The following is a 57,671-nucleotide window of genomic DNA, read 5'->3' as shown; positions in this document are numbered from 1 at the left end:
CGTTTCGGGATTGCAGCCGCGGCCAAAAACTTTACAGTCCTTTGGTTTAGCCAGTCCGCGAAGAATATCGCCGCACTGGCAGGCTTTGTGATCGTCAATTTCCTTCACGGGTAGGCGATCTTTAAAGTGCAGTTCGGCGTCCCTGTGGGCATATTCGGGTTTAAGCTGCAGCGCTGAATTGGGGATAGGGCCAAGGCCACGCCAGCGAAATTGCGCTCTGACATTAAAAAATTGATTCACTTTGGCCTGCGCCGTGAGGTTGCCGTCTTCCGATACCGCGCGGCTGTATTGGATATCGAGCTCCGCTTTGCCTGCGGCTTTTTGGCGCACAATTCGTAAAATAGACTCCATCACATCGACGGGTTCAAATCCTGCGACGACCACGGGCGTACCATAGTTTTCGACTGTGCTGCGATAGATTTTGGCGCCGCTGATCACGCTCACATGGGCGGGGCCAATAAAGGCATTCACTCTGACTTTCGGGTCGTGCATCACGGCATCAATCGCGGGTGGCACTAATACATGATTAATATGGAGTAACAGATTTTCGAGTTTCTCTTGTTCGGCCAGCTGCAATAAAATCGCTGTCATTGGGGTTGAGGTTTCAAAGCCGATGGCAAAGAACACTACGGTTTTATCGGGATTGTCGCGGGCAATTTTGAGCGTATCTAAGGGATCGTAAATTGGGCGAATATCGCAGCCTTTCGCCCTAAAACTTGCTAAGGAACCCTTAGAACCGGGCACACGGATCATATCGCCCAGGGTCACAAGAATAACATTTTCTTGGGAGGCCAGCGCCGCCGCTTGGTCAATGCGCTCTTTCGGCATAATGCACACTGGACAACCTGGACCATGGATAAACTCAATATTATCAGGCAGTAAGTCTAGCAAGCCGTATTTCATAATCGTATGAGTATGGCCGCCACAGACTTCCATTATATTGATTGGTTGCTTAACCAATTTAGCGGTTAACTCAATTTCCCGCGCTAAATTGGCAATCGTTTGGGGATCGCGAAAGCTTTGATAGAGGTGTTTTAGTTCAAGCATGCTCTTTCCTCGGTGCACTCGATAGGGTGCGTGCCTTGCTACTCAATCTTGCATTGTTGATGATCAGTGTATGGCTTCGTTTTCGAGTTTAGTGACGATTTCTTGGTATAGGTCAATGCTTTGCTGCGCATCTTCCTTATCGATTTTGTTCATCACAAAGCCAATATGGATCAGCACATAGTCGCCAATCTCCAGCGGTTCATTCATCAAATGACTGCTGACATCGCGGCGCACGCCTAAGGTGTCGACTGTGACGCTCTGGCGCTCAACATCGACCGCCACCACTTGGGAAGGTATGGACAAGCACATTATTGTGCACCTCGAATGTTGTCTTTAAGCCAAGCGGCCACAGCCTGCATGGAGTCGCCGTCTTTAATTGAGACTTCAATGATTTGAGTTGTTGGATTGAGTTTTTTAAGCTGCGCTTTGGCTTCGTCTAGCTTGAAATCAAAATAGGGCAGTAGATCGCACTTAGTGATAAACACAACATCGGCCCGGCGGAACATCACGGGATATTTCTCAATCTTATCATCGCCTTCAGGCACTGATAGCAGCACGATATTTTTGTGTGTACCTACGTCATAACTGGCTGGGCAGACAAGATTACCGACGTTTTCAACGAAACAAATATCCAGCCCTTCAAGTGGCAGATGATGCAGTGCACCGTGCACCATAAAGGCGTCGAGGTGACAGGCACTGCCCGTTTGAATTTGATAGGCTGTAATACCTTTAGCGAGGAGGCGGTCTGCATCGCGTGAGGTTTCTAAGTCGCCCTCGATCACCGCATAGTTGAGCTGCGTGTATTCTTTGAGATTTTCTAATAGGGTGGTTTTGCCACTGCCAGGGCTACTCATGATGTTGAAGGCCGTGATGTTATGTGTCTCAAAGTGGGCGCGGTTATGTCCAGCTTCGATATCATTTTTATCTAAAATTTTGTGGATGACTGATAAGGTTTTTTTATCGTTTAACTGAGGATTGGTGTGTAACTCTTGATGGCTATGCTCATGAGTATGTGAATGGTCATGGCTATGCTCATGGCTATGCTCATGGCTATGGGCATGCGCGCCTAGATGATCATGGTCGTGGCGGGTAAGGGAGCAGCCGCAGTCTTTACACATTTTACCTCTCCTTGTATCGGCAGAGTACGAGGACTTTGCCTGACAAATAATGATTGATGTACGAATCGTTAATTTGGTTACGCTAATGTTGAGTGTGATACAAATTGCGCTGCAGATCTTTGATGTTCGTCAGGTTTATGGGGATAAAAAATGACCGCGCGAACATCAAGGGTTATCAAATCAGTAAGGTTAATGATTCTGATGAATGCCATACCAAAGTTGACCTAGGGCGATGCCGCCATCATTGATGGGGATCTGTTTACTGGATAACACTTGATTGCCTTGGGCGCTGAGCTTGCTGAGGCAGTATTCCAAGAGGTATTTATTTTGAAATACGCCGCCGCAGAGCACGGTTGGAAGGTGTTTGTACTGGGCGGAATAGTCGCAGATAGCATCGCCTAATGTATGTAAAAAGGCGCGGGCGATGGCATCTCTTCTGTTGTCTTTTAGCGGTTTTTCAGTCATTAATTCAACAATCTGCTTGAATATCTCACTGCTGCGCCACTGGTCGATGTTAATAGGTAAGTTAAGCGACATGGCTTCAAGGGCTAATGCATCGGCGCGATTGGCCGCGGCTTCTATTGCCATGCCAGCTTGACCTTCAAACAGTGTGGTTTCGATTAAGCCTAAGGCGCAGGCGAGGGCATCGAACAAGCGTCCGACCGATGAGCTTTTAAGTGCGCTGCCGTTCTGCCAGATCTTATATAAATTAGTTAAGGTATTTGAGCTCATACTGCAGATAATGGGCAAGTTCAGCGCGAGCACGGCATCGAGGCTCATCTGCTCGAACAATAATGCCAGTAACAACCGCACAGGTTGCTTAATGGCTTGTTCGCCGCCCAGCAGGGCTATAGGCTCAAAGTGCGCCAGTCGTTTGGCTTTATCGAGCGTCGTTAATAGCACTTCGCCGCCCCATAAACTGCCATCGTCGCCAAGCCCGGTACCGTCAAAACTAAAGCCCAATACGGGATCTCGATATTGATTAACCGCCATTACGCTGAGCACATGGGCATGGTGATGTTGCACAGTTAAACATTGGCTTTGGCTGATATCGCTAAGTTTTACACTCGAGTGTGAGTGCATTTCAGCCCAGCGTGACGGGGCATAATCTGGGTGTTTATCGCGAATAATGAGATTTGGCGTAAAGTGATACAACCGAGCAAAAGTGGCTAAGGTGCGCTCAAAATATTGCTCGGCGCTGACACTGAACAGGTCACCAATATGGGGACTTAAAAACACATTATTACCAAAGCCTAAGGCGATGGCATTTTTTTGCTGTGCGCCCACGGCCAAAATCGATTGGGTTAACGGTATCTCTAAGGGGAAACTTAACGGCGCATAACCACGGGCGAGTCGCAGCGCTTGCACCTCTGCAGGCGAATCCACGTTGGGCTGAATGACTTGCACTACACTATCATCACAGCCGTTAATAATCGGCCGATTATGATCGACTATTGCATCCACTACATGGCTTAAGTGGTGAATAAGCTCGTCACAATCTGTGATGATAGGCTCACCTGACAGATTCGCGCTGGTCGCGACTAATGGCCCTTTGAAGAGCCCTAACAGTAAATGATGTAGCGGTGTGTAGGGCAAAAATACCCCGAGTTTATTCAGATTGGGGGCGACAGCTAAGCTGAGATCATGATCGCTTCGGCTACTCATCAGCACTATGGGCCGCTCCTGCGAACTCAATACTCGCCACTCGGCATCCGTCCCTGTGACATAGTGCTGCGCCATGGTGATATCCGCCATCATCACAGCTAGCGGCTTGGCTTGGCGCTGTTTTCGCAGCCTGAGTGCGTTGACGGCATTGTCACTTCGGGCATCACAGATTAAGTGAAATCCGCCCAATCCTTTAATTGCCAGAATCTGCCCTTGGCGTAATCTGTCTGCCGCAGCTTGAAGTACCGCAAGGTCCGTACCCAATTCAGGTGCGCTGACATTTGAGGCATTGGGAAGGATGCATTCCCCTTGGGGCGTTTTTAAACTGAGTCTGGGGCCGCAAACGGGGCAACTGACTGGCTGGGCATGATAGCGGCGGTCGAGTGGGTTTTGATATGCTTTGGCGCACTCGGGGCACATGTCAAAATCGGCCATAGCAGTGTTGTGTCTATCATAGGGTAAGGCATTGATAATTGTATATCTTGGGCCACAATTTGTGCAGTTGGTAAAGGCATAGCCAAAGTGGCGATCATCAGGATTATGCATGTCGTTCAAGCAATCTTGGCAGGTACTTTTATCCGCCGATACTGCCACCTGTGCACCCATTGGTGAACTTGGATCATCGTCCTCATGGCTGTCGCTTTTTATAATTTCAAATGTGGTTTCGCTTAGCAAAATCGGCAGCGGTGTTTTGGTGATATTGTCGATACGGGCCAGTGGCGGCGGGGTGGTATTGAGCGTTGTGATAAATTGCGTGAGGTTTTCATCCGTGCCTTGCAGCTCAATGGTCACGCCCTTGGCATTGTTGAGCACAGTGCCCGTCAGTTGAAATTCAAGGGCATAACGATAGACAAAGGGGCGAAATCCCACCCCTTGCACTATGCCAGTGACGTGTAGCTGACAACGCTTTAGCGCGGCGCCTTTGTGGACAAGGTATTCCAATGCCAGCCTGCGCTTTATCTGCAGATCACTGTGCTTTTTGTGGCGACTATTATGTCTATGTGGCTGCATGCGTTGTGACTTAACTTTTGGCCTCCTAATCATGGGCATTGAGTTGGCGCTGCTTAACGTAAAGTGCGCCAACGGCTAAGTTATCGCCGTCTAAATCTAGACTACGATTGACCACTAAGGGAAAGTTTTTGCCTAAGCGTAAACTGATGCGTTTACACAGAGTTTCATTCGTTAACTCATTACCCGCTAAGGCAACATTGTGTACGCCGATATTTAAATCGATATGTTCTAACCAGTTAGAAAGATAATCTGCCAGCGAGTCTTGCATCGCAAAGGCAAGCTGACTCGGGTCGTTATTCCCTGCGATACGAAAACTCAAGACTGTGCCTAAGGTTTTACACCAATTCAGGCTGCGGTGGGCTTCACCTTTGGTCAGGGGATAATCGATACGCGGGGCATTGGCACCGTGGTAACGCATGGCAGCGGCCATCAGTGCATCGCTGAGCCTTGCTTGATTTTGCGTTTCATCTTGGGGATTGAGGCCAATTAAAATGGCGGCAATGGCCCACAGGCTTTGCAAGTTGTCCCGTCTGCCGTGAAGCTTTAGGCTCAGGAGTTTTAAATAATCGTCGGGGAACAGGCTTTTAAACTTCTGTGCCACGGCTTTTTGTGGGCTGCAGTCCAGTTGATGGAAGATTTCGTAACCGTTATCGGGCAGCTCGGGCAGTGCAAAGAAGAGTTCGGTGTCGCCCTTATTATCGCAGGTGACAATTTGACTGGCGTGGGTATGGCTTAAGTAAATGACCGCGGCATTTTTTGCCTGTCTGTGGCTGGTAAATTTTCCCTTGAGTAAGGCACTGAATAACGCTGCGTCCGCGATGGTATGATTTTCGGTATCGCCGTGTTGCGTGCCAGCATGCTCAATTTCACCATTAGCGACACCTGTATTATCGGCACCTGCGTTAGCGGCAAAGGTGTTAGCTGCATGAGCCGCTTCACTCGATTGAGCTAATACCGCTACACTCAGTTCGCCTTGATGGGAGCGTGACCGTTTCGCCGCTTGCCATTGGGCATGATAACCGTGAAGACTGACTTTTTCCCTTAAGGGTTCTGGAGCGATAAAGTGCTTGGTTTGAACCTGCGTTGAGCCTAAATCGTTACTGGCAATTTGTGCCCAAGCGCCATCGACCCATGCCAGTTTGGGTCTATTATGCGGCCCTTTAATGTAAACCCAATCGACCCCTTTTTGCCGCAATACTTCCCCGAGCACTAAAATCACCCGGCTGTAGGCAAAACAAATGTCGTACAGTGGCGCACTGAGTTTATCGTGTTCTTGCGTGGGTCTGGCGCAGATAAGCGGCTTTTCAATACTCGAAAGCGCGAGCACCTGCGCATCATTCAGGCAAAAATGGGCGTTCAACGTATTGGGATTACAAATTAACAGTTGTGGCCGCTCGCTTAAGGGCTGAGCAAACGGTGTCAGGCTGATTTGCAGATCATCGGCGGCCGCTAATGTCAGTGGGCCTTGTGTCAGCAGCCACTGTGCCAAGGCTTTTATATCTGACAAGGTTAAGGCTTTTTGTGCTGGCGTTAATTGTGTTTCGCCCTTGCAGCAAGGACAAATTAAATCGAGTGTGCCAAACTTCGCCGACTGATTATCGCCAATCAACGGATAACAATGCTGGCAAAAAGGCACTATGGCAGGGCTCGATCCAGACTGTGGAAAGGGCAGTAAGGTTTTGCCGCCTTGGGGCTCGTCGATGGCTTTAATGCTGGAGTCAATTAACCAAGCGGAAATCAAAAAGTCCGCGGCAATGGCATCGGCCAGTTGCTCGAGTTGAGTCTGCTCGCCCTGGGCTTCAATAAAGTAACTGTGCTGACCAAAGTCATGTTGGCCATCACAGCCTATGCTGATATTTAGCTCACTGTAATTTAGATATTGATTACATAAATGCGCGTACAAAGGCACCTGACGTGAGCAGGTAAAATCGAATCTGATGTTTTTCATCTTCTATATGCTTTCACTAGTAGTAACGCCGCGTTTATAAGAGTCAGGGATCAGCGAGTCGATACTGTGCTCGGCAACACGCGTTGCAGTGAACCCAAGGGAGGCTAAGTGGGATAACAAAGTTGATTCCATTAACGGCACTGCTGCGGCGACTTTAGGAGTCAAGCCCAGCACCATAGGTTCGAGCACGGTTGGGGTGACGCCCAGCACAAAGGTCTTAGGTCTGTCGCCAACCATTTCCATCATATTGAGGGTTTGCAGCATTTCGACTTCATGGGCGCTGCCTTGCCAGTCGATTTCCTTCGGAGCCTTATCAAAATCGAAGAAGTAGACTTCGCCCGCTTCTACGCCATTGGCATTGACAGTATCGACCACGATTAAATAATCATATTGGCAAATAATGGGAATGAGTCCCTGGGCCAAGGTGCCGCCATCGAGCAGCTTCAGCTGGTGAGACTCATGGGTAAACTGATAATTATCAGCGATGTAATTGACAAAATGTACGCCGATGCCTTCATCGGCGTACAGGACATTGCCAATACCGAGTAGCAATATCTTCATTGGACTCCTAGTGGTGTGAGTCTGGCTTTGGGTAGTCATAGCCAGAGACAATCGAGTCAACTGAGTTATGTTTGAAGCGTATCCCTGACCAAACCGCCATATAGACGTGGATAACCACAAAGATAACAAATGCCCAAGTTAAGTAATGATGCCAAATCCTAACCTGTGCTAGCCCACCCATTTGTGCCGTGATCCAAGCGGCGCTGCCCCAAAGCATCCCACCTAAACCTTGGTGATACACATTGGCGTACAACACCAGACCCGTTATACATATCACAAGAGCGACCAGTGAGATTGCTACATAAGTCACAAATTGCAGCGGTCCATAGACACCCGCTTTATGTAAGTGCCCCATCCATAAGTAAGATTTCAGCTGAGTGATCCAACTTTTTACACTCATCACATCGCGAAATGAGCGCCGCTCGATGTCGCTTCGGCTGAAAAAATACAGGTAGAAGCGCACTAAAGTGATTGCGGTTAGTACAAAACCGCAAATCAGATGAGCGAAGCGGATCCAGCCTTGTACGAGCACATCCGTACTTTCAGGCGCCACAAGAAACGGCCAAGCAATATAGAATCCGGTGATCACTAGCACAAGAATTGACAGTGCCCTGAGCCAGTGAAAAATCCGTATTGCCGGACTAAAAACCAGTGTCCGAATGCGGGTTGCAGAATGGTTCATTTTGCGTTCCCTCCCTCGATTATTGACCATTGGGGCTGACACGGAACTCGCTCAATGCTTGGCCTTTGAAATCCATCACGTGTACAGAACACGCCATGCAAGGGTCAAATGAGTGAATAATACGTATCACCTCAAGGGGCTTAGTAGGATCTTCCAGTTTCAAGCCAATTAAAGAGGCTTCATAGGGACCCATTTTACCGTTGGCATCCACAGGTCCTGCGTTCCAGGTAGTTGGTACCACGGCTTGATAGTTCTCAATCACCCCATTTTTAATGCGGATCCAGTGGCTTAACATGCCGCGTGGCGCTTCGATCATGGCGTGGCCGACATACTCTTTGCTTGGGTCTATATCCGGCTTCACATAGGTTGCTTCATCGGACTGAATATTCGTCAGCAGCGCATCGAAGGTTCTTAACCCTTCCTGGGCGACGATAACTGTCTGTAGCATCCGCGCTGCGGTGCGACCTAAAGTGGTAAATAGGGCGGCAACGGGTAAGCCAGTACGAGCGAGCAGGGCATTAACCGAATCCACGACTACTTTGTTACCGCGGGCATAACTCACCAATAGGCAGGCGAGTGGACCCACTTCAACAGGTTCACCTTGATAACGGGGGGATTTCACCCAAGAGTATTTGCCATCACCATCCAGCGTTGGCAGCTTGCCGTAGACGGTATCGCGTTCAACAAAACCAGTGTAATTAGGAATCGTTGTACCGTCATAGGGATGCTGCGGCGCATCGGCGCTATACCAAGCATGGCTAACGTCTTCGGCAATCAGATCTGGGTTTACATCGCTGACACCGGCAAGGTCGCCGTTCATGATCACGCCTTGATTGAACATGTATTCGCCATTGGCTAACACAAAGTCATCGGTCGCCATGAAGTTTTTCACATTCACGCCGCCTAGCACGCTTGGCTCAGTACCAAAGGCTTCGGCCGCCATCACGATATCCGCTTGATAAGCACGCAGGATAAAGTCAGTCACGGTCGCATGTTTTTGCTTCCATTCCTGCAGGCGAGCAGGGCTTAACATGTCACGCACCGACGTCACACCACCAACAACAACGGATTGTGGATGGGGTGATTTACCACCAAAGATGGCCAGCATTTCCGCCGCAACACGTTGTACTTCAAGCGCTTTAAGATAGTGAGATAGCGCGATAAGGTTTTGCTCTGGCGTAAACTTATAGGTGCCATTGCCCCAATAAGCGTTGGCGAAGGGGCCTAATTTACCGGTTTCGACAAAGCCTTTGACTCTTTCTTGCACGGCTCTTAAATCACCTTCACCCGCCGCTATGGGATGGTCTGTGTATTGCAGGGCAACTTGTGCCGCTTTAGCAGGATCGGCGCTCAGTGCAGACACCACATCAACCCAATCAAGACCGTGTAGATGGTAGAAATGCACAATATGGTCATGCATGTATAAAGAGGTTTGCATCAATGAACGTAAGTATCTCGCGTTCAACGGAATTTGAATTCCCAGAGCGTTCTCAACCGCTTCAGTGCCGCAGCGGTAGTGGGAATAGGTACAGACACCACAGATACGTTGCACAATAAGGCCAACATCCATAGGTGTGCGGCCCTTGAGGATGACTTCAATACCGCGCCAGAGTGTGGAGGATGACCAAGCCTTGCTGATGACGTTATTTTCATCAACTTCAACTTCGATACGTAAGTGACCCTCGATACGTGTGATAGGGTCGATAACAACGCGCTTGCTCATGGGTTATTCCTCCAGCGGTTTGGCAAAAATACTGGCAACGGCATGGGCTCCAATGCCCACCACAGTCGCGCCTAAAATCACCGCACCAATAGTATCTGCGGTCGCATCCAATCCATGGAGGAGTTGACGGCCAAGGGGTTTTTCAAAGTCGGCCATGTCATCCCAGAAGTTAGGTTCTGAGCAGCCCATACAACCGTGTCCAGCAAGTACTGGCCAGCTGGTGTGATGGTTAAAGCGCTCGGTTGGGCAGTTGTTATAGGTGTATGGACCTTTACAACCGACTTTATACAGGCAGTAGCCTTCTTTCGCGCCGTGATCGCCAAATTCTTCAACGAATTCACCGGCATCAAAGCGGCCGCGACGTTCACAGTTATCGTGTACCCGTGCGCCGTAAGCCCATTTAGGTCTGTTAAACATATCCAGTGCAGGTAATTTGCCGAACATGATGAAGTACATCAAAGTGCCGACTATGTTCTTTTCGCTCGGTGGGCAACCGCCTAAGTTAATCACGGGTTTACTGACCACTTCATGCACGCCTTTCGCCCCCGTTGGGTTTGGATAGGCGGCTTGCACCCCACCAAATGCCGCACAAGTGCCGACAGAGATAATCGCGGCGGCGCCATCTGCTGCATGTTTGATGATTTCTAATCCTGTGTGACCTTTACAGCCCACAGTTAAGAAACTGCCGTTATTGGCGGTCGGAATTGCCCCTTCAACGGCCAGTAAATAGCGGCCCTTGTAGGTTTCGAGTGCATTTTCGAGGTTTTCTTCGGCTTGCCAACCCGCAGCAGCCATTAAGGTTTCGTGATATTCCAAGGAGATATGATCAAAAATCAGCGAATCTAGATTGGGGGTATCGGTACGAATTAAGGATTCTGAGCAGCCAGTACATTCGGCCATGTGTAACCAGATTAAGGGTACACGGTCGGCTAATTCGGCAGCTTCGGCTACTAAGTTACTAAAGGGGAGAGGTAATGCGAGCATGCTCGTCACCATGGCACTCCACTTCATAAAATCACGGCGACTAATACCGTGTTGTTGCATTTTTTCAATCAGCGATTGTTGTTGACGGGGAGCGAATTGGCGCAGTGCATCTAAGCGCGCCTTTCCCTGTTCATATAGGGCTGCATGTGTGTCCATGGGTCAACCTTTTTTGTTATTTAAATGTAAATTGGTAAGGGTTTACATAATTGACAGGGTCAGTTTAGGCCGTTGGAGTGTAAAGATTCTTGATGTATATCAAGAATTTTCAAGAGATGTGACCGAACTGATTTTGACATTTAATTAACATGACGCAGATCTAATTTCACTTTTCCTAATAGGACAAAATGTCTCACATTTATCATTTTGGATGAAATCGGTCACTTAATCGGCGCTCGTCTGATTAAAGTTGCGCTGTTGAAAATGCCGACCTTAAGTGGGGGAGTCTGTGCATACGGCTTAATTGGACTTATATCAGCTTGTTTAAGAAAACCTTAAGATTCAGTTAATAGATTCGAATGTAATCGTTAATGCGGAATATGCTATGAAGAAAATATGGTTGTTACTCAGTTTAATGGCCGCTGGCGTACAAGCCGCGCCGTCGTTGGATCACCAAGTGTTTAACGCGCAAAACCAAGCTGTTTCTCTGAGTGAGTTTAAAGGTAAAGTCGTCTATGTCGATTTTTGGGCCTCTTGGTGTGGGCCTTGCCGTAAATCTTTTCCTTGGATGAATGAGATCCAAACAAAGTATCAAGATCAAGGTTTGGCCGTCGTGGCAATCAACCTAGATACAGATAACGAGTTAGCCCAAGAATTCTTAAAACAAGTCCCCGCCAATTTTTCAGTGCGGTTCAATCCCGAAGGAGATGTGGCGCGCAGTTTCGATTTGCTCGGTATGCCGAGCAGTTTCATGTTCAATCGCCAAGGTCAGCTAGTGCAGCATCATGTTGGTTTTTATGCCGATAAAGCCGCTGAATACGAGCAAGAACTCGTCAATTTACTGAAGGAGTAATTTATGCTTAAACCCGCATTAGTCGCAGTTACACTCATTATAGGTTTGAGTGGTTGTTCAAATTTAGGGGTGCAGCCATGGGAGAAAGGCCAGTTGGCCCGCAGCGATATGGCGCTCGACAGTGAAAAGCTCGATCTGGCGCTCGATGATCATATTTATTTTAGTAAAGAAGGCAGTAGCGGTGGCCGTGCCTTTGCTGGTGGTGGATGTGGCTGTAACTAAACTCTCCGTTGGTGTTAGTTGCCCTTAGATGTAACGCACAAATGTAACGCGCAGATGTGCTTAAATCACGGGCGAAATCCCGCGGTATTGAATAGATAAAAGTGACCTACAGGTGTTGTCAGCTATGACCCAAAAAAACAATCAAATAAATGCAAGACAATCGAAACAGATTGCGGGTGCGTTAGCCTTAGCCAGTTGTGGGCTGTTTGCCACCAGTGGCCACGCGACTGAATTATCTAAAAAAGCTGACGACTGGAAGGTCGATGCTGCGCTAATGTATTACGGTGAGCAGGATAGAGTGCAGGCCGTTGAAGCCATAGGTACAGCGCAAAAAGCCTTTGGCGATGATAGCGTGCTGGATCTCAAATTGGTGGTCGATAGCTTAACCGGTGCCTCGGCTTCGGGCGCTGTGGCCCAAAGTAGCAGCCAAACCTTTACTCGTCCTTCGGGCAATGGCCAATACAGTGTGGCAGCGGGCGATACACCGCTCGATGACACGTTTCACGATACTCGCGTACAAGCCAATGTCGGTTGGAGTGAAGTGCTAACACCAGATTGGAAACTCAATGTTGGCGCATATGGCTCGAAAGAGTTTGATTATATGTCAATGGGGCTCAATGCCAGTATTGAACGCGGCTTCAATAAAGACAATACGACGTTATTTTTAGGCACAGCTTACAGCTTCGATGTGGTCGATCCTGTCGGTGGACGTCCGGTAGATTTATCCTCAATGGCGGTTCGCGATAACTTCGCCAGTGAAGAAGCCTACCGCAGCGCATTTGATGCGACTCGTCAAAGTGGCAGCGATAACAAGCAAACCGCCGATGTGATGCTAGGCATCACCCAAGTACTGAGCCAGCGCTGGTTGTTGCAGGCCAATTATGGTTTATCGAGTGTGAATGGCTATTTAACCGATCCCTATAAAGTACTCAGTGTGGTGGATAACAATGGCATCACTCAGGATCTCTTGTATGAAAGCCGCCCCGATTCTCGCTTGAAGCATAGCTTCTATGTGATGACTAAAGGCGCGTTGGATGCGGGCGTGGTGGATTTTTCCTATCGTTATAATACTGATGATTGGGATCTCAAGTCGCACACCTTAGAAACCCATTACCGTTATTACTTTACGGGCAATTTTTACGGTCAATTGCATCTACGTTATTACCAGCAAACGGCGGCTAACTTCTATCAACCTTTCTTGATGGCGGATACGCCATTGCCAGAGTTTGCCAGTGCCGATTATCGTATCGGTGATATGTCGGCTTATACGATAGGAATTAAATTTGGTCATCGATTATCGGGCGGTCATGAGATGTCGTATCGCTTAGAATATTACCAACAGGATCCGAAAAATAACGGTACGACTATTCCTGGAGAGCTGCAAAACTTTGATCTGTTCCCGACGCAGAAGGCGATAACAGCACAGTTTAGTTATTCTTTTTAATACGAAATAATGCTACTGACTCAGATAGCAAGGCGTTAAACTGTATGGGTAGCTTAGCTACCCATACTTAATTTTTCCCTGAGCTTATTTAAGCTGAATCCCAGTGGGGTGCCATGTAAAGAGGTGATTTATGATGTCGACATCATCCCTAAAAACCGCACTTTATTCGCTGCAACGCCGTGATTGGGGTTATCTGGGCGAATTTAGGGCCATGGCGAGTCCCTGTGAAATTCTCATCGCATGCGATCAACTCGATATTGCCGATGATATGTTGGATATGGCTGTCACTGAGGCGCTGCGTATCGAGCATAAGTACAGTCGCTTTATTGCGCAGAATTGTCTGTGGCAATTAAATCATGCCAATGGTCATAAGCAGCTTATCGATGAAGAAACCTGGCAGTTGCTGGCTTTTGCTAAACAATGTTTTCAGCTCAGTGATGGACTCTTTGATATCTCCGCAGGGCCGTTAATGGAGCTGTGGCGTTTTGATCCCAAAGCCCAGTTGCCCGAACATGCCCGCATTCTTGCCGCGAAAGCCTTAGTGGGGTTTGAACGTATCGAGTTTGATTCGCGCCATATTGAGATGCCAACGGGCATGAAATTGGATTTTGGCGGCGTTGCTAAGGAATATGCAGTTGATAGAGTCGCCTATGAGTTGGCTGAATGTTATCCAGATATTCCTGTGCTAGTGAATTTTGGTGGCGATATCGCCTGTCCTGTACCCAAAGTGAACCCATGGCAGGTGGGCATTGAAGATCCACAACACCTCGATCACGCGGCTAATGTACTGGCGATCAGTCAGGGTGCATTAGCGACTAGCGGTGATACCCGGCGGTTTTTTGAAGTCGATGGAAAGCGTTACGGCCATATTGTCGATCCCCGCACTGGCTATCCCGTCGTCCAGGCGCCACGCTCAGTGACTGTGTTAGGGCCAAATTGCGTGACCGCAGGAATGCTGGCGACTATGGCCATGTTACAGGGCCAAGGTGCGGAAGATTTTTTACAGCAACAAGATGTTAAGTTTAGTATTTTCCGTTAAGGGTTCTTTTATGAGGCCCTGTTAAGGACATTGAATGCGTATTATGTTGGTTGAAGACAATGAGTTATTAGCCCAAGGGATTTGCTTAAGTTTGGCAAAGCTGGGCATGCAGGTTGATCACCTTGATAGTTATCAGCAAGCATTACAGGGCGTTAAAAATGAAAGCTTCAGTGCCATAGTGCTCGATCTGGGTTTACCCGACGGTAACGGTAAAGATTTACTCAAGGCGTGGCGTCAGCAGGGGGTGTCAATTCCTACAATAGTGCTGACCGCCAATACGGATTTTGACACTAAGCTCGAATGCTTAGACATGGGCGCCGATGATTATCTCGGTAAACCTTTTGATGTGCGTGAATTGGCCGCGCGTATTCGTGCCATCGTCAGACGCCAGTATGGGCTCGATCACAACAGTTTGATTATTGGTGCGCTGTGTATAGATTTAAATACCCGCGAAGTGACCTTTCGCGATCAAAATGTGCTGCTTTCACGGCGTGAATTCCAGTTATTGCTTGAACTCGCACAATCAGCGGGTCGTGTATTGACGCGCAGCCAACTGGAACAGTTAACCTATGGTTGGGATGAAGTCGGCAGCAATTCGATTGAAGTGCACATCCATCACCTACGTAAAAAACTCGCTAATGAGTTGATTAAAACCGTGCGCGGGATTGGCTATACCTTGATTGAAATTAATTAGTTCGCTGAATTAAGTGACAATACCCACGTTTGTGGGTACTGATACCTCAGTTATTCGCTGAGGATTAAACGTTAGGAAACTGAAGTGATTCGATTAAAGGGGCTGGATGTGTATTCACTGCGCTTGGTACTGACATTATTGATTTTGTCAGGTATTTCAGTGTCCGTTGCTGTTTCTAGCTGGTTGAGTACTCGGGATTCTAAGCATCAAATAGAAGAACTCTTTGATGCGCAAATGCTACAAACCGCAAAAATGCTGGAGCTGTTTTATCACACTGAGCCGGGGGCGATGCCCCAGAGTATTGCAAGGCCGCAAGTGCTCCACGTTCCCGATAGCCAGATCAGTTCCTTTGCCGAAAAAGCCGATGCCCTGAAACTCGCCTATGAGCATAAATTGGCGTTTCAGATTTGGAGTGAGGCGGGCGAAGCCTTAGTGCTGTCGGACAATATTGGCCATCAACCTATCACCCGATTCGTGCAGGGTTATCATAAGAAAGTGTTCGAGGGTGAACTCTGGCATGTGTTTAGTTTTTTCTCGGTCAAAAATCATGTTTGGATTGTCACCGCCCAGCAGGATGAAGTTCGCCAAGAGCTGGTATCACAAATCATGCACAACGCGGTAATCGTGCCCTTGATTGTGGTGCCTTTAACACTTCTTATTGTTAGCTTATTGTTTTATATGTTGTTCCGGCCATTAAAAACCTTCGAAAGGGAGTTGATTGGGCGGGCGCCGAACGATCTCACGCCGTTGACTATGCCGTTACCGAAAGAGCTCGTACCCGTTCGCCGTGCATTAAATTTATATATCAATAGCATAGCTAGATTTATTGCCCGTGAACGCCGTTTTAGCGCCGATGCCGCCCATGAACTGAAAACACCCTTATCTGTGATTAAATTACATCAACACGGTTTAGAGAGCCTGATTGACGATGATCCACAGCAGAAATTTCATCTAGCCGCGATTGATGCCGGCGTGGTGCACATGAGTCACACCGTTGAACAGTTACTTGTGTTAGCGAGGGTGGATTCGATTAATGAGCTCAATGTGTCATCCCACGCTATCTTGCCTATGGTTGAAGATGCACTTAATCAACTGATGCCACAAATCACAGATTATGAATGGAATATCGATATCGCGCCCCAATTGACCGTGACCTGCGATCGTTTTTATCTGCTGCTGGTGCTAAAAAATATTATTGAAAATGCCTGCAAATACAGCCCGCAGGAATCAGAGATTTCAGTGTCGGCTCATTCATTGGGCGATGCGATTAGTATCTGTATTGCGGACCGCGGGCAAGGCATGACAGAGGAGCAGATTGCTAATGCCACAGAGCGTTTTTATCGTGTGAATGAAAATGAAGGCATAGGTGCCGGTTTAGGTTTATCTATCTGCCATCACATCATTGAATTGCACCAAGGCCGTTTAATGATAGCGCCAAGGGAGCAGGGCGGATTATCTGTGACGCTCTTTCTGCCACAATAGTTCAGAAGTTAACATCTTAAAATAGATCCGCAGTTTAAGTGACATCACCTCAGCGGTTTTGATACATTTGCGTGAGCGTAATGGTGAGTTTGTCAGCTATCTTAGAAAAATCCTTTGGTTTACCAACAGATGGGTTCGCTAATTGCGATTTTTCATCTAAGATGATCAACACTAAGTTGAGACTTTTAAAATTTTATTTTACTTTCAAAAATGTAACATTTGGATCACTTAACCTGCTTTTGTAACTGTGAAAGCAGAAATAAGCATGATAATGTTATTTTTATATTCCTTTTGAGTATAAACTTATTCTCAAATAGTATTGTGTAGAAGGGGTTAACTGCATCTTTATTTATGAGTTTTTTTCTCCTTCTGATATCTTTCGCGATATGTAAGCAACTGTTTTTTTTCGCCCCTAAGTGAAGGTGAAAAAAATTCACTGTATACATAAAAAACATTGATTTCTTAGTTTATTTTTTAGGTTACCTATCTATGGTTAGCTTGTTGCGTTGCCCATCGTCCAAACCTTATTCGTCACTCATTTGTTCACTGACGCTAGGCGCTGTTGTCGCCCTGTCTGGTGTCGCGTACGCTGAAGAGACAAAACCCGCCGAGACAGTTCCTGTGGTAACTCCGCCGAAAGTGATTTCTCAGCCCGCTACAAAAAATCAAGTGAGATTCACTAAAACAGGCGCTTTCGATAGCGATACTGTGGTGAAGATTGCAAAACGTTTGGCAGCGAAACCGTATGTGGCCCTTAAAGACCCGTTACCCGCTGGCCTGGCTAAACTTTCATACGATGAATATCGTGATATTCGTTTTAACCCGACTGCGTCCATTTGGCGTGATCAGGGCGTGCCTTTTCAAATGCAAATGTTCCACCGTGGCTTCTATTTCCAAGATTTGATCGAAATTGCGATTGTGGAAGGTCAGAACGCAACGCACTTAGCCTATGAGCCTAAGTATTTCACTGCGGGTGAAGTGATTACCCAAGCGTTACCCAATGACGACATTGGTTATTCAGGTTTTCGCATTCATAACCAGCTGAATACCAACGGTGTGTTTGACGAACTTATGGTGTTCCAAGGTGCGAGTTATTTCCGTGCTTTAGGTAAAGGTAACGCCTATGGTTTATCTTCACGTGGTTTAGCGTTAAAAACTGCCGATGCCGAAGGGGAAGAATTCCCAATATTTCGCGCCTTCTGGGTTGAACGTCCATACAATGACAGCAACCTGATTGTCGTGCATGCCTTGCTAGATAGCCCAAGTGTGGCGGGTGCTTATACTTTCTCTGTCCGTCCTGGTGATAACACTTTGATTGACGTTGAAGCGACGTTGTTTCCGCGAGTTGAGCTGAGCAAAGTGGGTTTAGCCCCAAGCACAAGCATGTTCCTGCATTCACTCAATGGTCGTCATGATACCGATGACTTTAGACCTGAAGTGCATGATTCTGACGGTTTATTGATGTTAAACGGCCGTGGTGAGCATTTATGGCGTCCATTGGCTAACCCACGTCAATTACAGGTCAGTGCGTTTTCTGACAACTCACCACAGGGTTTTGGTTTGATCCAACGCGAGCGTGATTATGCGTCTTACCAAGATTTAGAAGCACATTATGAACGTCGTCCAAGCCTGTGGATTGAGCCTGTGGGTAACTGGGGCCAAGGTTCTGTGGTGTTGACTGAAATTCCGACAGAGTCTGAAATTCATGACAACATCGTCAGCTACTGGAAACCTCGTCAGCCTATTCCTGCGGGCAGTGAATTCCACTTTGCCTACCGCATGAGCTGGGGTGAAGAACCCGCGGCTAAAGTCGGTGCTGTGCATGTGTCTCGCTCTGCCAGTGGCCGTGCCGATATTGCTAAAGCAACACCAAGACGTTTATTTGTGGTCGACTATCAAATTGAAGGTCCGATGACAGATGAAATGCCAGTTGCTAAAGTAGAAGCGTCTGGTGGTGTGGTTACCAATGTGGTGATTGCCCGTAATGCAGCCAATAATGGCTATCGCTTAGCTTTTGAATTAGAGCCAGAAGATAAAGAACTTATCGAACTGCGCGCTGAACTCAAGTTCCCAACTCCTCGTCAGGTTGAAACCTGGCTCTATCGCTGGACGCTGTAAGGTTCATGACGGAGCAACATGATATGACTGTATCCGAAAACTCGGTACTCGAGACGGAAGTCCTCGTGGGTGGTAGTGCTATGCCAAATGAACGGCCTGGCGCTATGGAACCCCAAAATTTAAGTAAGATGCCAGAGGGATTCCCTCGCCGTAGTACAGTGGCGAATGGAGTACGTTCGCGTGCTTCACGCCGCTTCTTAGTGGTTGGCGGTGCTTTATTACTGTCTTTATTTGCTATTTATGAAATGGGTGCGGTATTTAGTATCGGTGGCATTACGCCGCTAGAATATCTCGTGTTGGCGTTATTTGCGGTCAACTTTTGTTGGATCGCCTTAGCGTTTTGTAGTGGTATTGCGGGTTTTTTAATTTTGCTGCGCAAACCGCGGGCAAAAGATCTGCAAGTGACTGAGCTGCATACGCGCACCGCGATTTTAATGCCGACCTACAACGAATCCCCTGATAGGGTATTCTCTGCGGTTTCTGTGATGGCAGAAACCTTGTCGCAAACGGGTCATGGTCATGCTTTTGATTGGTTTATCTTAAGTGATACCACAGATCCCGATATCGCCTTACTTGAAGAGCAGGCGTTTTTGGTGTTACGTCAGGAAACCCATAAACATTCGCGGGTCTATTACCGTCGTCGCCGTAAAAACGTCGCCCGTAAAGCGGGTAACGTGGCGGATTTCTGTCGTCGTTGGGGTTCGCGCTACGATCATTTATTAGTACTTGATGCTGACAGTTTGATGGAGTCTTCAACCATCACAGGTTTAGCCCAGCGTATGCAGGCCGACCCTGATGCGGGCTTAATTCAAACCATTCCTTCGTTGATTAACGGCACCACTTTAATGGCGCGTTTACAGCAATTTGCGGCGCGCATATATGGTCCTGTAATTGGTACTGGTTTAGGCTGGTGGGTACAAAAAGAAGGTAACTTCTGGGGCCACAACGCCATTATTCGTACCGAAGCTTTCATGACCGCGGCAGGATTACCCAACCTTAAGGGTAAGCCGCCTTTTGGTGGGCATATCATGAGCCATGACTTTGTTGAAGCGGCACTTATTCGCCGTGCAGGCTGGAGTGTGGTCATTGCCTATGACTTGCCCGGTTCATACGAAGAATGTCCACCATCAATTATCGACTTAGCCGTGCGTGATCGCCGCTGGTGCCAAGGTAACTTGCAGCATTCACGTATTTTGCCGACCAAAGGTCTGCACTGGGTGAGCCGTTTGCATTTACTGACGGGCATCATGGCCTATTTATCATCACCTTTCTGGTTGATGTTGATTTTGACCGGTTTGATGTTAGCCCTGCAGGCACACTTTATTCGACCTGAATATTTCACCGATCAATTTTCACTGTTCCCCACTTGGCCCATCATGGACTCGGATAGGGCATTGAGATTGTTCTACATTACTATGGGTGTCTTGTTCGGTCCTAAAATATTCGGCGTCTTGTTACTGCTTAAAGACGGCGAGTTTGCTCGCAGTGTGGGTGGCCGGATTAAAGCAATATTCAGTGTTATTTTTGAGGTCATACTCTCAGCGCTGATCGCACCTATCATGATGTTTATCCATTGTGGCGCGGTGATGTCTATTCTGATGGGCCGTGACAGTGGCTGGTCGCCGCAACGTCGTGATGACGGCAGTATGCCTTGGATGACGCTAATCTATCGTCACCGCTGGCATATGCTGGCGGGTGTGATGTTAGGTTATGCGGCGATTTTGGATTCTTTGACTTTGTTAGCTTGGATGAGTCCGGCTTTGATTGGACTCTGGATTGCCGTGCCTATTTCAGCTTGGACGGGTTCTGTTAAAATCGGCGAAGTGTTCAAGCGTGCGGGTATTCTTGCGACACCTGAAGAGCGTAATCCTGCAAAGATTTGCTTGCAAGCACAGGAAGCGCGTGCCGCTTACCAAGAACACATTGCTGAGCCTTGGACATTAGCACAGGTGCTTAAAGACCCTGAGTTGATGGAATTGCATTTGGCTATGGTAGATAAACAGCCTTTGCGCGCTGCGGGGACTCCGATTGAAGCGATGGAAGCGATAGTGCATGTGAAAGTGCATGAGGCTCGTTGCCAACAGAGCGCATTAGCTGTATTGAATCGCCAAGAAATGGCGATGGTATTAGCGAATCCTTTGATGTTACGTAGCTTGCAGAAATTACCCGAGCAGTTTGTTGAAGAAGATCTGGTGTCTTTTTGCTAACAAATATCAACACATAGCCAACCATCATTAGCGCAGCATTTGCTCATAAATGAAGTTGGTTATGATGATAATGAAAATGCCACTGACGACCTCAGTGGCATTTTTTCTTTTCATAATCTGCAGTTTTCCCCTAGTAATTAACTGATCCCCATGGAATAGTCGTATTACATGACTGACATGATCGCTGGTTTTCAGCTGACCTTAAATAGCGAAGGGAGTATTTATGGTATTGCACAAGATAATCCAGTATTTCCCCCGCTTTGTACGCGCATCGCACACTAAGCAAATACCCAAGAATTGCCGTTTTTGGCTGATAGTGCTGAGTGTTATTGCCTGGTTTCCTATTATGTTAACGACGTTGGCGATAGCCGCCGACGAGACTCAAGCCATTTCATCTGATCCCAGTATTAGCGTACAGCAAAGCATGCAGCATGTGCAGCCAAGTACAGAGGGTAAAGCGGCTGAGCCCGATGCAGTCTTGCCACTTACGGCACTCGTACAACAGGTGTTGTTGCTGGATCTTGCAGGCGTTAATCCTGTTTTTGGTCTGCATTATCGTGAATTAACGCTATCACCAAATACCTTATCAGCGGCTGATGTGGCGCGGGTTAAAGCTGATGTGACGGGCTACTGGCGTTATATCAAGACCTTTGCGCAATGTAATAACGGCGCACCTGTAGACACAGTATTAACCGTTATTCCAACGGATGCTCAATATCAGAGGGTGCTAAAACAAGTTGCCCATTTAGTGCAATTGGATGCGACTGAGCCTTGGGAAACCTTAGTGTTGGATGAAAAGTTAACGGCCGGAATGAGCCATCCACTCCTTGATATCATAGCTAAACGTTTGTGGCTTTTGGGTGATTTAGAAACAGAAGCAACAACGAACCTTGTCTATGGCGAAGAATTGGTGGTTGGTGTTAAACGTTTTCAACACAGGCATGGGTTAAAACAAGACGGGGTGATTGGTAAGCAGACCATGTATTGGCTGAATCAATCGCCAAAGGCTAGGGCTGTCTTACTGGCTAAAAATACCATTCGGCAACGAGTGTTTGAACGTAAGTTGGAGCCAAGCTACTTGCTGATTAACGTGCCTGCCTTTGAAATGACCTTAGTCGATAATGGCACCACAGTGCTTAATTCCAAAGTAATAGTGGGCAAGTCTTCACGGCAAACCCCGCTGCTGGATAGCCAGATTTCCAGCGTGGTCCTCAATCCCAGTTGGCGAGTGCCAAGCAGCATTTTACGCCGAGATATCCTGCCGCAAATTCGGCGCAATGGTCATTATCTTAATGAACGCCAATTTGATGTGTATGACTATAACGGTCAATTGGTGCAACACATGCCAGAAGAATGGCAGGCTTTAGCTAGCACTTCGTTTCCCTATCAGCTAGTGCAACGCCCAGGGGCAAAGAATGCATTAGGCAAATATAAGTTCCACTTTGATAACAGTTTTAGTGTTTATTTGCATGGCACTTCTGAGCCAAGTCTCTTTAATAAGGATGATAGGGCACTATCATCAGGCTGTATTCGGATTGAAAAAGTCACTGAATTAGCTCAATGGTTTAAGGAACATTTAGTCAAAGATAAGCGTTTATGGGACAGATTAGCCCCAGATGTAACGCAGCCCCAGTGGTTTTCACTTTCTCAAAAGCTGCCAGTGCATCTGGTGTATTGGACTGCGTGGCTAGATGACAGTGGGCAAGAGCAATACCGTAATGACATTTACCATTTAGAAGCTGAGTTGACGAATGCCGTGCCTGCCACGGTTTTAGATCTCAATTAAGATTTTGCACGATAAAGCAGAATTAAGATAACAAATTGAACTCGCAGAGCATTTTAAAATCGTGGGCAGAATAGGGTTGGCAAAACTTGATCTTAGGGCCTATTCAGTATAATTTGCTTGATTAGTGACCAAAAAGCATACAAAAGGTGATCATGTGACTTTGATATGTCCTGCCCGTAGGCAGTTATTGTTAGGCCTAAGTGGTGTGGCATTATGTTCTCTTATTCCCTCAAAAGCAGTAGCCAGTCGTTCAACCAAAGGGATCCGTGAGTTAAGTTTGTTTAATCGCCATACCGGTGAACGCGACGATGGCAGTTACTGGGTTGATGGTCATTATCAAAGTAAGGTATTAGACGATTTCAGCCATTTATTGCGCGATCACCGTCAGAATGTGGCAGCGCCCATGGATAAACGTTTATTCGATTTACTCTATTCACTTAAAACGACGTTGAATGTCGACGATGAAATCCATGTGATTTCTGGTTACCGTTCACCCAAAACCAATGCCATGCTAGCGAGCAACAGTGGCGGCGTGGCAAAAAAGAGTTATCACATGCGCGGTATGGCTATGGATATCGCGATCCCAAGCGTTAAGCTTAAAACCCTCAGAGACGCGGCTTTATCCCTAAAACTGGGAGGCGTGGGTTACTATCCTAGCTCTGGCTTTGTGCATGTCGATTGTGGGCCAGTACGACATTGGTAGCTTGAATGATTTGTTGTTGGACTCGTTGATAGAATCCTTGCTCTAGGGTTTGAGACTCTGTTAAGTAATGCCTCAGCAGCGGGATAAATTGCTGGTTAAGTTTGTTCATTTCTCTGTGTTGTTGCCAATCACAAATCAATAAACTTAAATGTTGTGAGAATTGATACTGTCTTTGTCTTTGTAATTCAATATCGACCGACTCAACAACCTGCATGAGTAATATTAAGCTGCGGTTTTTCTGTTGCGCACAAGCGAGCAATTCTAAGAATTTTAATTCGAGGGTATTTTGCTGGTAAGGAACGGTTTCGATAAGTGAGATAAGTTCACGGGCCAGTTGGCATGAAAGTCTGTTTTCTTGTTGTAACTGGTATAGTGCATGACGCATTTTTTGACACAGCAGTTATCGAAATTTGCCCGAGCTTATCAGGCTTCTTAATTTCCCAGTGTGATCTAGATCGCGTGTTTTTTGTTTGAGATCAAAGCCTTTTCTCAGCTGTAACAGTCAAGATACAAGTTCTTCAATTTGATAAATAGCTACCTTTTTTACTAACGCCGCGGCTTAAAAATTGGTGGGGTGTAGGATTCTTGTGTGCCTTGGGTATCTATGTTAGTATTCGCGCGCTTTATATGAGCCGTCATTGGTCGAAAATGTCGGCAACTTTTTACTCTAAATTTAAGTGAGAAACACATGTCTTACACTATCCAAGCACAAACCCGCACTGAAATAGGGAAAGGTTCGAGCCGCCGCCTACGCCATGCTGGTAAAGTTCCTGCTGTTATTTATGGCCAAGGCAAAGAGCCAGTTTCTATTGTTTTTGATCACAAAGATATCATCAACATTCAAGCTAACGCTGATTTCTACACTTCAACTCTGACTATCGTTGTTGATGGTAAAGAAGTGGGTGTACGCGCACAAGCTATGCAACGCCACGTGTTCAAGCCAATCATTGAACATGTTGACTTCGTTTACGCTTAATTGTCGTAACTGAAGCAAAAAAGCGCCTAAGGGCGCTTTTTTTGTGGCTGATTTTCACGCGACTGATTTTCATCTGATGGATCGACGTGACTCATTTTATTGTTGCCAAAGACTTATCATAGACAGGCAGAGTGTATCGACACTCCACCTGAGTCTTAATCTTGCTACTTGATATTAAAGTTGTAATAGATATCAAGAGATTGCCCTAAAGTACCCGATACGGTTTCGAGATAAAGCTGTGAGAGCAGGTAATATCTGACCGTCATCTCATAGCCAGGGTTAAACACGCCTACCCCGTATTTCACCATCAAGTTCTCGCCGATAAAGCCACTGATCGCCACACGGCCTTCATCGTTGGTGTCGAGTTGCACGTTAGAGAAACCAAACTCTTCTATTAATCCGGTCGCGGTATTACCTATATTATTTATTGCGCCGCCGCCCACCTGCGAGCCTAAACCTAAGGCCGCGCCCATCATCAACGAGTTATTTTGCTCATTGTTGGCACTGTTAAAACCACTGCCTTTAATAATGTAAGACAAGATTTCAGCCTGCTCTTTTGCGGGGTTAGAGAACAGGGTCACCACAGGGCGGGCGGGAGTGCCAGTAACGCGCACACCCGCGACTAAGTCTTCACTCTTAATCTCGCGTATTGCCTCAATATTTAAGTTTGGCACTGACGTTGGCCCCACAAACTGCACTTCGCCGGTACGGATTTTCAGGGTTTGGCCCATAAATTTGTAACTGCCCTGATTGACCTTGATATTACCGAAGAGCAAAGGCGGGCGGAACGCTTGTTGTTGCAGCTTTAAGGTTCCTTGCAGCTTGCCCTTGAGGCCCATGCCATCAATCCTGAGCTCGTTGCCTACACTGATATTCAGATCGGCCACGACGGCATAGGGGCTGGTTTTAGGTTGCATAGCGGCAATGGAATCGTCAAAGACCACGTCTTCGGAGGTGGCGATACCGCCTTCTGCTAATGGCACAATTTTAATATTACCAGAAGGGACTGCAATTTTTCCTTTTACTGCCAGTTGCTTACTATTGAAGCTTAAATTGATATCGGGTGAAACATCGAGGATAGCCAGTGGCGGTTGGATCACGGCGAGCTTATCGCCTTCGAGGGCTAATTCGCCACTAAATTGACCTTGGGGCCATTGCAGTTGACCATTTACCCTGCCCAAACCATTACCCATCATCCAGCGGCCTTTGAGCTGGGCTTGTTGACCCGCGAACGACATAGACAGGTCAATTTTGTCTATGAGTGTTGGGTTTGCCGTCAGGGCTAAGGCGCCCTCCGTTAAGGCCATGCTTCCCGATACTTCTGGTGCCTCTAGACTGCCCGCAAAGTTAAGCTGACTGGTGAGCAAGCCTTGTACCGTATTGAGTTGTGGGAAAAATTCTCCCAGCGGTTGTAGGTTGATTTGCTTGATATTGGCATAACCAGAGAGCGAGCGGTCTGGGGTGACATTGACGTTGATTTCACTCTGCCAACTGGCCACACCTTCAGATTCAAAATTTAATACTGTTGCCAGCCGTTTAGCATCTAAGGTCGCCAGCAATGACAAATGTTGGTAATTAATGGTGACTTCACGATTCTTATCCCGTTTGAGCATGATACTGCCAGGAGCAAAATCAAAGTCCACATCGGCTGTCGGTTTACGACCCGCAGCCCAAGCAAAATTGGCTAACAGCGAGGCCGGACCATCCCAGCGTATATTCGTTGGCAATATCGGTACGAGTAACTGCCCCGGATTCCCTGAGTAGCTCACCTGCGCGCTGCCTTTTTTGCCTATGGCCGTCTCACTGTTTAGACAGATACGGCTGTTCGGATTCATGAGACAAAACGGTGTGATGCTGCCCTGATTTTTATTTTGATCCCAAGCGAGATTAATGGCGTTGTCGAGCTGCCATAGGCCAACGGGGGTATTGAGATTTAAACGTTCAACATCGAGCCGTAGCCGTGACTTTTTCACATTGTATTGGCTGCTCACTATGGTATCGAGGCCAAGATCGCCCGTGGCATTCAGGGTCAGCTTTTGAGCGTCAATCGTGCCTTTCGCCCCGAGCGTCACAGTATCTAAATTCTGATCCGCAATCTGTAAGGCTTTCGATTTCAGCGAGATAGCAAATTCATGTTGTTCTAGCGGCTTGTAATAGGCCTTTAAGTTGGATTCTCGCAGCTTAATATTTTGATAAAACAGTTCAGCGAGTTGGGCGGTGAGTTCAACTTGTGGGTGCTTCTCATCCCCTGTGACATTAATTTGCGCTTGCAATTGGCCGCTGGCCTTAGGCAACCACAGACCGAAGTCGGGCACTTGCAGCTCACCCTGTAGATCCCAATTGGCGTTAGCTTCGCCTTTGAGTGTCAGAGTTGAGCCCAGTACTTTGGCGTTCAACCCCTTAGCACTGACATACAGGGAATCATTCACATTGATATCCCCTGTGATATCGAAGGGATAACCTTGCAGAGTGCCCGTGAGTTCTGTGTCGTTCAGGGAGACTTGCCAGCGAGGATCAGCAAATGAGCCTTGAGTGTGTAATTTTCCTGAAATCAAACTGTCCGGTAGACTCGTTGCTGTTTGCGCCGTATCCGTTTGTGGTAGTTGTACTTCCTGCAGTTTGACGTCATGGAGCCAGAGATTGGCGTTCCAGCGAATGGCTTTTTGATAATCGAGTTCGCCCGTGAGTTTGACCTGACCAATCGCGCCCGTTGCATCAAGATTATTAATGGTTAACTTCGCATCTTGATGCTGAAGGCTAGTGTCTATGGCGAGTACTTTGTGGAACGGCGTCGTCAGCTGGCCTTTAAGGCTCGCTTCTTGACGATTGAGATCGCCTTGACTTTCCAGTGCTATATCGCTGACTGAGTATTGAGGGCTTTTTAGCGGCCACTGTAGTCGTGTCTGCTCAAGTTTCACCTTGTAGGGCAGCTTAGGATCGCGAAGTGTTATCTGCCCATCTAGCTTGAAGTCTGCATCTCCCTTAGCGACAGCGTTGACTTGTAGTTGCCCTAAGCTTTGGCTCAGCTTTACATCTAGTGCTTGGTGAGTCAGTTCGGGTAATTCTGCTAATTGGTTAAGGATGAGGTTGGCTTCTAAATCGAGTGGATAATCGTTATCGAGCGTTAAACTGCCTGTGATATCCGCACTGCCATCTGTATGGCTGATGGCGAGATGAACTAAGGTCAATTGATATTCGCGGAAACGACCTTGCAGCTCGGCATGACTAAAGACATCTTTACGATCGCCGATTTGCAGCGTGGTGTTATCAAGCGTGAGGGCATTAACCGTCACAGGAAAAGGCATAAACACTTGTGGCAAGTGCGCTAGAGCCCATTCAGCATTATTGTCTTTTACGGGCTTGTCTTTTGCCGGCGAGTTGGCCGATGGATCAGGCGTTGCATTGGCTGTTGTGCTGGCTGTGCTGGCCGCTGCGTTGGGTGTCGTACTCGCGGGTATGTCGGCGTTAGAAGCCGTCGTTGTCGCTGCTTGGCTCGTTTGTGCGGTATCGGTTGCTGTGGGGATCAGCACAAACAATCCTTCACTGGAAAGCTGCTTAACCGATAAGCCTTCGGCAAACCACTGCGCTTCAGCGTTAAGGCGACTCGCCGCAAATTGCATCTCATCCACTTGGATATTCACAGCGTTGAGTTCAGCAGAATCTAACACGATATCAAAGGGTAATTGCAGCTCGCTGGGCGCTTCATCGAGCGGCGCTATCGGTGCTTCGTTTGTGTCGGCAGACAGAGCTAAGGTATCGATAGTGACATCGACTTTGGCCGCAGATAAGCCGTTCACGCACAAACGCTTTTGTAGTAAACAGGCGGGTTGCCAGAGTAAATGCAGATCCTCAAGTTGCACCTTAATGCCCGCCATAGACCAAGACGCATGGGACAGGGCTAAGTCTTTATTAATGGAACCTGAGGTGTAAGTGAGATCAAGATCGGGCACAAATTGATCGGCTAAGCCTACGGTTATGCGCGAGCCAAACTCAGTGCCGAGTAATAGTGCGATTAACACTAAAAGCCCTAATGGCACATAGATGATAATTCGAGTCCAGAGTTTGAACTGCCGCCAAAGTTTTTGGATGAATGACACAGAGGTCGCAATGGCTTCAGTGACTTCGGTGATAGGGCTGTCTATTACGTCTTGCTCTGTTGGCTTATTATGCTCTGGGGGCTGGCTCATAGATCAGTCCCCATGGTCAGGTGAATACGCCATGATCTTTCAATGGTATCGGTTTCTTTCAATCCAACCCCTAAATCCAGTTTGATTGGGCCGATGGGGGAGATCCAATGGATACCGCCACCGACAGAGACAACAGGTTCAAATTGATTATTATCGAAGGCGTTACCCGCATCGATAAAGGTACCGACCCGCCAAGTGGGGGTTACATAATATTGATATTCTAAACTGCCGACCATTAAATAGCGGCCGCCTATGACCTCGCGATTGGTTTTGCCATCATATGCGACATAATCTAAATAGGGACCCAATTCTTGATAACCATAACCCCGTACACTTTGATCACCACCGGCAAAATAGCGTAGCGAAGGCGGGATAGAAGCCAGATCATTCTCGTTGGCTAAGTTGGCGGCTAAATCGATACGCGCAACAATCCTGTGATTGTCGAAGAAGGTATCAATCCATTTAAATTTGGCTTGAAGGCGTGCTAAGCGGGTTTCTGAGCCTAAATTGGGATCGGCATAATCTAGGCTGTAAATCTGCCTGAAACCAGACTTAGGATCGAGTGAATTATCACCCCGCGTTGTTCGCGAAAAGTTGATCCCAGCCAGATAAAACGACGGCATATAATCGACATCAGACTGGGTATATTCTTCGCGAATAGCCTCAAGTGAATAATTCATTAGCCACTGATTTTCGAGTCTTTGTTGGCGCAATAGTCCAATAAGGTATTTAGTCGATTCAAGCTGACCTGTGTTACTAAAATCGCGATTCTCGGCGTCATACACTTGGGTCACACCGTATTTATCCCGCAGTAAACCGACGCGGATTTTTAATTGATCATCTAAGGGATGTGTCAAGGGGATAGTATAAGTGGTTAATAACTTAGGTCTATCCGGTGACCATTCGAGGCTGGTTTCCTGTGAATGGCCGTATTTATTGATTTGTGGTGTGCGCCAAGTGACGCGCACCCTTGGGTCGAAAGCTTGGTCTGTCTTACCAATATCACCACCAAAACCGAGCTCAATGGCGTGGCTTGCCTTAGGGGTTAATTCGACCAGCACCGGAATATGACTGTCTTCGACACCGTCGATTTGCGGGATCACTTTGATATTAGCGAAATAGCCCGTATCTAATAACTGGCGATTCAGCGCGCTCACACGGCGGGTTGAATATGAAGCACCTGCCTTAAAAGGGATAAGATCTTCTAAGATTTCAGGTTCTAAACTATGGCCTTCGAAGCTGACTTGGCCAAATTTATAACGTTTACCAGAGTCAAAATGTAAACTTACCTGCGCGGTATTAATGTCGCGGTTAACTTTAATCTGTGATTCCGTAAATTCACCATCGAAGTAACCTCGGGCCAAAGCTAAGGTGACCAGCTGCGATTTGACGTCGCTATATACACCGTGGTTTAGCACATCGCCAGGCTTTAGGTTGACCTTAGCCAGCCATTGATCGAAGGCGCGATCATCAAGCATTTCACCACTGAAGTTAATATCGACCCATTGCACTATGGTCGGTTCGCCAGCAGTGATCTCCAGTTTCAGCTCCCAAGGGCCCTTATCATGTTCCGTCAGTTTTTCTTCCACTTCACCATGGTAGTAACCCATGGATTCTAAGGCTGTGCTGACATTGTCTTCGACATTAAACAGAAAGGCACGACGCTGCACCTCGGACTCGGGTAAGGTGCCTAAGTGCGCAACTATGTTACGTTGCAGAGCTTCATTCACGCCTGAGACAGACAATTTAATAAATTCATCTGCCGCCGCAGCGACGGATGTGACTGAAATCAGACTCAGAAATAAGCAAAAACGAAAACAATGTGAGGTGATTTGCAAAAATGGCTGCACTTTATAGTCCCTGTGATGTGGCATCATTGTCGCCAGAATAAAACCAACAGGCAAGGAGATGATTGAAATTACACGATGAAATGGGTACAAAGGACGCTACTTTTTAAGGGGATGTAAAGAATGAAAACAAAATTAGCCACCTTTAGTTTAATTATCTCGGGTCTACTTTTTATGTCACACAACACCTTGGCCAATGACAAACCGTTTGCTATTGCGATCCACGGCGGCGCTGGCACGATTTCTAAGGCTAATCTCACCCCTGAACAACGCCAAGCCTACAAAGATAAGTTAAAGGAAGCGGTCGATAAAGGCTCAAAAGTCTTAGAGGAGGGCGGTGACAGCTTAGTGGCAGTTCAAACCGCCATTAATATCCTTGAAAATAGTGCTCTGTTTAATGCAGGTATCGGCGCGGTGTACACCTATGACGGCGGACATGAATTAGATGCCTCCATTATGGATGGCAAAACCATGAATGCAGGCGCTGTCGCTGGAGTACGCCATATCGCCAACCCCATAGATCTTGCTTTAGCCGTGATGAATAAATCTGAGCACGTGATGCTCTCGGGCGCAGGCGCAGAAGAATTTGCACTGACCCAAGGCTTTAGCTTAGTGCCGAACAGTCATTTTGATACTGACGAGCGTTATCAGCAATTACTCGATGCTCGGCAAAAACTGCAAGCTGCGGCTAAATCAGAGCAAGTCGCAAGTGTTGAGATGCAAGATCTCGATTACAAATTTGGTACCGTAGGCGCCGTCGCCTTAGATAAAAATGGCAACTTAGCAGCTGGTACCTCAACTGGCGGCATGACGGCAAAACGCTTCGGTCGCATTGGTGATTCTCCTGTGATTGGTGCCGGCACCTATGCTGAAAATGGGGTGTGCGCCGTATCGGCAACCGGACACGGTGAGTTCTTTATTCGCTATCAAGTAGCAGGGGACATTTGTGCTAAGGTGAAATACCAGCAGAAATCCATTATTCAAGCCGCCGATGAAGTGATCAATCAGCGGCTTATTACTGCTGGCGGTTCGGGTGGCGTGATTGCTGTCGATCAGCGCGGTAATATCGCTACGCCATTTAATACCGAAGGCATGTACCGCGCTACCCGTAGCAATGGCGAACCCGCCCAAGTGCTGATCTGGCAAGACCAATAACTTGAATTGTAGAAGCCGTTGGTTCGTGCCTGACATTGCTTACAAGATTGTTTACAAGTTGGTGTAAAAAATAGCTTAGAAATATCTCACAGAAACATGGCTCAGAAACCTTAAAAAGCGAGTGCTGCGAAAGTGGCACTCGCTTTTTGCTAACGGTTTTTTACTTTAAGACTGAATAAGAAGCTGATAGGTTTGAGCTATTACAATTAATCAATGTCATGTGCGTATAAAGCTTTGTTTAATGTCATCAGACCTACAATCATCAAACGCAAAGCCGCACTTAACACACAGTCAAAGCTGCAGTTTGTCTCCAGCGAGCTCATCGCGTCAGCATGAAGTTGCACTCAACGTATAAGGATATTGACATGATCTCTACCGTGTTAACCGACCGCGTCAGGGTTTTCCTCAATCGATTTCGTCATCGACTTTGGGTGAAACCTCTGCTCGTTTGCCTACTCTCGATTGCAGTCGCTTTTGTCGCAAAATTGGCCGATGGCACTGAACTCGTTGAGATTGTACCTAAGGTGTCATCGGCCTCCATCGAGGCGCTGTTATCCGTTATGGCTTCCAGCATGTTGGTTATGGCTACTTTTTCCGTGGGTTCTATGGTCTCTGCCTATGCTTCGGCGGCGAACACGGCAACACCACGTTCATTTATTTTAGTTGTCGCCGATGATGCCTCACAAAATGCGCTATCGACCTTTGTTGGGGCATTTATCTTCAGTATTGTGGCACTCACCTCAGTCAAAAATGATTACTTTCAAACCGCAGGTCTGTTTATCCTCTTCCTGTTGACCGCGTTTATCTTTGGCATGGTGATCTTTACCTTTGTTCGTTGGGTGGATCGCATCGCCCGTCTTGGCCGCATGGCAACCACAATCGAGAAAGTTGAAAAGGCGACTGCCGATGCACTAAGACGGCGACACAAAACCCCACATCTTGGCGGCGTTTCTGTGCGTCATCAAGCGCGTGGACGAGCCGTGTATGCGGCTAACGTCGGTTATGTTCAATACATTAATATTGCCGCGATGCAAAGCTGGGCCGAGAAAAACGAGGTGCGAGTCGTAATCGCAGCTCTGCCGGGCACGTTCGCCACACCCAATCGACCATTGGGATACATTAGTGCCGATGGTGCGGAGCAGACTGAGATGGATTGCACTTGTGTTGTCGAGTCATTCCAGATTGGTGATACCCGTCTTTTTGACGACGATCCGCGATTTGGTTTAGTGGTACTGTCGGAAATCGCTGGCCGCGCTTTATCACCCGCTGTCAATGATCCAGGTACGGCCATTTGCATCATAGGCACACTGGTACGGCTGTTTACCCTATGGGGTGAACCCGCGGCAGATGATGATAAACCCGCGCCAGAGTGTGATCGCGTAGAGGTTCCTCACGTTTGTGTGCAGGACATGTTTGATGATGCGTTTACCGCGATAGCTAGAGACGGTGCGGGAGTGGTGGAAGTCGCAGTACGGCTACAAAAAGCGCTTGAATCGTTAGCCTCCAGCGATGACGGGGAAATACGCGCTGCCGCTGAGTACCACGGTCGATTGGCGCTGAAGCGTTCACAAAAAGTGCTTGATATCGAAGAGGACTTGCAAGCCGTACAAGACGCTGCCAAGTTTGCCGAGTCAGCAGCTTCGTCTAACACTTAACGAGACATTTATTATCTCATCGTGCTGTGTATCCGTTTGTTGTTTCTTTCTATTCTGTCAGCACTTTTTGACATTCGGTTTACACACTAGATAAGCGCAATCGATATAAATCGCACATCCTTGCCGATATTTTGACTAGACTTCAAACGTAGGGTTAATTCGAGGGGAAGACTATGGACTTAATTAAGATTCGTGACCATATGGATCGTCAGCCCGTGTTACTGCGCGCGAATATGTCGCTGGCGACCGCGGTCGAAAAGCTGTTAGATAATAATAAAATGGGCGCAGCAGTGGTTGATGATACGGGCGATTTGGTGGGCTTTTTATCCCAGCAGGATTGCCTGGCTGTGATGATCAAAAGTAGCTATCACTGCGATATGACCTCAGTAGTGAAGGATTGTATGCGTACTGAAGTACTGTTTGTCGGGCCTGATGACAGTATTTTGCAACTCGCTGAACAAATGCTCGGGCCTAAACCTAAGGTTTATCCTGTAGTTGAACACGGTAAAGTGATTGGCACGATAAATCGCACTAATGTGCTCAAAGCGATGAATATCTATATGCAACAATGTTATCTGTCACCAGTTTAATCTGAGCCGCAGTGGAGATAATCTGACGCCCTTTATCCTGAGTGCAGAGTAAATTAGCAATACCATTGCGCCACTTTCCTTGCTAGGATCGCCGTTTTTGATGCTAGCAATGGAATTTGGATTTGAACTCAGACAAACATCCGCTATCGAACGCCTTTCTTAATCTTTGTTATCAGGCTGATGCGTCTAGGATCCGTCGTCGTTTATTTAAGCTCAATAAAGAAGCCGACTCAGATAAAAAGACCCAAGTCTTAGCCCAGCTGAGTGAGCAAGCGCAGGCGGCGTTTGAGAAGGTTGAGCAGCGCCGTAACGCTCGCCCTAAAATCCACTATCCTGAAAACCTGCCCGTTTCTATGATGCGCGATGACATTGCGCGCGCGATTGCGGGCAATCAAGTGGTGATCATTGCTGGCGAAACGGGCTCGGGTAAAACGACTCAGCTCCCCAAAATTTGTTTAGAACTCGGCTTAGGTTGCCGTGGCATGATTGGCCACACCCAGCCAAGACGCTTAGCTGCTCGCAGCGTGGCGAGCCGAGTTGCAGAAGAATTACAAAGTCCGCTCGGTGAAGTGGTCGGCTTTAAAGTGCGTTTTGCCGATGCGCTTAAGAGTGACTCTTATATTAAGTTGATGACCGACGGTATTTTACTGGCAGAATTAACCTCAGATCGCAATCTTGATCAATACGATACCATCATCATAGATGAGGCCCACGAGCGCAGCCTCAACATCGATTTTATTCTGGGCTACCTCAAACAAATTCTGAAAAAACGCCCCGATCTTAAAGTTATTATCACGTCGGCTACCATAGACGTTGAGCGTTTTTCTAAGCATTTCAACAATGCGCCTATTATCGAAGTATCGGGCCGTACCTTTCCGGTCGAAACCCGCTACCGCCCCTTAGTGCAAGATAGCGATGCCGATTTAGATCAAATCGAAGGTATTTTTGCCGCCGTCGATGAACTGGTAGCCGAAGGGCTGGGCGACATTCTGATCTTTATGAATGGCGAGCGGGAAATTCGCGATACGGCCGAGCAATTGAGCCGACGTAATTATCGCGATACCGAAATTTTGCCGTTGTACGCGCGTTTATCCTATGGCGAGCAATCTAAAGTCTTCAGTAGCCACAGAGGCAGGCGGATTGTACTAGCGACGAACGTGGCGGAAACCTCGTTGACTGTGCCGGGCATTCGCTACGTTATCGACCCAGGTACAGCGCGTATCAGCCGTTATAGCTATCGCACTAAGGTGCAACGTTTACCGATAGAACCTATCTCGCAGGCGAGCGCCAATCAGCGTCAAGGCCGTTGTGGTCGTGTGGGACCGGGTATTTGTATTCGTTTGTACGATGAGGCGGATTTTAATAATCGTCCGGCGTTTACCGATCCTGAGATTCTGCGTACTAACTTGGCTTCGGTCATTTTGCAGATGCTCGCCATCGGCCTAGGTGATATTGCCGGTTTCCCCTTTATCGAGCCACCCGATCCACGCCATATCCGCGATGGTTTCTTGCTGCTCGAAGAATTACAAGCGGTTGAGAGCAAACACGGCAAGCTAGTGTTGACGCCACTTGGGCGCAATCTGGCGCAAATTCCTGTGGATCCGCGTTTGGCGCGTATGGTGGTAGAGAGTCAGCAGTTAGGTTGTTTGAACGAAGTGCTAGTGATTGCCGCGGGCTTATCGATTCAAGATCCCCGCGAACGACCGATGGAGAAGAAGCAAGCCAGTGATGAAGCCCATCGCCGTTTTGCCGATCCCAGTTCTGATTTTGTTAGCTGGATAAATCTGTGGCAGCACTTAAAAGATCAGCAAAAAGAGTTATCTGCTAGCCAGTTCCGTAAAAAGTGCCGCGATGAATATTTAGCCTATTTGCGCGTGCGCGAGTGGCAGGACTTATACACTCAGCTTAAACAAGCCGTGCACGATTTAAAGTGGCGTTTAAACGATACACCCGCCAATTACGACAGCTTGCACCGTGCGTTGTTGTCTGGATTGTTGAGCCATGTTGGTTTTAAAGATAACAATAACGAGTACTTAGGTGCGCGTAATCGTAAGTTTTTTGTATTTCCCGGCTCGCCATTGGCCAAAAAAGGCCCTAAGTGGATTATGGCGGCTGAGCTTACCGAAACATCGCGTCTATTTGCTCGCTGCTGCGCCAAAATCGAACCCGAATGGCTAGAGCCCTTAGCGGCGCATTTGATCAAGAAAAGCTATGTTGAGCCCCATTTTGAGGCAAAACCTGGCAGCGTTATCGCCCTTGAGAATCAAGTGCTCTACGGCTTGACGGTTGTACACCGTCGCAAGGTGCAATACGGCCCCATCGATCCCGTTGAAGCGCGTGAGATTTTTATCCGCAGCGCTTTGGCAGAAGGGCAGTTACAGACCCAAGAAGCGTTTTTTGTCGCTAACCAAAAGTTGCTCGAAGACATTGAATCCCTCGAGCATAAATCCCGCCGCCGCGATATTTTGGTGGACGAGCAAGTGTTGGTGGACTTTTACGAGCCGCGGATCCCGGAAGGGATTTACAACGCCCAGCTGTTTTTTGGCTGGTGGAAGAAGGCCAAGCGCGAGCAACCGGATTTACTGGATTTCAGCAAAGCACTGTTAATGCAGCGTAATGCCGACCATATTTCGACCTTGGATTTCCCCGATACCTGGCACAAGGGCAATTTGCGCCTGCAGCTGAGTTATCACTTTGAACCTGCGGCGGCGGATGATGGTGTGTCGGTGCACATTCCGGTGGCGCTGCTCAATCAAATCGACGATAGCGATTTTGATTGGCTAGTGGCGGGGTTGAGGGAAGAAAAGTGCATCGCGCTGATCAAATCTTTGCCTAAGAGTTTACGACGTAACTTTGTGCCAGCGCCTGACTATGCCCGCGCTTGTGTGCAGGCCATGGTGCCTTTTAGTGCCAGTTTGCTTGAGGCTATGTGCAAGCAATTGCTGCGCATGAGTGGCACGCGCATCTCGCCGGAGGATTTTGATTTAACGCAACTGCCCGCGCATTTGCAGATGAACTTTAAAATCGAAGACGATAAACACAACTTAGTGGCCGAAGGTCGGGTGCTCGATACCTTAAAAGCCGAGTTGCAGGGCGTGGTGGCGAAGGCTATTCGTCAGGTGGCGGATAAAGGTATAGAGCAAGAAGCGTTAACCGAGTGGTCCTTCGGCGATTTGCCCAAGCAATATCAGCAGCAAAAAGGCAATTACCAAGTACGGGCGTTTCCGGCGCTGATCGATAGAAAAGACAGCGTTGCGATCAAATTATTTGATGATGAGTTTGAAGCCTTAGATGCCCATCGCCAAGGTCTGCGACGCTTATTGCTGCTAAACATTCCATCACCGGTAAAACATTTGCAGCAAGCTTTGCCAAATAAGGCGAAATTGGCGATGTATTTCAATCCCTTTGGTCAAGTGCAAATCTTGATTGATGACATTATTGCCGCTGCTGTGCAGCAGTTGTTGGATGAAAAAGCCCTCGATGTGCGTAATCAAGCCCAATTTGAGCAGGCAAAGGATTGGGTTCGCCAAGAACTCAACCCGACCGCCGAGCAAATCGCCCTGAAGGTTGAGCAGATTTTGACCTTATACCAGAGCATTAAAAAGCGTCTCAAGGGCAAAATTAGCTTAGATATTGCCTTTGCTATGAGTGATATTCAAAGCCAATTAGACAAATTAGTGTTTAAAGGGTTTGTCGAATCCTGTGGTTGGAATCGTTTAACCGATGTGGCGCGTTACTTAAAGGCAATTGAAATCCGTGTCGAGAAGTTGCCTGTCGATCCGACTCGTGACCGTTTGCATATGCAGAGCATTAACAAGGTACAGGAAGCATTGACTGCGCAACTGGCGAAAGTGCCGCGATCGCAGCCGACACCGCCCGCGTTAATCGAGGCACGCTGGATGATTGAAGAGTACCGTGTTTCCTGTTTTGCGCAGGTGTTAGGCACGGCTTATCCGATATCTGAAAAACGCATTTTGAATCATATCCAACAAGTATAAAAATATGAGGTCAGTGAATTCATTAATTACGACTTAATAGCTGTTATTCTTGGTTATCTCATTACGCCGCTAAGCTTACTTAGCGGCGTTTTTATTTTGTGGTTTTAGTCATTCTCGTTTTGCGATCACTAACTTACCTGAGCAAACAACATTTAATCTCGAAACGTCAACACGCCCTAATCAGTTTGCTTTACTCCTTTGGAGATATTTAGCGCTAATTTTAAGCATTCACCTTGCTAAAAAACTGATCTTTGACCATGTTTTAGCCATACCTTAATAACTTCTTTGTCCGAATTCACCTCATTACAATCTAATAAATCGTTTACAAACCATGAGCTAGTTAAATCTATCGCCAAATTGATGATCTGGATCAAGCATTATCAGCTTTACCAATTTGGAGGTATACAGTTTGTTAACAACTAAAAGGTATGATGTTTGAGTGAGTTAAAGATGCAACGGATATACATAAAACCTGCCGCTGACGCCTGTTCCAGCGCGAAAAAATGGCAGGAACACACCTCTTGGAGGATGCATGAGTGCTAGCACCGCAGAAGAAAAATCCTTAGAACTGAAAATTTTTATCTTTTTAACCGTATTTCTCGCACCGTTATTGTCCGTGCTGCTGGTCAGTGGCTTGGGCTTTGCAATTTGGTTTAGTCAGATCCTGACTGGACCGCCGGGAGCGGGTTAATCGCTTTATTATCAAATATTAGACAAAGAGTGGAATGTCGGATGAGCAAAGAACTCCATATCACCAGTTTAGTGGTGCAGGTCTTACCGCAGAAAATGGCAGATGTTAGACAACAGATAATGACCATTGAAAATGCCGAACTTTCCGTCAACAACGAAGTGAAATTGGTCGTGGTTATCGAAGGTGAGACTCAGCGCGCCTTGATGGACTGCATAGAAGCGATCAATGCCATTCCGGGTGTGTTATCCGCCACTATGGTTTACCACCAGAGTGAAACGCTCGAAGAGGGTGAAGAATGAATATGAACAGACGTGACTTTATTAAGGCCAACGCGGTGATCGCCGCTGCAGGGGCCGCAGGTTTAGCCTTGCCCGCTGGTGCAAGTAACCTGATAACCAGCTCAGAACAAACCAAATTAGAGTGGAACAAGGCGCCTTGCCGTTTCTGTGGTACGGGCTGCTCTGTGATTGTCGCCACTCGCGATGGCAAAGTGGTGGCCACCCATGGCGATGCCAACAGTGAAGTGAACCGTGGCCTTAACTGTATCAAGGGTTATTTCCTATCGAAAATCATGTATGGCAGCGATCGCTTAACCACGCCCATGCTGCGAATGACCGATGGCAAATACGACAAGCACGGCGAGTTTTCGCCGATAAGCTGGGACAGCGCCTTCGATATCATGGCGCAAAAATGGAAAGAGACCATTAAAGCCAAGGGCCCAACCGCTGTAGGCATGTTTGGTTCGGGCCAATGGACTGTGTGGGAAGGTTACGCCGCCGTTAAGTTGATGAAAGCGGGGTTTGGATCGAATAATATCGACCCTAATGCGCGTCATTGTATGGCGTCGGCCGTGGTCGGTTTTATGCGCACTTTCGGTATCGATGAGCCAATGGGCTGCTATGACGATATGGAAGCCGCCGATGCGTTTGTGCTTTGGGGCTCGAACATGGCCGAAATGCACCCGATCCTGTGGAGCCGCGTGACCGACAGACGCTTGAGTGAACCTCATGTCAAAGTGGCCGTGTTATCGACTTTCCAGCATCGCTCCTTCGATCTGGCAGATTTACCGATAGTGTTCACCCCGCAAACCGATTTGGCTATGTTGAACTTTATTGCTAACTATATTATTCAAAACGATAAAGTGAACTGGGATTTCGTGAAGAAACACGTAAATTTCCGCCAAGGCACGACTGATATCGGCTACGGTTTACGTCCGACTCATCCCCTAGAGCAAAAAGCTAAAAATGTGAAAACGGCGGGAGATTCAACGCCAATCGATTTTGAAGCCTTCAAAGCCTTTGTTGCCGAATACACAGTCGAGAAAGTCAGTAAACTGTCTGGCGTGCCAGAAGATAAACTGATCGAATTGGCGAAGCTGTATGCTGATCCTAATACGAAAGTGACGTCATTCTGGACCATGGGCTTTAACCAACATACCCGTGGTGTGTGGTGTAACAACCTGATTTACAACATCCATTTATTAACAGGTAAGATTTCTACCCCTGGCAACAGTCCGTTCTCGCTGACAGGTCAGCCATCGGCCTGTGGCACGGCCCGTGAAGTCGGGACTTTCTCTCACCGTTTACCTGCGGACATGGTGGTGACCAATCCCGAGCACAGAAAACACGCTGAAGAAACGTGGAAAATTCCAAGCGGCATTATTCCACCTAAACCCGGTTATCATGCAGTCGAGCAAAATCGCCGCCTGAAAGACGGTGACTTGAACTGCTATTGGGTGCAAGTGAACAACAATATGCAGGCGGGGCCGAACATTAACGAAGAAGGGCTACCGGGTTACCGTAACCCTGCCAACTTTATCGTGGTATCAGATGCTTATCCCACAGTTACCACTCAAGCCGCCGATTTGATCTTGCCCACTGCTATGTGGGTTGAGAAAGAGGGGGCTTACGGCAATGCCGAGCGCCGTACTCAGTTCTGGCATCAAATGGTGCAAGCGCCGGGTGAGTCGCATTCGGATCTGTGGCAGTTGATGGAGTTTGCGAAACGTTTCACTACAGATGAAGTGTGGCCAAAAGATGTGTTAGCCGCTAATCCAGAGTTTAAGGGCAAAACCCTATTCGAAGTTCTGTACCAAAACGGCAATGTTGATAAGTTCCCGTTGACGGATGCGGATCCTAAGTATCTGAACGATGAAGCGAAACATTTTGGTTTCTATGTGCAAAAAGGCCTGTTTGAAGAATACGCCTCCTTTGGACGCGGTCATGGCCACGACTTAGCACCATTTGATGCTTATCACGAGGCCCATGGTCTGCGTTGGCCTGTGGTGGATGGCAAGGAAACCAAGTGGCGTTTCCGTGAGGGTAGCGATCCTTATGTTAAAGCAGGTAAGGGTTTTGAGTTTTACGGTAAACCAGATGGCCGTGCGGTGATATTTGCGCTGCCCTATGAACCCGCCGCTGAGTCGCCAGACGAAGAATATGATATTTGGTTATCGACGGGCCGAGTACTGGAACATTGGCATTCGGGTTCTATGACCCAACGTGTGCCTGAGCTTTATCGTGCTTTCCCTGATGCTGTGTGTTTTATGCATCCCGAAGATGCCAAGAAACGCGGTTTACGCCGTGGTGACGAAATTCGTGTGGTGTCACGCCGGGGGGAAATTAAGACCCGAGTTGAAACCCGTGGCCGTAATAAACCGCCTGTGGGCTTAGTGTTTGTGCCTTGGTTTGATGCTAGCCAACTCATTAATAAAGTCACTTTAGATGCGACAGATCCCTTGTCAAAACAAACTGACTTTAAAAAATGTGCGGTGAAGATCGTCAAGGTTTAAGGAGAACACGATGAAAACCCTAAAATTAGTTTCAGCGATCGGTTTACTGGCCTTTGGCGCATTAATGATGACAAGTGTATCTGCCGCCAGTATTCCCGAAGATAAAATTGATACCCTGCGCCAAGCGCCTATCAATATCGAGCCGACGCCGCCAGCGATGCAAAACGTGCGTAATACCGATGTGAAGGAAGTGCGTAACTATCCCATGCAGCCGCCCGTGATCCCGCACAAAATTGACGGCTATCAGCTCGATCTTAAAGTGAATAAATGTATGGCCTGCCATGCTCGCAGTCGTATCGGGGATTCCCAAGCGCCTATGGTCAGTGTCACGCACTATATGGACAGGGATAATAACTTCTTAGCCGAATTATCGCCGCGTCGATATTTCTGTACTCAGTGTCATGTGCCGCAGTTAGATGCCAAGTTACTGGTCGAAAACGACTTTGTAGACATGGAACATCTGATCAAAACCAACACTGAGCAGAAAAAACACTAGGAGTTAGCATGTTAGATAAACTGAAAAAAATCTGGCAGGTACTCAATCGTCCGAGTGTGCATTACAGTTTAGGTTTTTTGACCTTAGGTGGCTTTGTGGCTGGGGTGATTTTCTGGGGCGGCTTTAACACTGCCCTTGAAGCTACCAACAAGGAAGCCTTCTGTATCGGTTGCCATGAGATGGAAAATAACGTCTATCAAGAGTTACAGACAACGATTCATTTCACTAACCGCAGTGGTGTGCGGGCAACCTGCCCAGATTGCCATGTACCACATAACTGGACAGATAAGATCGCCCGTAAGATGCAGGCATCTAAGGAAGTGTGGGGTAAGGTTTTCGGCACGATTAACACCCGAGAAAAGTTTGAAAGTAAACGGCGTGAGTTAGCTGAACATGAATGGGAAAGATTAAAAGCCAATGACTCGCTCGAGTGCCGTAATTGCCATAACTTCACTTATATGGATTTTACCCGCCAGTCACCTAGAGCGTCACAGATGCACTCAACGTCACTGGCGAGCGGCGAAAAGACCTGTATCGACTGCCACAAGGGGATTGCTCACCATCTCCCTGATATGGAAGGTGTGAAGGGATTTTAAGCTGAATCGTTCCCCGTGTTGCTTAGCGCGACTTTGTTTTGTGTAATCGTGACTTAGGTTTGTGTAGTTTAATCTCGTTTAACTTAGCGTTGGTTAGTGTTAGTAAGTGTGACTTAGTGCGGCTAAATGTTTATTAGCCATCTCCAGCCAAAGGTCAAGCATAGTGATGCTTGGCCTTTTTATTGATTGTAATGGCACCGTGGCATAGTGACCTAAAGCCGTACTTGGTATGCTGAATTAAGGTCTAATCAATTAATTGTGTTACCGAGCAGCTAATGGCGTTTTATTCACTTTACGGCTCAGGATACAATCAGTAAAGAATCGTTATTGGATGATAAAGAGGTCGTGATAGAAGGCCGCTATGGAAAATGCCATTACGCAGGAGGCGATGATGAATGAACAACTTGAAAAACTCTTAGAAGACATCGGTTTTATGAGCCCGAGCCTGCTTGAAATCGTGCAGGGGGTGCGACAGGAGGTCAAAACTGCCGCCACCACATCGTCGCGGGCCATTACTGAAGCCGTTAAATACGGCGGTATACTCTTTAGCACCAAAGCCAGTTTTGGTGGTGTGTTTGCCTATAAACAGCATGTTTCATTGGAGTTTAGCTTAGGCGCGAATCTTAGCGATCCACACAAGGTTCTCGAAGGCAGTGGCAAATTTCGTCGCCATATTAAGTTGGTGTCAATCGATGATATTGCTGCCAAGCGAGTCGCGGAATATATTGCACAGGCGTTGAGTCTGGCGGATTAATGATTGTTTAGCCGCATGATGTGACTAAAACGGACAAACAAAAAAGGAGCTGAATATTCAGCTCCTTTCGTTTTGCTAAGGCTTAATAGAGATGTCTTAGCTATGCAGTCCCAAGTTAAGGGAGATTAGAAGTTCGCAGTGCGCGGTGCACGTGGGAAAGGGATAACATCACGAATGTTGTTCACGCCCGTCACGTAAGATACTAAACGCTCAAACCCTAGACCAAAACCTGCATGTGGCACTGTGCCATAACGGCGCATATCACGGTACCACCAGTAATCTTCTTGGTTCAGATCCATTTCGGCTAGACGCATATCTAGCACGTCTAAACGCTCTTCACGTTGAGAGCCACCGATGATCTCACCAATACCTGGGGCTAACACGTCCATCGCGGCAACAGTTTTACCGTCATCGTTTAAGCGCATGTAGAAGGCCTTGATATCTTTCGGGTAGTTCTTCACTACCACAGGGGCTTTGAAGTGTTCTTCGGCTAAGTAACGCTCATGCTCAGAAGATAAATCGATGCCCCAAGACACAGGGAACTCGAAGGTTCTGCCACAGTTTTGCAGAATTTCAACCGCATCCGTGTAATCCACTTGAGCAAAATCGCTTGAAACGAAAGATTGCAGACGGTCGATCACTGTCTTATCAACGTGCTGGGCGAAGAATTGTAAATCGTCCATACGTTCAGTCAATACGGCATTGAACGCATATTTCAACATAGCTTCGGCAAGGCCAGCGATGTCGTTTAAATTAGCGAAGGCCACTTCAGGCTCAACCATCCAAAATTCCGCTAAGTGGCGGCTAGTGTTTGAGTTTTCAGCACGGAAAGTCGGGCCAAAGGTATACACTTTTGACAGTGCACAGGCGTAGGTTTCAGCATTCAACTGGCCCGATACGGTCAGGAAAGCTTCTTTACCGAAGAAATCTTTATCGTAATCGACTTTACCCGCTTCAGTACGCGGTAGGTTTTCCATATCTAAGGTCGATACGCGGAACATCTCACCGGCGCCTTCGCAATCAGATGCTGTGATAAGTGGGGTCGATACCCAAATAAAGCCTTCTTCGTGGTAGAAGCGGTGAATCGCTTGGGATAAACAGTTACGTACGCGAGCAACGGCACCAATAATGTTAGTGCGTGGGCGTAAGTGCGCTAATTCGCGTAAATGTTCAATTGAGTGACGCTTAGCGGCCATTGGGTAAGTGTCTGGATCATCAACCCAGCCAGCGACTTCAAGTTCAGTCACTTGCAGCTCAAATGCTTGGCCTGCACCAGGAGATTCCACCACGTCGCCCGTCATTACAACAGAGCAACCCGCAGTCAGCTTTAACACTTCGTTGTCGTAATTATCTAAGCTATTGGGCACGACACCTTGGATAGGATTAAAGCAAGAGCCGTCGTAAACAGCTAAAAAAGAGATGCCGGCTTTAGAGTCTCGACGGGTTCTGACCCAGCCACGCACTGTGACTTTAGAACCGACGGCGTGCTCACCTTTAAATACAGATGCGACAGATGCAATGCTCATTGTTGCTTAATTCTCCAACGAAACGTTTTATATGAAAATTTTGGAGGTTTATATTACCTTGCTGGTGGCTTTTCTCAAGCTGAAAAAGGTATCCTGAGGTTAATAATATCGATATTGAGCGATATAGTGAGTTAAACGGCGGGAGGCGGTATGAGCAAGACTAGAATATTTCAAATTATCCTTGCGACCTTATCCATTTTAGGCTGGGCAATAGCCGTCTATGCGCTATTAGTGTTTAGTGATGCAAGGCCAGACCGTGAAGTTGGGGCCTATTTGACTCGTGGCGCGACATTTAGAGTTCATTGGGATCCACATGAAACCCAGTTATTGCAGTATTTGATTTGGGCCTGTGGCGGCATTAGTTTGGTCAGTTTAGCATTTAATTTTTATGTCGCCCAACACAGTCGTATGGGCTATTGGTTTAATATTCCCATGTTGCTGTTAACCTCGATTGTCGCCGGTTTGTATATTCATTTGGTGGTTTAAGCAAGCCAGTTGGCTCGTAGCGGTTTCGCTATGGCAAATGAAGTCAGAGAATATCGGCAGGAATGCTTAACTGGCGGCACAAATGGTCGATAATGGCGGCGGTCGCGCCCCAAATAAAACGTTGTTGATAGGGAATAAAATGCACGCTGTAGTAGCGTCCTTGGCGTAAAAAGCGTTTTTGGTGGCGATGGCTCGGCTCAATAAAAAAGCTTAATGGCACAGTAAAGCAATCTGCAACTTCACCAGGATCGAGTTTCCAATCAAATGCTTGCTTGATAATGCCTACCACGGGGGTGATTTCAAACCCGGTAAAAGTATTGTGTGCAGGAAACGTGCCCACCACCTCGACATTATGCCTTGAGAGTCCAATTTCTTCTTCAGCTTCCCTTAACGCAGCTGCAATTGCATCGACATCATGGGGCTCAATTTTACCTCCGGGGAAACTGATCTGCCCCGGATGGGCGCGAAGGTGCATGGGTCTTTGGGTTAAAATAAGATTGAGCTCACCATTGATATCCTGCAGCGGGATCAACACCGCAGCTTTGCGCAGTCCAAGGTGTGGGAAGGCCGCCGGATCTTGCAGCGCTAAAGGGTGCAGATTAAATCTGAGTCTAAATTCCGCTTGATCCATCGAGGTTTCCGTGACTGTTTAGTTTTAAAGCTTACGGCTCTGCGCCAAGTAAAGGCAAAATTCGGCTTATCTTATCAAAGGTTTCTTGGTACTCGGCATTCACTTCAGAATCCGCCACTATGCCGCCGCCCGCCCAGCAATAGAGTTTCCCCTGCTCAGCCACAATAGTGCGAATAGTGATACTGGTATCCATTTGGCCATCTTGGCTGATATAACCCATAGAGCCACAGTACAGACTGCGCCGTGAAGGTTCGAGTTCTTCGATAATTTCCATGGCGCGGATTTTCGGTGCGCCGGTAATCGAACCGCCTGGGAACGCCGCGCGCAGCAAATCACTGGCGCTGTACTTGGCATCAAGCTTGGCCGTCACTGTACTAACTAAGTGATGCACCGCAGGAAAACTTTCAATCTCAAACAGATGCGGTACATGTACCGAGCCTGATGCCGCCACTTTGCCGATATCATTACGCAGCAAATCGACAATCATGACATTTTCGGCGCGATCCTTTGGCGAGTTTGCCAGAGTATTGGCGGCCTTAGCGTCAAGCGCGGGATCAACATGGCGCGGCAGCGTGCCTTTAATGGGTTTAGTCTGAATATCGTCATCGCGAAGCTGAATAAAGCGCTCGGGTGAAATCGATAAAATGGCGTTATGTGGCAGACGCATAAAGGCCGAGAAGGGCGCTTTATTGGCATGACGAAGTTGGCAATAGGCCGACCATTCATCGCCTTGATAATGGGCTTCGAATCTTTGGGTTAAATTTATTTGATAGCAATCGCCGCTGTGCAAATAGGCTTGTACCGCCTCAAATTTGCCGGTGTATTGGCTTTTGTCCATCTGTGCCGCCCATGGGCTAGTGAGCATGAATGCAGCTGTATTGGGCTTTTTAGCTATTTTAGCTTGAATTTTATTCAATTCGATATCGAGGGCCGCTTCACCTAAGTAGTGCAGTAAATACCAACACTGGGCTTGGTAATCATAAACTAACGCCCAGTCGTAAAAACCGATGTTCATCTCTGGCAGTTGTATGTCTTGCTTGGCCGTTATCGGCAGGGATTCAATTCTGCGGCCTAAATCGTAGCTAAAACTGCCCATGGCGCCACCACTAAAGGGCAGAGTGCAATCAAACGGTTCTGAATACCAATGGGTTAATAATGTGTTGAGCAAAGCGAAGGGATCATGGTTTGGTGCTATCGCCTCGGGTAAGCTCAAGTTCGTATCGATGAGTGTGATATCGCTACGCTCGCCCTGAGTGACTAATGTGGCGATGGGATTGGCGCAAATGATGTCGAATCTGGCGTCTTGATGCGGCGCGTTCGCCGAATCTAACAGGATTGCCCAAGTGTCATTTGCAAAATGTTCGAACAGTGCTGCGGTGCTTAATGTCCAGTCAAGTTGGCGTGATGCAAGCTGTTTTGACGCCCTAATTGCCATCGATTAACCCTATTCAAAATGTGATGTAGCCCAAAAAGATGTGAAAGAGTATCATATTGGCCCAGAAAGAATTAAACAAAAAACAAGTTAGGCCGCAAAGGCTGCTGGAGCGCTCCTACTATGTCATCTAACCATGAAATGTCTGTCAATTCTGTGATTAAGCAAGCCGACTTTATTGAAAGTGTGGCGGATGCTTTGCAATACATCTCCTATTACCACCCGAAGGATTTTGTTGATGCCATGAGCCAAGCTTATGAGCGTGAACAAAGTGCTGCGGCGAAGGATGCTATTGCCCAGATCTTAATTAATTCGCGCATGTCGGCCGAAGGTAAACGTCCTTTGTGCCAAGACACAGGGATTGTCACCACCTTCGTAAAAGTAGGTATGGGTGTCCAATGGGACAAAACCGATATGACCATTCAGGAAATGGTCGACGAAGGTGTTCGTCGTGCCTATACCAATCCTGATAACCCACTGCGTGCATCCATCGTGTCAGATCCTGCTGGCAGCCGTAAAAATACCAAAGATAACACCCCATCTGTGGTGCATATCGACATGGTGCCAGGCAACCACATCGAAGTGGCGATTGCAGCCAAAGGCGGCGGCAGTGAAAACAAAGCTAAGATGGTGATGTTAAACCCATCAGATGATATCGCCGCTTGGGTAGAAAAAACGTTACCGACCATGGGCGCGGGCTGGTGTCCACCGGGAATGCTGGGTATAGGCATTGGCGGTACAGCGGAAAAAGCGGCCGTATTAGCCAAAGAAGCGCTGATGGAAAGCGTGGATATCCATGAGTTGATGGCCCGTGGCGCGCAAACGACTGAAGAAAAGCTGCGTTTAGACATTTTTGAGCGTGCGAACAACTTAGGCATAGGTGCCCAAGGTCTTGGCGGGTTAACCACAGTGTTAGACGTTAAAATCAAATCGGCGCCCACCCATGCGGCATCAAAGCCTGTGGTGATGATCCCGAACTGCGCAGCGACTCGCCACGTGCATTTCCATTTAGACGGCTCAGGTCCTGCGGAATTAACGCCGCCATCATTGTCAGATTGGCCAGAAATCACCCGTGAAGTGGGTGATGATGTGCGCCGCGTTAACCTAGATACTGTGACTCAAGCGGATATCGAGCAGTGGCAGAGCGGTGAAACCATTCTGCTCAGCGGTAAAATGCTCACAGGTCGTGATGCTGCCCATAAGCGCATTCAAAGCCTGATTGAAAGCGGTGAAGGCTTGCCAGAAGGCGTGGACTTTACCGGTAAGTTTATTTACTACGTTGGCCCCGTTGATCCAGTCGGTGCTGAAGTTGTCGGTCCTGCGGGCCCAACCACAGCAACCCGTATGGATAAATTCACTGATCTAATGTTAGAGAAAACTGGCTTGATGGGCATGATAGGTAAAGCTGAGCGCGGCCCTGCGACAGTTGAATCAATCAAAAAACACAAAGCGGTATATCTGATGGCCGTTGGCGGCGCAGCGTATCTGGTGTCTAAAGCGATTAAACATTCTCGCGTTGTGGCCTTTGCCGATTTAGGCATGGAAGCGATTTACGAGTTTGACGTGCAAGATATGCCAGTGACTGTGGCAGTGGATTCAAACGGCGTGAACGCCCATGAAACCGGCCCTGCAATTTGGAAAGTGAATATCGCCAACGCGAAAGCCTGAGTTGGAGTAAAGCTTAGGCGTTAGCGGATTGAACTTGATGGCTTTTTAAGCAAAGCCGTTTGAGTTTACGCGCTGATATCGGTTGCTTAGGTAATCTGATATCGGTTCCTTAGACAAATCATTGCGCCACTGACATTTTGTCACAAAAAAATACGCTCAGGTTCGCCATTTGGCTTGCTTGAGCGTTTTTGTTTCGATAGTGTGGAAAGCTTATCTTCAAAAGATACGATCTCAGATCGTTTTTAACATTCGTGTTTGCAGCAATGATGATTATCGAATATTTGCAAGCCTCGAACCTGTTCAACAAAAGACGGACATAACAATGAAAATAGCTCCTCTCCTATTGGCGCTCGGCGCCGCAGGGTTGGCGTTATCTGCCCAAGCGGCCGATCCAACGCCTTTTACTGTGCAACAACTCATTAAACTCAATAAGATGCATTCTGCGACTGTGTCCCACGATGGCACTAAATTAGTTTATGGTCTTAAAACGGTAAACGATAAGGGAGAGGGCAGCTCTGATCTGTATCTATTGGATCTGACTGACACGAAAGCGAAACCGTTACAACTGACCTCTGCCGCGGGCACTGAGCACGATGTGAGTTTCGCCACTGACGACAAGTCGATTTATTTCCTTGCCAGTCGTAGCGGTTCAAGCCAGCTATTCCAACTGCCATTAACGGGCGGTGAAGCGGTTCAAGTTTCTGATTTACCTTTGGATATTGATGGCTACAAGCTATCAAACGATGGTAAACAAGTTGTACTCAGTATGCGCGTATTCCCAGAATGTAAGGATTTAGCCTGCTCAAAGGATAAATTTACCGCTGAATCTGAGCGTAAATCGACGGGTCGCGAATACAAACAGTTAATGGTTCGCCACTGGGATACGTGGGAAGATCACGCCCGTAACCATTTATTTGTGGGCGCTGTAAACGGTGAAAAACTGACTAAAGTTGTTGATGTCACCCAAGGGTTAGACACTGAAACGCCGCCAAAACCTTTCTCGGGTATGGAAGAAGTGACTTTCACGCCAGACGGTAAGTTTGTGGTTTATAGTGCTAAAGCGCCGAGCAAAGATCAAGCTTGGACCACTAACTATGATTTGTGGCAAGTGCCAGTGACAGGCGGCGCAGCAACCAATTTAACCAAAGACAATCTCGCATGGGATGCGCAGCCAACGTTTTCGAGCGATGGTCGTTACATGGCCTATTTAGCGATGAAGAAACCGGGTTTTGAAGCGGATCGTTACGGTATCATGCTGCGCGACACCACCACTGGCCAAACCAAAGAAGTGGCGCCATTGTGGGATCGTAGCCCAAGCTCACTGATGTTTGCTCCTGACAATCGTACCTTGTATGTCACGGCACAAGACTTAGGTCAAGTCTCAATTTTCCAAGTGAATACCCAATTTGGCGATGTGCGTTCTGTCTACAGCGATGGCACGAACAGCTTAATTGCGGTTACTAACGATGAACTGATTTTCGATAGCAAAACCTTAGTTGAGCCGGGCGATCTCTACAGTATCACCACTGATGGTCAAGGGCTTAAGCGTCTGACCGAAGTGAACAAAGATAAGCTGGCCGAGATCAAGTTCGGTAAGTTTGAACAGTTCAGCTTCAAGGGTTGGAATAACGAAGACGTCTACGGTTACTGGATCAAACCAGCTAACTTCCAAGAAGGTAAAAAATATCCTATTGCCTACTTAGTGCATGGTGGACCGCAGGGGTCATTTGGTAATGCCTTCAGCGGTCGTTGGAACGCGCAGTTATGGGCGGGTGCAGGCTATGGCGTTGTTATGGTGGATTTCCACGGCTCTACCGGTTACGGCCAAGCCTTTACGGATTCTATCAGCCAAGATTGGGGCGGTAAGCCATTAGAAGATCTGCAAAAAGGCCTAGCGGCAGTAAGCCAACAACAAAAATGGCTCGATCCGCAAAACGCCTGTGCGCTCGGTGGTTCTTACGGCGGCTACATGATGAACTGGATCCAAGGTAACTGGAACGATGGTTTCAAGTGTCTTGTTGACCACGCAGGTCTGTTCGACATGCGTTCTATGTACCACGTGACCGAAGAGTTATGGTTCCCTGAGTACGAATTTGGCGGTACTTACTCAGATAACAAAGCCTTATATGAGAAGTTTAACCCAGTGAATTATGTTGAAAACTGGAAAACCCCCATGTTAGTTATTCATGGTGAGAAAGACTTCCGTGTGCCTTATGATCAAGGTTTAGCGGCATTTAGCTTTATGCAGCGTAAAGGTATTCCATCTGAGTTGTTGATTTTCCCAGATGAAAACCACTGGATCCTAAAACCTGAAAACTTAGAGCAATGGTACGCCAATGTATTCCGTTGGATGGACCGCTGGACTAAGCAGTAACTGCCAGCACAATAACAGACTGTTGAATGACAGACTGTTTAATAACAAACAGTGAATGACAGTGTAATAAAAGACGTAAGGCTCGCCCTGATAGGGTTATCATCGGCGAGTTGTTTGATGTGATTAACTCTTGAAGTGTTTTACGCTAAGCGTCTTTTGTTCAAGCGTCTTAAAAAGCCAGGACTCTGTTCTGGCTTTTTATTGAGTCATGTAATGGATTTATTTTTAATCAAGGAGTTAAGATGAATATTCGAGCCGCAACCTTAGCTGATATCCCTGAAATAAGCGAATTGCTCACTCAGTTAACCCAAGACTTTATCGCCCCAACATGCACTGAAGAGGGCGCTGCAATCTTAGTGAATGCTATGTCGATTGAAGCGATTGCTAGCTATTTTGCTATGGGTTATCAGTACCATGTCGCCATAACGGACTCGGGCCAACTCGCTGGCGTAGTGGGGATGAAGGCGAATAGCCACTTGTACCATCTTTTTGTCGCCTCCCATGCGCAGGGACAAGGTGTAGCGCGAATGTTATGGGAATATGCAAAAACTCAATGTTTAGCCCAAGGCAATCCGGGGGTGTTTACCGTGAACTCGGCGCTGAATGCGCAGGCTGTGTACTTAGGTTTTGGCTTTGAGCCATTAGGAGCAGAGCGAGAGCGCGGCGGGATCCGCGATATTCCCATGCAGTTGACGCTTTAGGCTGGCAACACTCATTCATCCAAATACTAGTACTCTCAATTGAGCTAATAGAACTAAAAATAGAGGAATTATGGCAAATTTAACCTTTTATCCCATCGGCACCGCTGGTGAAAAATGGGGCGAGTCTGAAAAAGCCGCATGGCTGGCGAGCACCCAAATCAAGCGTTCGTATCAGGATGATGTTGTGACGCCACTCAAGGCAATGGAAGCAAAGCTATCTTCACTTAGGCTTGGCATTGTGCAATATGGCGCCTTATCGATTAATGCCGATCGTTATCCATTATTTGCGGTGAAGAGCCAGCAGTTTGAACCACAAAAGCCAACTGTGTTGGTGACTGGCGGCGTGCATGGTTATGAAACCAGCGGCGTGCATGGTGCATTGGCCTTTTTAGCTAATGAAGCGGCGAATTACGTGCAACAGGTAAACTTAGTGGTTGCCGTGTGCGTGAGTCCTTGGGGTTACGAGACCATTAATCGCTGGAATCCAAAGGCTATTGATCCAAACCGTTCATTCTATGCCAACAGCCCCGCAGAGGAATCAGCAGCCTTGATGGCTCTAGTTACATCAGTTGAGCAAGGTTTTGATCTGCATGTAGATTTACATGAAACTACTGATTCAGATGAGTTAGAGTTTCGTCCAGCGCTGTCAGCCCGCGATGGCATTGAGTATGAAAAAGGCACTATCCCTGATGGTTTTTATGCTGTAGGTGATACCGAAAACTCAATGGATGCCTTCCAAAAAGCCATTATTGATGGCGTGAGTAAAGTGACGCATATTGCTCCTGCCGACGAGAAAGGTGAGATCATTGGCTCGACTGTGGTGCAGCACGGGGTGATTAACTATCCGCTTAAGTCATTAGGACTTTGCAGCAGTGTCACTGGCTGTATTTATAACACTACGACAGAAGTGTACCCAGATAGCCCAACGGCCACGCCTGCCGAATGTAATCTGGCGCAGGTTGCGGCCATCACCAGCGCCATCGATTATGTACTGGCGCAGCGTTAGTCGCTGTTTGTTGTGATGATAAGCTTAGTAATGACCAGCTTAGTGATAATAAGCTTAACGGTGGTTAGTTTAGTGATAGCAAGTTGAGTTCGAGCCTAGTGAAGTGGTGTTGCGTTTATTCAATTAGCGCATCGACATACCCACGTTTTACATCACAGTAAAGCATGCAGCAAAAGCCCTCATTCGAGGGCTTTTTCATTTATGTTGCGCGGCGCTTAATTAGCACGCGCTTAGCATCGTTAGGTGATTACCTAGTTGTTATCGCTATAGTCACGGCCATAATAGCTATCGAGGAACAGTTGTTTCAGCTCGTTAATCAAGGGGTAACGTGGATTGGCACCGGTACATTGATCATCGAAGGCATCTTCGGCTAATTCATCTAGCTTGGCGAGGAAGTCGGCTTCGTTGACGCCGGCTTCTTGGATAGAAGCAGGAATGCCAATCGTCTTCTTGAGGTGTGTGATTTTCTCAAGCAATTTTTCGACTTTTTCTTCATCCGTTTTTCCGCCTAGTTTCAAGTGATCTGCGATGGCTGCATAACGGCACAGGGCTTTTGGCCTGTCGTATTGGCTAAAGGCCGCTTGCTTAGTGGGCAGATCCGTTGCGTTAAAGCGTATTACGTTGTTGATCAATAGCGCATTGGCTAAACCGTGGGCGAGATGGAACTCTGCGCCCAGTTTGTGCGCCATTGAGTGGCAAATCCCGAGGAAAGCGTTAGCAAAGGCGATACCCGCAATAGTGGCGCCATTATGGACCTTTTCACGGGCGACAGGTGACTGTGAGCCCAAGTTGTAGGCATCGGGTAAATATTTGCACAGTAAATCGAGGGCTTGCAGTGCTTGGCCGTCGCTATATTCGTTTGCCATCACGCTGACATAGGCTTCAAGAGCATGGGTCACCGCATCTATGCCACCAAAGGCGGTGAGGGATTTAGGCATGTCCATCACTAGATTTGGGTCAACAATCGCCATGTTGGGCGTGAGTTGATAATCGGCAATCGGGTATTTTTTACCGGTAATTTCGTCTGTCACTACCGCAAAAGGTGTGACTTCTGAGCCTGTGCCTGAGGTGGTTGGAATCGCCACCATCATGGCTTTACTGCCCATTTTAGGGAATTTGTAGATACGTTTACGAATGTCCATAAAGCGCAGTGCCAAATCAGCAAAATCGACATCGGGGTGCTCGTACATCACCCAAATAATCTTCGCCGCATCCATGGGGGAGCCGCCGCCGAGCGCAATAATCACATCGGGTTTAAAGCTTTGGGCAACCCTAGCGCCTTGGCGGACTATGGCTAAGGTGGGATCGGCTTCAACATCGTAAAATACTTCGGTTTCAAGGCCTTGTGCCTTTAAAATCCGTAGGGTTTCGTCGCAATAACCGTGGTTGAATAAAAATCTGTCGGTGATGATCAAAGCGCGTTTTTTATCGCTCAGTTCTTCAAGTGCGATGGGTAAACTGCCGCGGCGGAAATAGATAGATGCAGGAAGCTTATGCCACAACATGTTTTCGGCCCTCTTAGCGACGGTTTTTTTGTTGATCAGATGACTAGGGCCAACGTTTTCTGAAATCGAGTTGCCGCCCCAAGAACCACAACCCAAAGTGAGTGACGGTGCCAGTTTGAAGTTGTACAGATCGCCAATGCCGCCCTGTGAGGCTGGGGTGTTGATCAAAATACGTGCTGTTTTCATTCTAAAACCAAAGGCATGCACACGTTCTGTTTGGGTATCTTGGTCGGTATAAAGCCCTGATGTGTGGCCAATGCCGCCAAGCGCGACTAAGGCTTCGGCTTTATCCATGGCATCGTTAAAGTCGCTGGCGCGGTACATACCAAGCAGTGGTGATAATTTTTCATGGGCGAAGGCCTCACTGTCGCAAATGTCGGTGACTTCACCGATCAACACTTTGGTCCAGTGCGGCACTTCAAAGCCCGCCATTTGCGCGATACTGGCGGCGCTTTGGCCAACGATATCGGCATTTAAGCCACCATTTTTTAAAATGACCTGCTGCATCGCCGCGGTTTCATCCTTCGATAGCATATAGCCGCCGTGAGTCGCGAAACGCTCTTTGACTTGCTCGTAAATACTATCAACCACAATTACCGCTTGTTCTGACGCACAAACCACACCGTTATCAAAGGTTTTCGACATGAGAATCGAACTGACCGCGCGTTTGATGTCGGCGGTTTCATCGATAACAATAGGCGTGTTACCCGCACCGACGCCAATCGCCGGTTTACCGGAAGAGTAGGCGGCTTTTACCATGCCTGGGCCACCGGTTGCGAGAATTAAATTGATCCTTGGGTGTGTCATTAATTGATTTGACAGTGCAACGCTGGGTTCATCAATCCAGCCAATAATGTCTTTGGGCGCGCCAGCAGCAATGGCCGCATCAAGCACTAATTTTGCTGCCGTTGTGGTAGATATTTTGGCCCTAGGATGGGGCGAGAAGATGATCGCGTTACGGGTTTTAAGGCTGATTAAAGCCTTAAATATCGCTGTCGATGTGGGGTTAGTGGTGGGCACTATGCCACAGATGATGCCGACGGGTTCAGCAATGGTAATAGTACCGAAGGTGACATCTTCAGATAAAATCCCACAGGTTTTTTCATCTTTGTATTTATTGTAAATGTACTCAGAGGCAAAGTGGTTTTTGATCACTTTGTCTTCAACGACACCCATGCGGGTTTCTGCGGCGGCCATTTTCGCCAGCGAGATACGCGCATCGGCAGCGGCAAGTGCCGCTGCGCGGAAAATGTTATCGACTTGCGCTTGGCTGAACGTTGCATACTCGGCTTGTGCTTTTGCCACACGCTCGACCATGAGATCCAGTTCTTGTGCATTGGTCACTGTCATGATTAATACTCCTAAAAAGATTTAGTGAATCAAGTCATTCACTAAATCCTCTTTATGGTAGAAAATTACACCTAAAACCGCGTTGAAAGTGTGATGTTACCGACAATATCGGGCTTTTATGTAATAAAACTACACTTAGGGTAACTTGTTTGTTTAAAATTGCGCTGAAAATACATCGGCTTCGATAACTAAATATTATTCGAAGTTGTGATTTAACCTCAAAAATCTCATTTTTCAGTCAATAGCGCTTGAGATACTATACTTGCCCTCAAGCATATTTTGATGAAGACGGCGTGACACGCATATAAGGATAGTCCCTTGGAGTTAACTCTTTACGTTAAATTTTTTCTTGGCCTCGTTGCTATCATCAATCCGGTTGGCTTGTTGCCTGTGTTTGTGAGCTTAACCAGCCATCAAACGGAGGCTGAGCGGAATCACACGGGTAAAGTGGCCAACTTTGCGGTTGTGGTGATCCTCTTAGTCACAATTGTGGCGGGGCAGCACATTCTGAATATGTTCAGTATTTCGCTTTCAGCCTTTAGGATCGCGGGTGGCAGCTTGATTGCCATTATTGCGATGTCGATGTTGCAAGGTAAATTAGGCGAAGTGAAACGCAACCAAGAAGAAGACCGCGAATCCTCGGCAATGGAATCGGTGGCGGTGGTACCTTTGGCCTTGCCACTGATGGCGGGACCTGGTGCTATCAGTTCAGTGATCGTCTTTGCCGCCGAGCATAATTCATTGTCGAACATTATTGCCATGTTCATCACTGTGATTGTGTTTGGTTTAGTCAGTTTTGGCCTGTTTAGAATGGCATCCATCATTTATAAAATTTTGGGTAAGACGGGGATTAACGTGATTACCCGTCTTATGGGGCTATTAATGCTATCCATAGGTATTGAAGTGATTGCGGCAGGTGTTAAGGGATTATTTCCGCAGCTCTTTAGCTAAGTATTACTCCGCAGGATTCATCGTACTTTTATCAATAAACGCACAGGTATTATTCCTGTGCGTTTTTATTTGTACGCTAATTTTTTTGAATTTTATCGGTTTACCCTGAGTGCACTTAATAAGTTGGCGCTTTTTTCACCTTTAAAGAAAGGCATGAAGTCGCCGTTTATCAGTATATTAGCGACTACTTTTCTACAAACCTTAGTCGTCCTATGCATAATCTTATGCTATACCTAGTGTTCGCTAATTTAGTTAAAAATTCGTTTAAAAGGAAATTTCTATGAAATGGCAATGGATTGGTAATCTCAGTCTAAAACAAAAATTATTAATGGTCGTTTTGCCTCCCTTATTAGCTTGTTTCCTCTGCGGCTCCCTTTACCTCATTGAAAAGTATGAATATAAGCAAGATTTAACCTTAGTGGTGCAATTGAGTGAGTTGGCTGTGACAAACAGTAATTTAGTGCACGAATTACAAAAAGAGCGCGGAATGAGCGCTGGATTTCTTGGCTCTGCGGGAAAAGCCTTTGCCGCGAAAATCCCTGGTCAAAGACAGCTTACGGATACACAGCTGAGTCTCTACCAGCAATTTATCACCCAAAATCAGCTGCCAGCGATATTTGCTCCTAAGCTAAAGGAACTTAATTCACAGTTAGGGCGATTAAATTCAATTCGCTCACAGGTGGACAGTTTAAGTATCAGCGTTGCCGACGAAGTCGCCTATTACACAGAATTAAACCCGAATTCAACACCGAAGTGCGACACTCGACAATTAAGCAGCTAACTGGTGAAACACCACCGCAGGCTGCTTAAACTTCAAACACTTTTTGGGTCGATAGTTAATTCTATTCTGAGCAAATTCAAT

Annotated in this window: 43 protein-coding genes and 1 pseudogene (1 of these 44 running past the window's edge); 28 read left to right on the top strand and 16 right to left on the bottom strand. The window is 47.4% G+C overall.

All coding sequences use genetic code 11. The features are described from left to right. The 9 genes from hypD to hyaA form a co-directional block, all read right to left on the bottom strand. Positions 1-1,047, bottom strand: partial view of a hydrogenase formation protein HypD gene (hypD, locus tag K5Q99_RS02890; protein ID WP_220775991.1) — the 5' portion only. Its footprint begins 93 nt before the window's first position; the window shows 1,047 of its 1,140 coding nt (coding positions 1-1,047); its start codon is at positions 1,045-1,047; its stop codon lies beyond the left edge, outside the window. A gap of 63 nt (positions 1,048-1,110) precedes the next feature. Beyond that, the gene (locus tag K5Q99_RS02885; protein ID WP_220775990.1) at positions 1,111-1,356 is read right to left on the bottom strand and encodes a HypC/HybG/HupF family hydrogenase formation chaperone; all 246 of its coding nucleotides are present in this window, start codon (positions 1,354-1,356) and stop codon (positions 1,111-1,113) included. Next, entirely contained in the window at positions 1,356-2,165 is an 810-nt protein-coding gene (hypB, locus tag K5Q99_RS02880; protein ID WP_220775989.1) for a hydrogenase nickel incorporation protein HypB, read from the bottom strand. Before hypB ends, K5Q99_RS02885 begins: the two co-directional genes overlap by 1 nt. A 189-nt stretch (positions 2,166-2,354) precedes the next feature. Next, positions 2,355-4,772, bottom strand: coding sequence for a carbamoyltransferase HypF (gene hypF / locus K5Q99_RS02875; RefSeq protein ID WP_220776020.1), 2,418 nt, complete (start codon positions 4,770-4,772; stop codon positions 2,355-2,357). Positions 4,773-4,866: 94 nt separating this feature from the next. Then, positions 4,867-6,789, bottom strand: a complete 1,923-nt coding sequence (locus tag K5Q99_RS02870; RefSeq protein WP_220775988.1) for a NiFe hydrogenase — start codon at positions 6,787-6,789, stop codon at positions 4,867-4,869. Positions 6,790-6,792: 3 nt separating this feature from the next. After that, a complete protein-coding gene (locus K5Q99_RS02865; RefSeq protein ID WP_106650338.1) occupies positions 6,793-7,350 on the bottom strand; it encodes a HyaD/HybD family hydrogenase maturation endopeptidase in 558 nt (185 codons plus the stop codon). Positions 7,351-7,357: 7 nt separating this feature from the next. Further along, positions 7,358-8,032 (bottom strand): Ni/Fe-hydrogenase, b-type cytochrome subunit, encoded by a 675-nt coding sequence (cybH, locus tag K5Q99_RS02860; RefSeq protein ID WP_220775987.1) that lies wholly within the window; start codon positions 8,030-8,032, stop codon positions 7,358-7,360. 19 nt (positions 8,033-8,051) lie between these two features. After that, complete coding sequence (gene hyaB, locus K5Q99_RS02855; RefSeq protein ID WP_220775986.1) at positions 8,052-9,755, bottom strand: nickel-dependent hydrogenase large subunit; 1,704 nt, start codon at positions 9,753-9,755, stop codon at positions 8,052-8,054. Between the two features lie 3 nt (positions 9,756-9,758). After that, on the bottom strand, positions 9,759-10,895 hold the full coding sequence (gene hyaA / locus K5Q99_RS02850; protein ID WP_106650341.1) for a nickel-dependent hydrogenase small subunit: 1,137 nt from the start codon (positions 10,893-10,895) through the stop codon (positions 9,759-9,761). A gap of 385 nt (positions 10,896-11,280) precedes the next feature. On the opposite strand from hyaA, the gene K5Q99_RS02845 reads away from it, so the two are divergent. From K5Q99_RS02845 to mepK, 10 genes are all read left to right on the top strand, one after another. Beyond that, positions 11,281-11,748, top strand: coding sequence for a TlpA disulfide reductase family protein (locus K5Q99_RS02845; RefSeq protein WP_220775985.1), 468 nt, complete (start codon positions 11,281-11,283; stop codon positions 11,746-11,748). Between the two features lie 3 nt (positions 11,749-11,751). Continuing rightward, positions 11,752-11,970, top strand: coding sequence for a DUF4266 domain-containing protein (locus tag K5Q99_RS02840; RefSeq protein WP_220775984.1), 219 nt, complete (start codon positions 11,752-11,754; stop codon positions 11,968-11,970). Between the two features lie 124 nt (positions 11,971-12,094). After that, on the top strand, positions 12,095-13,414 hold the full coding sequence (locus tag K5Q99_RS02835; protein ID WP_220775983.1) for a DUF3570 domain-containing protein: 1,320 nt from the start codon (positions 12,095-12,097) through the stop codon (positions 13,412-13,414). Positions 13,415-13,544: 130 nt separating this feature from the next. Beyond that, positions 13,545-14,453, top strand: coding sequence for an FAD:protein FMN transferase (locus K5Q99_RS02830; protein WP_220775982.1), 909 nt, complete (start codon positions 13,545-13,547; stop codon positions 14,451-14,453). A 34-nt stretch (positions 14,454-14,487) separates the two neighbouring features. Then, the gene (locus tag K5Q99_RS02825) at positions 14,488-15,147 is read left to right on the top strand and encodes a response regulator transcription factor (protein WP_106650346.1); all 660 of its coding nucleotides are present in this window, start codon (positions 14,488-14,490) and stop codon (positions 15,145-15,147) included. An 84-nt stretch (positions 15,148-15,231) separates the two neighbouring features. Then, on the top strand, positions 15,232-16,629 hold the full coding sequence (locus K5Q99_RS02820; RefSeq protein ID WP_220775981.1) for an ATP-binding protein: 1,398 nt from the start codon (positions 15,232-15,234) through the stop codon (positions 16,627-16,629). A gap of 489 nt (positions 16,630-17,118) precedes the next feature. Next, positions 17,119-18,747 (top strand): glucan biosynthesis protein G, encoded by a 1,629-nt coding sequence (locus tag K5Q99_RS02815; protein WP_220592799.1) that lies wholly within the window; start codon positions 17,119-17,121, stop codon positions 18,745-18,747. 23 nt (positions 18,748-18,770) lie between these two features. Then, positions 18,771-20,954: a glucans biosynthesis glucosyltransferase MdoH gene (mdoH, locus tag K5Q99_RS02810; protein WP_220592800.1), complete on the top strand. Its 2,184-nt coding sequence runs from the start codon at positions 18,771-18,773 to the stop codon at positions 20,952-20,954. 223 nt (positions 20,955-21,177) lie between these two features. Continuing rightward, positions 21,178-22,740, top strand: coding sequence for a L,D-transpeptidase family protein (locus K5Q99_RS02805; protein WP_220775980.1), 1,563 nt, complete (start codon positions 21,178-21,180; stop codon positions 22,738-22,740). A gap of 154 nt (positions 22,741-22,894) precedes the next feature. After that, the gene (gene mepK, locus K5Q99_RS02800) at positions 22,895-23,443 is read left to right on the top strand and encodes a peptidoglycan L,D-endopeptidase MepK (protein ID WP_220592802.1); all 549 of its coding nucleotides are present in this window, start codon (positions 22,895-22,897) and stop codon (positions 23,441-23,443) included. On the opposite strand, the gene K5Q99_RS02795 is transcribed toward mepK, so the two are convergent. Further along, positions 23,394-23,828 (bottom strand): hypothetical protein, encoded by a 435-nt coding sequence (locus tag K5Q99_RS02795; RefSeq protein ID WP_220775979.1) that lies wholly within the window; start codon positions 23,826-23,828, stop codon positions 23,394-23,396. The two genes, mepK and K5Q99_RS02795, sit on opposite strands and share 50 nt — an antisense overlap. Before the next feature lie 303 nt (positions 23,829-24,131). Here K5Q99_RS02795 and rplY point away from each other — a divergent pair, with 303 nt between their 5' ends. Next, complete coding sequence (gene rplY / locus K5Q99_RS02790) at positions 24,132-24,419, top strand: 50S ribosomal protein L25 (protein ID WP_028760163.1); 288 nt, start codon at positions 24,132-24,134, stop codon at positions 24,417-24,419. Positions 24,420-24,583: 164 nt separating this feature from the next. Here rplY and tamB read toward each other — a convergent pair whose 3' ends face one another. After that, a complete protein-coding gene (gene tamB / locus K5Q99_RS02785; RefSeq protein WP_220775978.1) occupies positions 24,584-28,606 on the bottom strand; it encodes an autotransporter assembly complex protein TamB in 4,023 nt (1,340 codons plus the stop codon). Then, positions 28,603-30,456: an autotransporter assembly complex protein TamA gene (locus K5Q99_RS02780; RefSeq protein WP_220776019.1), complete on the bottom strand. Its 1,854-nt coding sequence runs from the start codon at positions 30,454-30,456 to the stop codon at positions 28,603-28,605. The genes tamB and K5Q99_RS02780 overlap by 4 nt, the downstream gene beginning before the upstream one ends. 120 nt (positions 30,457-30,576) lie before the next feature. Between K5Q99_RS02780 and K5Q99_RS02775 the strand changes: the two genes are divergently transcribed. The 10 genes from K5Q99_RS02775 (at position 30,577) to K5Q99_RS02730 (ending at position 43,179) form a co-directional block, all read left to right on the top strand. Then, positions 30,577-31,608 (top strand): isoaspartyl peptidase/L-asparaginase family protein, encoded by a 1,032-nt coding sequence (locus K5Q99_RS02775; protein WP_220775977.1) that lies wholly within the window; start codon positions 30,577-30,579, stop codon positions 31,606-31,608. Between the two features lie 365 nt (positions 31,609-31,973). After that, complete coding sequence (locus tag K5Q99_RS02770; RefSeq protein WP_220775976.1) at positions 31,974-33,263, top strand: DUF2254 domain-containing protein; 1,290 nt, start codon at positions 31,974-31,976, stop codon at positions 33,261-33,263. 173 nt (positions 33,264-33,436) lie between these two features. After that, entirely contained in the window at positions 33,437-33,853 is a 417-nt protein-coding gene (locus tag K5Q99_RS02765; protein WP_028760149.1) for a CBS domain-containing protein, read from the top strand. A gap of 122 nt (positions 33,854-33,975) precedes the next feature. Then, complete coding sequence (gene hrpA / locus K5Q99_RS02760) at positions 33,976-37,851, top strand: ATP-dependent RNA helicase HrpA (RefSeq protein WP_373316997.1); 3,876 nt, start codon at positions 33,976-33,978, stop codon at positions 37,849-37,851. 532 nt (positions 37,852-38,383) lie between these two features. Beyond that, positions 38,384-38,542: a nitrate reductase gene (locus tag K5Q99_RS02755; protein ID WP_028760147.1), complete on the top strand. Its 159-nt coding sequence runs from the start codon at positions 38,384-38,386 to the stop codon at positions 38,540-38,542. Positions 38,543-38,583: 41 nt separating this feature from the next. Then, a complete protein-coding gene (locus K5Q99_RS02750; protein ID WP_220775974.1) occupies positions 38,584-38,841 on the top strand; it encodes a chaperone NapD in 258 nt (85 codons plus the stop codon). A gap of 2 nt (positions 38,842-38,843) precedes the next feature. Beyond that, positions 38,844-41,333 carry a nitrate reductase catalytic subunit NapA gene (napA, locus tag K5Q99_RS02745; protein WP_220593040.1) on the top strand — a complete coding sequence of 830 codons (2,490 nt, stop codon included), beginning with the start codon at positions 38,844-38,846 and terminating at the stop codon, positions 41,331-41,333. Positions 41,334-41,343: 10 nt separating this feature from the next. Further along, positions 41,344-41,829 carry a nitrate reductase cytochrome c-type subunit gene (locus tag K5Q99_RS02740; protein WP_220775973.1) on the top strand — a complete coding sequence of 162 codons (486 nt, stop codon included), beginning with the start codon at positions 41,344-41,346 and terminating at the stop codon, positions 41,827-41,829. Between the two features lie 8 nt (positions 41,830-41,837). Next, complete coding sequence (locus K5Q99_RS02735) at positions 41,838-42,425, top strand: cytochrome c3 family protein (RefSeq protein ID WP_063882789.1); 588 nt, start codon at positions 41,838-41,840, stop codon at positions 42,423-42,425. Between the two features lie 391 nt (positions 42,426-42,816). Next, positions 42,817-43,179: a DUF1801 domain-containing protein gene (locus tag K5Q99_RS02730; protein WP_220776018.1), complete on the top strand. Its 363-nt coding sequence runs from the start codon at positions 42,817-42,819 to the stop codon at positions 43,177-43,179. Positions 43,180-43,304: 125 nt separating this feature from the next. On the opposite strand, the gene asnS is transcribed toward K5Q99_RS02730, so the two are convergent. Then, entirely contained in the window at positions 43,305-44,705 is a 1,401-nt protein-coding gene (gene asnS / locus K5Q99_RS02725) for an asparagine--tRNA ligase (RefSeq protein WP_220775972.1), read from the bottom strand. A 150-nt stretch (positions 44,706-44,855) separates the two neighbouring features. On the opposite strand from asnS, the gene K5Q99_RS02720 reads away from it, so the two are divergent. After that, positions 44,856-45,191: a hypothetical protein gene (locus K5Q99_RS02720; protein WP_220775971.1), complete on the top strand. Its 336-nt coding sequence runs from the start codon at positions 44,856-44,858 to the stop codon at positions 45,189-45,191. Between the two features lie 43 nt (positions 45,192-45,234). Here K5Q99_RS02720 and K5Q99_RS02715 read toward each other — a convergent pair whose 3' ends face one another. After that, on the bottom strand, positions 45,235-45,822 hold the full coding sequence (locus K5Q99_RS02715; protein WP_106650360.1) for a CoA pyrophosphatase: 588 nt from the start codon (positions 45,820-45,822) through the stop codon (positions 45,235-45,237). Between the two features lie 31 nt (positions 45,823-45,853). Continuing rightward, entirely contained in the window at positions 45,854-47,257 is a 1,404-nt protein-coding gene (gene pabB / locus K5Q99_RS02710) for an aminodeoxychorismate synthase component I (RefSeq protein ID WP_220775970.1), read from the bottom strand. Between the two features lie 120 nt (positions 47,258-47,377). On the opposite strand from pabB, the gene K5Q99_RS02705 reads away from it, so the two are divergent. The 4 genes from K5Q99_RS02705 (at position 47,378) to K5Q99_RS02690 (ending at position 53,003) form a co-directional block, all read left to right on the top strand. Continuing rightward, positions 47,378-48,922 carry a fumarate hydratase gene (locus K5Q99_RS02705; protein WP_107950202.1) on the top strand — a complete coding sequence of 515 codons (1,545 nt, stop codon included), beginning with the start codon at positions 47,378-47,380 and terminating at the stop codon, positions 48,920-48,922. Positions 48,923-49,244: 322 nt separating this feature from the next. After that, a complete protein-coding gene (locus K5Q99_RS02700; protein ID WP_220775969.1) occupies positions 49,245-51,296 on the top strand; it encodes a dipeptidyl-peptidase 5 in 2,052 nt (683 codons plus the stop codon). Positions 51,297-51,538: 242 nt separating this feature from the next. Then, the gene (locus tag K5Q99_RS02695; protein ID WP_220775968.1) at positions 51,539-51,997 is read left to right on the top strand and encodes a GNAT family N-acetyltransferase; all 459 of its coding nucleotides are present in this window, start codon (positions 51,539-51,541) and stop codon (positions 51,995-51,997) included. A gap of 70 nt (positions 51,998-52,067) precedes the next feature. Then, positions 52,068-53,003 carry a M14 family metallopeptidase gene (locus tag K5Q99_RS02690; RefSeq protein WP_220775967.1) on the top strand — a complete coding sequence of 312 codons (936 nt, stop codon included), beginning with the start codon at positions 52,068-52,070 and terminating at the stop codon, positions 53,001-53,003. A 251-nt stretch (positions 53,004-53,254) separates the two neighbouring features. Here K5Q99_RS02690 and adhE read toward each other — a convergent pair whose 3' ends face one another. After that, positions 53,255-55,858, bottom strand: a complete 2,604-nt coding sequence (adhE, locus tag K5Q99_RS02685; protein WP_220775966.1) for a bifunctional acetaldehyde-CoA/alcohol dehydrogenase — start codon at positions 55,856-55,858, stop codon at positions 53,255-53,257. 318 nt (positions 55,859-56,176) lie between these two features. Here adhE and K5Q99_RS02680 point away from each other — a divergent pair, with 318 nt between their 5' ends. Then, positions 56,177-56,809, top strand: coding sequence for a YchE family NAAT transporter (locus K5Q99_RS02680; RefSeq protein ID WP_006081420.1), 633 nt, complete (start codon positions 56,177-56,179; stop codon positions 56,807-56,809). Between the two features lie 280 nt (positions 56,810-57,089). Continuing rightward, positions 57,090-57,545, top strand: a pseudogene (locus K5Q99_RS02675) (nitrate- and nitrite sensing domain-containing protein); the annotation flags it as partial. Positions 57,546-57,671 lie beyond the last annotated feature (126 nt).

Origin of the sequence: Shewanella hafniensis, assembly GCF_019655335.1 — a bacterium.
GTDB lineage: Bacteria > Pseudomonadota > Gammaproteobacteria > Enterobacterales > Shewanellaceae > Shewanella > Shewanella hafniensis.
Note: the sequence above shows the minus strand (reverse complement) of the source record. Positions and strands in the feature narration are given on the sequence as shown.

Excerpts from the sequence above, each read along its gene's own strand:
- K5Q99_RS02885 (WP_220775990.1), bottom strand. The coding sequence starts at position 1,356 with ATGTGCTTGTCCATACCTTCCCAAGTGGTGGCGGTCGATGTTGAGCGC.
- hypB (WP_220775989.1), bottom strand. The coding sequence starts at position 2,165 with ATGTGTAAAGACTGCGGCTGCTCCCTTACCCGCCACGACCATGATCAT.
- K5Q99_RS02870 (WP_220775988.1), bottom strand. The coding sequence starts at position 6,789 with ATGAAAAACATCAGATTCGATTTTACCTGCTCACGTCAGGTGCCTTTG.
- K5Q99_RS02865 (WP_106650338.1), bottom strand. The coding sequence starts at position 7,350 with ATGAAGATATTGCTACTCGGTATTGGCAATGTCCTGTACGCCGATGAA.
- cybH (WP_220775987.1), bottom strand. The coding sequence starts at position 8,032 with ATGAACCATTCTGCAACCCGCATTCGGACACTGGTTTTTAGTCCGGCA.
- hyaB (WP_220775986.1), bottom strand. The coding sequence starts at position 9,755 with ATGAGCAAGCGCGTTGTTATCGACCCTATCACACGTATCGAGGGTCAC.
- hyaA (WP_106650341.1), bottom strand. The coding sequence starts at position 10,895 with ATGGACACACATGCAGCCCTATATGAACAGGGAAAGGCGCGCTTAGAT.
- K5Q99_RS02845 (WP_220775985.1), top strand. The coding sequence starts at position 11,281 with ATGAAGAAAATATGGTTGTTACTCAGTTTAATGGCCGCTGGCGTACAA.
- K5Q99_RS02840 (WP_220775984.1), top strand. The coding sequence starts at position 11,752 with ATGCTTAAACCCGCATTAGTCGCAGTTACACTCATTATAGGTTTGAGT.
- K5Q99_RS02835 (WP_220775983.1), top strand. The coding sequence starts at position 12,095 with ATGACCCAAAAAAACAATCAAATAAATGCAAGACAATCGAAACAGATT.
- K5Q99_RS02830 (WP_220775982.1), top strand. The coding sequence starts at position 13,545 with ATGATGTCGACATCATCCCTAAAAACCGCACTTTATTCGCTGCAACGC.
- K5Q99_RS02825 (WP_106650346.1), top strand. The coding sequence starts at position 14,488 with ATGCGTATTATGTTGGTTGAAGACAATGAGTTATTAGCCCAAGGGATT.
- K5Q99_RS02815 (WP_220592799.1), top strand. The coding sequence starts at position 17,119 with ATGGTTAGCTTGTTGCGTTGCCCATCGTCCAAACCTTATTCGTCACTC.
- mdoH (WP_220592800.1), top strand. The coding sequence starts at position 18,771 with ATGACTGTATCCGAAAACTCGGTACTCGAGACGGAAGTCCTCGTGGGT.
- K5Q99_RS02805 (WP_220775980.1), top strand. The coding sequence starts at position 21,178 with ATGGTATTGCACAAGATAATCCAGTATTTCCCCCGCTTTGTACGCGCA.
- K5Q99_RS02795 (WP_220775979.1), bottom strand. The coding sequence starts at position 23,828 with ATGCGTCATGCACTATACCAGTTACAACAAGAAAACAGACTTTCATGC.
- rplY (WP_028760163.1), top strand. The coding sequence starts at position 24,132 with ATGTCTTACACTATCCAAGCACAAACCCGCACTGAAATAGGGAAAGGT.
- tamB (WP_220775978.1), bottom strand. The coding sequence starts at position 28,606 with ATGAGCCAGCCCCCAGAGCATAATAAGCCAACAGAGCAAGACGTAATA.
- K5Q99_RS02775 (WP_220775977.1), top strand. The coding sequence starts at position 30,577 with ATGAAAACAAAATTAGCCACCTTTAGTTTAATTATCTCGGGTCTACTT.
- K5Q99_RS02770 (WP_220775976.1), top strand. The coding sequence starts at position 31,974 with ATGATCTCTACCGTGTTAACCGACCGCGTCAGGGTTTTCCTCAATCGA.
- K5Q99_RS02765 (WP_028760149.1), top strand. The coding sequence starts at position 33,437 with ATGGACTTAATTAAGATTCGTGACCATATGGATCGTCAGCCCGTGTTA.
- K5Q99_RS02755 (WP_028760147.1), top strand. The coding sequence starts at position 38,384 with ATGAGTGCTAGCACCGCAGAAGAAAAATCCTTAGAACTGAAAATTTTT.
- K5Q99_RS02750 (WP_220775974.1), top strand. The coding sequence starts at position 38,584 with ATGAGCAAAGAACTCCATATCACCAGTTTAGTGGTGCAGGTCTTACCG.
- napA (WP_220593040.1), top strand. The coding sequence starts at position 38,844 with ATGAACAGACGTGACTTTATTAAGGCCAACGCGGTGATCGCCGCTGCA.
- K5Q99_RS02740 (WP_220775973.1), top strand. The coding sequence starts at position 41,344 with ATGAAAACCCTAAAATTAGTTTCAGCGATCGGTTTACTGGCCTTTGGC.
- K5Q99_RS02735 (WP_063882789.1), top strand. The coding sequence starts at position 41,838 with ATGTTAGATAAACTGAAAAAAATCTGGCAGGTACTCAATCGTCCGAGT.
- K5Q99_RS02730 (WP_220776018.1), top strand. The coding sequence starts at position 42,817 with ATGAATGAACAACTTGAAAAACTCTTAGAAGACATCGGTTTTATGAGC.
- asnS (WP_220775972.1), bottom strand. The coding sequence starts at position 44,705 with ATGAGCATTGCATCTGTCGCATCTGTATTTAAAGGTGAGCACGCCGTC.
- K5Q99_RS02720 (WP_220775971.1), top strand. The coding sequence starts at position 44,856 with ATGAGCAAGACTAGAATATTTCAAATTATCCTTGCGACCTTATCCATT.
- K5Q99_RS02715 (WP_106650360.1), bottom strand. The coding sequence starts at position 45,822 with ATGGATCAAGCGGAATTTAGACTCAGATTTAATCTGCACCCTTTAGCG.
- pabB (WP_220775970.1), bottom strand. The coding sequence starts at position 47,257 with ATGGCAATTAGGGCGTCAAAACAGCTTGCATCACGCCAACTTGACTGG.
- K5Q99_RS02705 (WP_107950202.1), top strand. The coding sequence starts at position 47,378 with ATGTCATCTAACCATGAAATGTCTGTCAATTCTGTGATTAAGCAAGCC.
- K5Q99_RS02700 (WP_220775969.1), top strand. The coding sequence starts at position 49,245 with ATGAAAATAGCTCCTCTCCTATTGGCGCTCGGCGCCGCAGGGTTGGCG.
- K5Q99_RS02695 (WP_220775968.1), top strand. The coding sequence starts at position 51,539 with ATGAATATTCGAGCCGCAACCTTAGCTGATATCCCTGAAATAAGCGAA.
- K5Q99_RS02690 (WP_220775967.1), top strand. The coding sequence starts at position 52,068 with ATGGCAAATTTAACCTTTTATCCCATCGGCACCGCTGGTGAAAAATGG.
- adhE (WP_220775966.1), bottom strand. The coding sequence starts at position 55,858 with ATGACAGTGACCAATGCACAAGAACTGGATCTCATGGTCGAGCGTGTG.